Origin of the sequence: Peribacillus sp. NPDC096540 (assembly GCF_050278525.1) — a bacterium.
In the GTDB taxonomy this organism is placed as follows: Bacteria; Bacillota; Bacilli; order Bacillales; family DSM-1321; genus Peribacillus.
On the sequence record NZ_JBNNTG010000015.1, the window covers coordinates 1 to 57,671 of the forward strand.

The window sequence follows — 57,671 nt, forward strand, 5'->3', positions numbered from 1 at the left end:
AAGAAACGTGAAGAAGGAAAGCCCTTTAAAGTAGCTGTGATAGCATGTGCCAATAAGCTTCTACAATGGATTTATGCACTATTACAAAATAACTCAACTTTCCAAGATATAGCTTAATTTTAAAGTATAACTAAATAGTACAAAACTTTCCAAATATAGTTCATTGGAAGGTTATTTGGCATGCACAAATTTAGTATAGCATGAAATATTTTAAGTTTTCATTGAAAAATGTTGACAAACTATTAGCTGGTTTAGTTTAAGTACATTTCTTCACAATCTCATACCGATATTAACATGAATATCCAGTTTTGTTTAGAAGTCCTATTCCATTAAATGGCCCGTTTGCTGAACAAAATTAAAAAAGGCCTCTTTATCAAAGGCTGTTTTCGTATAGATTGTTGTATTTTAGTTAAACAAGGTATGATATGCATTTTATTATATTATATACGGTATATTCAAAGAGCAGGTTAGTTAAGGAAGAATTCTTATATTTAAGGAGACAGGAATGAAGGCAAGCATACTGTTTAAATTAATGATTTCAACAGGAATAACAGCCATTCTTTTTGGCTGTTCAACTACGGATGAATGGAAAGAATCAGTTTCTAAATCTTCTCCTATTAGTGGTTTTTCTTTTTTGACAAGTCATTCTCCAAATCAAGTACATATCATCGACCTTCAGGAAATAAGCACCAGAACTATAGATGAGAAGGATAAGAAGATAAACTATGGATACTCTTCCTTACGAATTTATTACGGAGAATACGGTAGCAAGTTGGAGAAATATAAGGAATTTGATGGGTTTTTTTTTAGCAACCATCGATAACTTCGAGGTTAAGTGGCAAGACGACAACGTAGCTTTGATTAATGTGTACCGAAAGGCTGAGGATGGAACTAGATTCAAAGACGAGACCATTACTGAAGAATCACCCAACTGATGTAACATAGCTGAAATATTACCTTTCAATCATTGAAGCAACAAAGGCATTCCCTCCATTTTCGAGAATATTATTTCCTGCCAGATAAAGAGGGCTTACCACCATACTTTTCGTTCCAATTATGGATTAAGTCATAAAAGTTTCCCTTTTTATTTATTTGAATTTTCAAAAAAACTAACCCTAATTGTATTATAACTTGTTTCTTCTTCATACCTAATTCAATTGCTCCTTTTTCAGACAAAAAGATAATATTTTTTTCATTTATATTTCCTATTATCTTATTAAACACAAGAAAATCATTCATTTCGTAATATTTATCAAAATTACATGTACATTTCGAAACTAGTTTTGTTATTATAAATACATAATCATGGAAATTAATTCTTAATTTTAATACAAAAATAGGAGGAATCATTGTGAAAAATCCATATAAGGAATTAACTGTTGGGATGATGCGAACGGGGACTTTAGGATTCGGTGGCGGACCATCTGTAATTCCTCTCATCCGTCACGAAGCTGTTTCCCGTTATCAATGGCTTGACGATGATGAATTTGGGGAAACATTGGCAATAGCCAATACACTCCCAGGACCGATTGCCACAAAGATGGCAGCGTATCTTGGCTATAAATTAAAAGGATGGAAGGGTGCCTTTGTAAGTGTTGCAGCTCATATTTTACCTTCAGGCTTGGCAATGGTATTCTTGATTGCCTTCATTAATGTTCTAAGTAATTCAGCAATAATTAGTAATATGATTGCTGCTGTTATGCCAGTTATTGCCGTCATGCTCGGTCAAATGGCTTATGAGTTTGGCGAAAAGGCAGTAAAAGGATTAGGAAAGGTGCTCGGTATCGTCTTTTTTGCTATTTCTTTTTTACTTCTCCAAGTCCTAACCCTGCATCCAGGTATAGTAATTATGATATTCCTTTTATATGGGGCGTTTCATTTTAAATTAAAAAATAGATTGAGAAATAAGAAGATTGATAAGAAGGAGGAATCCGCGTAATGGGACTTTTTATCATCCCTATTGGTGTCGCTGTTTTTCTAGCTTTTTTCATAGCCAATATGCTCGGCTATGGTGGGGGTCCAGCTTCGATTCCCCTCATGTACGATCAAATTGTCAATCGTTATGGCTGGCTCGATAATTCCGAATTTTCACAAATGCTCGCGCTAGGTAATTCCCTTCCAGGACCGATTGCCACCAAAATTGCCGCATATGTAGGATATGATGTATATGGCTGGCCAGGATTTTTCGCTGCATTAGCTGGTACAATCATCCCTTCCGCAGTAGCCTTAATTTATTTATTAAAGATCCTGCAAAAATACAAGCAATCTCCCATCGTAAAAGGTATGTCCTTACTTGTGCAGCCTGTGATTGCCATCATGATGCTATTGCTTACCTGGAATATGGCCGCTGATGCAGTCGGGTCCATCGGTTACATCCATTCCTTTATCATCGCTGGATTGGCCTTCTTAGCTTTAGGCAAGTTCAAAATTCATCCAGCCTTCGTGATCATTCTTGCCTTTGCATACGGCGGTTTTGTCATCCCTCACACATAAATAATAAAATCCACCATTTGAGGTGGATTTTTTTTATGTTAAAGTTTCATTCCCATCCGGCTCTTATAACGTTTAATGAGAATTTGGCAATCAACGCTCACAACCCCCATGACCGCATACAACTTTTCATTCAGAAAGCGTTCCATCTCTTGATTATCAGTAAAGATCCCATGCATATGAAGCTTGCTTGGACCAGTCATATGATACAAACTCGTCACCGCTGGTTCATTCTCTAGTTGATTGGCCACCGATTCCAAGTATTTAGGCTCGACCTCAACATTAAAAAACGCAGAAACGTGAATACCGACCTTAGCTGGATTAATGACCGCTGTAAACCTTTCAATCACACCGTTTTCAACAAGATGATTAATTCTCATTTGAACCGCTACTCTAGAAAGATCCACTTTCTTTGCTAAATCTGTATATGAAATTCGTGCATCTTCATGTAAAATCGAAATGATCTTCTTATCGATCTCATCAACTTTTAAGCCGGGAATCTTAAAGTCCTCTGCCATCCTTTGTAACTCCTTTTCCTATTCATTTATTCTATTATCGCAGAGAAAACCATCGGATCACAACAAAACTTGCCTTTTCCTCACCAAAAAACCATCGATTTCCAATCCATTAAGAAAACTGCCGATTCCCAGACCCTTTGGACTCATGATAAAAAGCACCACACGCAACTCCTTCTAAAAAACTATTCTTAATCTATATAAGAATAATAGTTTTCATACAATCAATAAACACAGCAAAAAGGCTGCCAATTTTGGCAGCCCCTTTTCAATAAGTCCCCTCCAACTCAACCTCTTCCACATGAATAAGGAAAGGAAAATCCACATAATTATTTCCAGTTGTATAGCTATTACTGTTAGAGGAGTGCTCTGGAAATACCTCATTCCCATCCTTATCATAAAAATCATTTGCCAATTGTAATGAGTCGTTAAATTGAAAAAATTCATTCTGTCCATCTTCTGCCTGTAGTTTTTCATAATGATTCATAAGTATACGCCAATTGTCCGGATATTTTTCAACTCCGTACGGTTTTCCCTGTAGCGTAATGCTGTGCATCATTTCTATTCCTGGTTGATAGGTGGCTATTCCAGCCGATACCATAAAACCCCTATCTTTTCTAATAAAAACCTTGATTTCGGAAACGTCATCTCTTGGATCCATATTCCACATGATCAATGATTTTTCTTCTCCAATCCAAACCTGTGGCTGACCGCCATTATTCACCGATGCTGCTCTCCATTTATTGTCCTTCCAGACCCAGAAGCTCATCCCATATCCATTATCTTCGCTAATAAAGGGGACAAACACATGTGTATCATCTAAAAAGATTTTTTTCTGAATGACCTTTGGTTGCGCATCAGAGAAGAATGAGTTTATTCGTTTAATAATTTGCTTATCCGATAGGAAGGGTTTCGGTTCTTTTGGGAATCGAACAAATAAAAGGAGACCTCCTATCAATATAACCGCTGTAATTAACACAATCATTTTTGATTTTTTAGTCACCCTCCACACCTCCAGTCAAAATAGATTCATCTAACCTGTAGTAAGACTGACGCCCTTTATTAGGTGTAATCAGGAGACCCTTTCCATCCTCTTCAATAAAAATGAGTGTTTCAAGACCTCTTCCTTTTTTGGGAACTGTCCCTGTCAGAATATAAGGGAATATTTCTTTATACCCGCTCTCTTCTTTGATGCCATAATACCAAGATTCGCTTTCGATTTTTTTTTGTTTCATCTTGTTCATTTGTCTTTGTAGCCCTTCTTTATTCAAAGTGACCTCTTTAGTGTTTGGGTGAGTTGCCATAAGCGAAGCTTTTTCGACGTCCATTATATATGTTGAAGGTTCGTTCTTCGGGAACATAAGCGCTTCCAGCGGCGTGTTTAAAAATGAGGTAGCCAAAAAGATGAAATTCGAAAAGAAACCAAGCCAAGCAAATCGACGGAATCGCTGCCAACGCTCTTCATTTCCATTTCTTCTCAAGAACCATGATAGGAGGGCCACCCCTAAAGGTAAAATTGGCACCCCAATCACCTTATCCGATAGATTAAAAGTTAAACTAAAAGAGAAGATCCCCATTAGCAAGACAAATAAAGCCTTCCATACCTTTGGCGCATCTTCTTGTTTTTTATAAACAATATAAAAAATGATTCCAATCAGTACATAACTGAAAACTATTAGGATTAAATAGGATGTATACAAATATTTATCAAGCATTCCGTTCATTCTATCTATCTCTCTCCTTTTCTTTTCAGCGACGTTTATCCTTCATATTATATGAATCACTTTAACATAACATATATATCCTTTTATGTAACCACAATCCAATATATGAACAAATGTGGATTTACAAACTGTCCCCCGCCTTATTGGAAAATTAAGGTGGGGGTTTTACAGCCTGTTCAATGTGAAATAAAAACCTATGAATACCCAATTCTCAATCCTTAGCTTGAAAAGTCTTCGCGATATTTTTGTATTCCTCTTCATTGAGAATGCCCATTTTTTTAAATAAAGCGGAATAAACTATTATTTTTCTTTGCGTACGGTTTGTACAACTCATATGAATCAGCTCCTTTTTTTACATTCTATTCAATCACAACAAAATGTTTCCTTAACACAAAACATTTTGTATAGGTTAAAACAATCCCACCCTCCCGATTTTCTCGGCAGTTTTATTTTTCAGCCCTGCCATGTAGGAAATTTCATGTCCTCTCTTGCAACCATTCACACTTCGGATTATCGTTGTTTAAGTAACTATGTCTCAGAGAATGTTAATTTCTATTTTATTTAACTTTGTAATTGGATGAAGTATATAAAAATCTGCATACTTTCTTCATACTTTTTCGATACACTGATCTCAATAAATAAGAAGGTGAATACACTGAAAATCTCTTTTAAGTTAGGTTTATGGATGTTTGTTTGCATTTTCTTGATAGAAACTGTTTCCATGATTTATTTACATAATAAAGTAGTTCATTCTCGTATCAATCAAGAATTAGAATCACTAAAGTCACGTGGCAATAGTCATCGTGACGTGTTAGAAATCTCTTATGACAATTCAACTCTTCATCACATCGGCCTGATGGAATCACATACCGATACAGATGTTGTGATTACGAATACAAAAGGCGATATACTTTTATCGTCTGAAAAGGTCAATAGTGGAATGAAGAAAATCCTAAAAAAGGACCTCTCCCAAGTACCTAGAAAAGGTCTAATCATCCAATCAAGTTGGAAGGAAGAAAGATATATAGCCACCGTAACACCATTTAACAGTGATAAAGAAAATAAAGGCTATGTCTATATGTTAAAAAATACCGGAGATGTTGAAGATTTAATCTCTCAATTGAACAAACATTTTCTCTTTGCAACTTTATTGCTCCTTTTCTTTATGCTTATAACCATTTATTTTCTATCAAAAGCCTTGACTAGACCTCTAATTACGATGAAAGAAGCAACGACCAAACTAAGCAAAGGGAATTTTTCTGTATCTGTACCTGTACGTTCAAAAGATGAATTAGGGGAACTTGCACAGTCCATTCAAAGCTTGGCTAATGAGTTAAACTATTTAAAAAAGGAACGTAATGAATTTTTGGCAAGTATCTCTCATGAACTCCGCACACCACTAACGTATATTAAGGGCTATGCTGATATTGCACGGCGAAAAGATTTAGATATACCAGAAAGAACACAATACTTAGAGATCATCCATGAAGAATCCCAACGACTAAACCTTTTATTAGATGAACTATTCAATATAGCAAGAATGGATGTTAATACATTTACGATATCAAAAGAAACCGTCCATCTCTCTTCATTCCTGCAATCCGTTTATGAAAAAGTGTTACCTGCTTTTACGAATAAAAATATACAATTAAATCTGGAGTGTAAGAATAATTTATTTATGGTTATTGATCCTTCCCGTTTTGAACAAGTTCTTCTTAACCTATTGGACAATGCGCTAAAATACTCGAATGAATATACGGTCACTACTATCAAAGCCACTGAATCAATTGGCAGTATATCCATCTCTATAATAGATCAAGGAGTAGGAATTCCGAGGGCAGACATCCCCCATGTTTTTGATCGTTTATACCGTGTCGAGAAATCACGCGCTAGAGCTACTGGCGGATTTGGTTTGGGGCTCTCTATCGTTAAACAATTAGTGGAAGTTCAAGGAGGAACCATTTCAGTTAAAAGCAATATGGAGCAAGGTACGTGCTTCACTATCATATTTAAGGAGAAAAAAAATGAAGACAGTAGTTCTAGTTGATGATGAAAAGAAAATGCTTGATCTTATAGAATTATACCTTTCACCTCACGGCTATACATGTATGAAAAAGAACTCTGGACATGAAGCGCTTTTGTACTTAAGGCAAAATCAGGCTGACTTGGTCATTCTAGATGTGATGATGCCTGAAATGGATGGATGGGAAACGTGTGAAAAAATCCGAGCGTTTTCTGATGTTCCCATTATCATGCTCACCGCTCGTGATGCGGCAGAAGAAATGGTAAAAGGATTAAAAAAGGGAGCCGACGATTATGTAACTAAACCTTTTAATGAAGAAGTTTTACTTGCCAGAATTGAAGCTGTGACACGACGGTTACGCAATCATCCAGTGGGATATGAGAAATTTAACGGAATAGCTTTAAATGAATCTGCTTATGAAGCGCATTATCAATTTAAGGCCATCCCGTTAACACCAAAAGAATTCTCCATGTTAGGGTTACTTCTAAAATACCCTAACAAAGTGTACTCTAGAGATCATCTGCTATCGACTATATGGGGATTCAAAACGGATACAGAAGATCGAACCATCGATTCTCATATCCGAAATATTCGAGAGAAATTGCGCCATGTCGGTTTTCCAGTAGACCAACATTTGAAAACAGTTTGGGGTATCGGTTATAAATGGAGTTCTGTTTGATTGATATGGAGATCATTTCTGCAGCATTATTATCAAGTGGCCCATTTTCCATTGCCGTAAGTGTATTATTAAACATTTTAATTAGTGTACTGGGATTTATTCCAAGTGTGTTTATTACTGTCGCCAATATCACTGTATTTGGATTTGAAAAGGGATTAATTTTATCTTACATTGGAGAAATTGCAGGAGCAGTAATTAGCTTTTGGTTATATCGAAAAGGCTTTCAAACTTTCAAACCGAAATTTTTGAAGAACCGATGGTTAAAACAACTACAAAAGTCACAAGGATGGCATGCATTTTGGATGATCCTAATGCTTAGACTCCTTCCTTTCATACCTTCCGGTGTAATTAATCTTACAGCAGCAATAAGTAAGACGGGCGTCATAATCTTCTTCATCGCTACATCCATTGGAAAACTGCCTGCCCTCTTTATCGAGGCCTATTCAGTGACACATGTGTTGCAGGCTTCGGATGATGTAAGGTTTATTCTAGTATTAATGATTTCGATCACCCTAGTCTTGTATTACTTTAAAAGAGGTAAGAATAAAGAAATGTAATGAACTAGTACTAGACCATGTAAAAAGAAAAACATCTGAAATTTTCATTTTGATAACAAAGAAGTAATAAATAATGTCACAAATTATATAAGTTAAGATAGAAGGATAGATAAAAACGGAACTTAATCAGCTTTATCTATCCTTTTTTGTAGTATTACAAGATTATGATTTGATAAGGATAAATGAATAATTTCGTTATTTAATGGGACAATTCTGTCCAAAATCAAGTAAATGCAATTAACTCTTTAAAACCTCTTTACCGCTTTACCTTTTAATTTTCTTGTTGTTTTCTAAAGGCAAAGGATCAATACTCTGATCATTAGCTGTCAAGTCGATGCCATAGTCCTTCGCGAATACCATGTGAGTTTCTACTAGAACCTCAGGTGTATTTTCATCAAGATTAAATACTCTGGCTCCGCGTAGTCTGTTCCTTTCTGCTCCCGGCAGACCATAAGCACCGAACCCAGTACTGCCCGCATAACCAAGCAGGATTCCGTAATAATTACCTACGTAAGTGTTTATATGATCATGACCGCAAAAAACTCCCTTGACATCGCCTCTCTCCAGCATCGCTGAAAACAGTCCCCCGTTGATTGGTCCCATACACTCTTCTTCATTTCTTTCTCCTACTATACTATGCTTTTTAACAGCAATCTCATGATTAGAGTCTGTTCTTTGGTCTACGCTCGCATACCACATAAACCTGTGTTCCCAAAGAGGAATATGAATGAAAACGAGTGAAGGAATTTTTTTTCGCCATTTTCTCTCTAGTTTCTTTGACGTCTCATAATACCAATTTACCTGATTAAAACGAAGCCAGTCCCACGTCGGATATCCTTGGAAATCTTGACCCGCAATAGTTTTTGGCGCATATCTTCCACTGTCAAGAAGCCAGAGGTTGAAAGCTGCCTTTTTTCCTTTTGAATCCTTTATAAGTAAATTCATGTTACCTGTCCCAGTAATACCTTCGACGGTAGGCTTGTTCATATTGTATTTATAAGAAAGATAGATTTTGAGCATGTCTTCCTCATTAAGACCGCCCTTCGGGGTAGAATCTTCATCATGATTTCCAAAGGTAATAGCCCACTTGATTCCTCTTTGTTCCATAGGATGTGCGACATTGTTAATGGCTTGTTTCATCTCCATAGATGTATCGCATCCACCCGTAATAATGTCTCCATTAAGCACAACAAAATCAGGTTTTTCTGTATCAAGCACTTTCTCCATAAGCTGTAATGTTCTACGATCAATACGTTCATCATCTTGTGTATCATTAAATTGAACGATTTTTAATTTTCCATTACGATTAAATTGAAGAGTAATGTCATCTTTGTCTTCAGCGAGTGCTGTGGTACTAAATAAATCATCTGAAATCCCAGCGAATCCAAGTGTTAAGGCAAGTGTACTCATTCCTCCTATCTTGATAAAATCCCTTCTATCCAAGCCTTCATGTGGTTCTTGATTCTTCATAAAAAATCTCCCATTCTCTTCTAGTAACTGTTTTATAGGGATAAAGCTATCGCTAAAAAAACTATGCAAAAAACCATTACTGTAAACAAGTTTACTTGTTATTCATCGAAAAAAATTGGATATATATTAGTATTACAAAATTGCTTACATTTTATTGAAGATCATCCTATAAAGATCAGTTCTACCTTCATCATAAGGTGAAAATATTAGTAGAGTATTAATCTTATATGAAAGGAAAGTAAAGAAAACAATAGAAGATGGTCTGTGTATGATATCAAAAAATCCTTTCCTGATCTCTTTCTAATAACTCGGGGGATTACCTATTGGATAGTGGAATTTAAGTTCATGATTTCTAGCCGTTCCCACAAATTTTCCGTCTATTTTATTAAAGTTTGGACCAACACCAGTGACATATTCCTTAATAGATTCCATTTCTTCATCAGAAATAGTTTAGTTGCTGGATTTTAATAAGAAAGAAGTTAAACTAGATGACTTTGGATTCATGGCATAATAAGTATTTCTGTTCAGTGCAGAAGCGCTACTCTTTAACAGAGCCACAACAAATAAATAAAAACAAAAAAACTGCCGATTTCTCAGCAGTTTCCCCTTTCAATTATGTATCTTGATATACAATCAGGTCTTTGCTCTTAAAATAGTCTAAAAATGTCTCCGCTATGGATGGATCGAAATGCTTTCCCTTTTGTTCGTTTATGTAAGATAACGCGCGCTCCACTGACCATGAATCTTTATAAGGCCTCCTGCTGATCAATGCATCAAAAACATCCACAATGGCTACGATTCTAGCTTCAAATGGAATGTCTTCACCTTTCAAACGATGAGGATATCCCGTTCCATCCCATTTTTCATGATGGTAGGTGATGATGTTTTCAGCCACTTCAAGACTGCTGATCACCTCATTGTTTATTTCCCTTGAAATCTTATTCAAAATATCTGCTCCCATTAATGGATGCATCTCAATGATTTTCCGTTCGTATGGAGATAATGGACCTGGTTTATATAAAATCCCTTCAGGAATATCCGCTTTCCCGATGTCATGTAAAATACTTGCATGAGCAATATGGTTAATATAGCTTTTAGATAGTTCTAAATGGTTTCGTTGATTATGTGCCAGAACCAGCTGCTCGGTTAAGTTTTGTACTCTCAATAAATGCTCTTCGATGCCAGGATCTCGGATTTCGCATGAAATAGCAAGGACCTTTAACAATTCTCTCTGGTTCTCGACTCTTTTGTTTTCCGAAAGATAAATGCCTTCTTTCAATTGCTCCAATTCGCGAAAAACCCCAACAAAATACACATGATTCTCTATATGAATCGGAGTGATTGTAATCGAGGAATGCCAAATGTCTCCCGATTTCTTTCGATTGGTGAAGACCCCTGACCAAGGATTCCCCTTCCTTAATTCTCTCTTAAGGGACGTGTAGGTACACGGAGGTGTTAACCCTGACTTTAAAAATCCAGCCTTAAATCCAATGATGTTGTCTCTTGAATACCCTGTGGTTTGCTCATAATACGCATTAATATCTACGATGCGATGATGGTAATCCGTAATGATGACGGCATCCGCCAACTTTAAATACCCCACCAATTCAAGTGGCACTCTTGATTTAACTCTCAATGTCTATACCTCCATCAAACTTCATTTCTTGTGTAATCATGGTAAGGCTATCGGCAGATAATGTTACTTCTTCAAATGCTTGACTTAATTCATTCACCACATTCACAAAGGAAACTAATTCATTTTCAATCTTGTCATTTTGAAATTTCGTTTCACCCATCGTTCTTAGTATTTGTTCAAAATGATTTTCCGTTTCTTTCATGCTTTCATTACCATCTTTTACAGCCTCCCTAATGTTTTCGAGAGAGTTTGTTAATTTTCCAGCTTGGGCGTTCGTCTCTATGATTAAAGTGGATACGTTTGTTACTGACTTTTTAGTTTCCTCGGAAAGCTTACGAACTTCTCCAGCTACAACAGCAAAACCTTTTCCAGAGTCACCCGCTCGTGCTGCTTCAATTGCCGCATTTAGAGCTAATAAATTTGTTTGTTCGGCTATGCTTGTTACTATATTCACAATAACCTGCATCCTATTCGAAATTTCGAGCAAAACCTCTACATCACCTGATATATCATTGACCGATTGATGGATATTCACCATCGTGTCATTTTGTTTGCTTAGCTGATTTTTCCCTTTTCCAGCTCGTTTTTCTGCAAGCACCGATAAAGCTGTCCCATTGTTTGCAAGAGAAACTATTTTATGGGACTGAACCCTTAATTGTTGGAAGGATGCATTTGTCTCTTCGGAAATCGCCGCAAGATTTTCTGAAGAATTTGCCACACGTTCCTTCATCCATTTTTTTTGTTCCTCGCCTTGTTCTCTCAATCTTTCCGTTTCAGAATCATACGCTTCCAGTACTAATTGTTGTTCCAGATTTAAAAGTTTAGTCACAGCCTTTACAGCCAGAAAAGCTTCCACTCGATCTTCTATTTGTTCTTCAATGATAGTTGTGAGAGAAAGGAGCAAATCCTGAAAGGCACACATATACCATTTTGTTTTAAGACCGATTTTGACATGAATCTGGGCAATCCGAATCCTTTTTTCGAAATAAGTCTGATCAATAACCCCATCAAACATTTCTGAAATATGTTTTTTAAGCGTCTTTCTTAATCGATCAATAGAGCTCTTATCATGGATGATGGTCAATAAGGAAGGTTCATTTTCTAAATTATTATAAAACTCATTTACAATTTTATCAATTTTCTCAATGATAAAGGGTTGTAAACGGTTCATGATTCGAAGATCCTCTTTAGTTAGGCCAATCATTTGCACCTGATTTTCAATCTCCGTCCCCCTAGGTATATCCAATTTAGCATTCCCGGCTATGTTAACTATGCTTTCTTTTGGTGAATTGAATCTCTTAAAAAACAATGAATTTCCTCCTGAACTACATTCTAATTATTAGGTATATTATACTATGTATAATATAGGTATAGTAGATACTTATATCTATATACAAGACAATTCAAGGATGTTTTGCTGGATTTCCTTTTCTTCCAAATAATAATTCAGTAATACTAATTTAAAAGTTTTTTTAAAGTATGAAAAGAAATTTATTTATCAAATACACACAATAATTTACAGGATTATGAAAAGGATTGAATTTTGACAGAACCAAAAAAAATTGCTGATTTCTCAGTAGTTAATCTTCCAATAAGTACCTTTTTCTCATACATACAATCCCTGGTGCTTCTATGTGTATCTTGTTATACAAATTAGATCTTTGCTCTTAAAATAGTCTAAGAAGGGCTCCGCTATGGATGGATCGAAATGCTTTCTCTTTTGTTCGTTTATGTCGGCCTTACTATCTCTTTTCAGCTTATTGAATCGATGAAGGGTAAATTGATTCAGTTTCCAAGAAAATTGCAGGTTTAAAATTAGGTAATGCCTATACTGTTTTCCTGTTTTTGGAAAAAAACATAATTATATTTTGTTTTAAAAGGAACTTCCATTATAATGCGCATTAGATGATTTTTTAGTTTCGAATACGAGAGGAGAACGGATATGAAGAAACTATTGTACCCTATCGTTATTGGATTATTGGCAGTTGTTTTAACAGCTTGTGGTTCGAACGATGAAGCTGGTAAAAAAAATGACGAGAAAGAGACGGCTAAAACAACTGAGGATCAGCAAAAACAGATGGAAGAATTGCAGAAGAAACTAGACAAGCAAAAAATAGATGAAAAGAAAACGGTGGCCATCGTCAATGACGAGAAAATTTCAGGTGCGGAATATAATAGCATGCTGTCTACGATACAAATGCAGATGCAACAATTGGGACAAGATCCAACCTCGAAGAAAGTAGCCGAACAAATTAAAGAGCAAACGATCAATTCTTTAGTGGGGCAAAGACTGCTGCTTCAAGCTGCTGATAAAAAGGGCTACACAGCCTCCAAGGATGAAATCGAAAAGCAACTTGCAGAAATGAAAGGCCGATACGAGAATGATGAGAAATTTAATGAAGCGATGAAACAAGCAGGGTTGAATTTGGAAAAGTTGAAAACTCAGATCGCTGAAAATATTCCATATACGAAGTACGTTGATAAAGAGATTAAAGTAGAAGAAGCAACAGATGAAGAAATTGAAAAGTATTACGACCAGGTTAAGGAGCAAGCGAAGGCAAGTGGGCAAGAGGCACAGAAACTTGAAGAAATGAAGCCGCAAATCAAGAAGCGACTAGAGCAACAAAAGCAACAAGAAAAGCTTGTGAAACATGTGGAAGAGCTTCAAAAAGATGCTAAGGTTGATATTAAAATTTAATTAAGAAAAGCTGCCAAATTGAAGTGAACCCAAAAAGTTAGACAGTGTATTTAATTAAGCAGCCTTGAAGGCATGAATCCGGTATTCTACCGGACTCATGCCTTTTAATTTCACCTTGATTCTTTGATGATTGTAGTAATGGCTTTAAGAATAAACAACTGAAGCCACTCTTGTTAATTCACGATCAATACTTGGTCCGCAAACACCAGTTGAACAACACATTGCAGGATCAAAGATTTCAACTTTCATCAATTGCTCCTCTCCCCTTTATATATAATCATTTACTTATACTTTGTATAAAACGAAAGCCGAGAGATCATTCGCGGCTTTTCAATGTTATTTATACGCCTGTTTTAGAGAAACGTTCAATTCTTGCTCCGATTTCATCACGAACACGTTGGAAAGTAGCCCATTTTTCTTCATCTGTTCCTTCCGCGTTTGCTGGGTCATCAAAGCCCCAGTGTTCACGTTTAACATGCGGTGGCGTCATTGGACATTTGTCAGCTGCATCACCACATAAAGTCACAACAAAATCTGCATTATTTAAAATGTCAGTGTCGATGTTATCTGATGATTGATTGGAAATATTCAATCCAACTTCATTCATTGCCTTTACGGCATTTGGATTTAACCCATGGGCTTCAATTCCTGCACTAAGCACTTGCCATTTATCCCCTAAATATTTCTTGCCCCATGCCTCTGCCATTTGGCTTCTGCAAGAGTTACCTGTACATAAAAAGTAAAGTGTTTTTTTAGTCATGTTGTTTCTCTCCTTTATAAGTAAAATTATATGTTTAGTGAATAATGAGTAGCCATATATATAAGCCAACTAATGTGATGAACAATGTTGGAATGGTTAAGATGATTCCCGTTTTAAAGTAGGTTCCCCATGAGATTTTCACGCCTTTTAATGAAAGGACATGTAGCCACAATAATGTAGCCAAAGAACCTATCGGTGTAATTTTCGGGCCCAAGTCCGAACCGATGACATTTGCATAAATAAGGGCTTCCCTAATCACGACAGTTGTATTGGTGTCGGAAATGGCAAGGGCATCAATCATCACGGTTGGCATGTTATTCATAAGCGATGAGAGAATGGCGGCAATGAATCCCATCCCAATGGTTGCTGCAAATAACCCTTGATCGGCGGTAACTTGGATTAAATCCGTTAATACATTTGTTAATCCAACATTTCGTAGGCTGTAAACCACTACATACATTCCAATTGAGAAAAAAACGATTGCCCATGGAGCCCCTTTAATAACAGTTTTCGTGTTGACAGCTGGGCTCCTTCTAGCCATCATTAGGAAGAAAATAGCGACAATTCCTGCAATAATAGATACAGGTACCCCAATAAATTCACTTGAAAAATAACCAATAAGTAAAATTCCTAGTACAACCCAAGACAGTCGAAACATTCTTTGGTCTTGAATAGCTTCCACTGGTTTTTTAAGTTGTGATACATCATAATTTTTCGGTATACTTTTACGGAAAAACAGGTATAAAACCAAGATACTTGCTACCAGTGCAAAGAGGTCTGGTACGATCATTCTTGATGCAAACTCAGCAAAACTGATATTGAAAAAGTCTGCGGAGACAATGTTTACAAGATTACTTACCACTAAAGGTAATGAGGTTGTATCGGCAATAAAGCCACTAGCTATGATAAATGGGAAAATCATTTTATCACTAAATTTCAAGGCACGGACCATTGCTAATACAATCGGTGTAAGGATAAGTGCCGCTCCGTCGTTTGCAAAGAATGCAGCAACAAGAGCACCAAGAATACTTACATAGACAAACATCCTTGCTCCATTTCCCTTGGCCGCTCTAGCCATATGTAGAGCCGCCCATTCAAAAAAGCCTATCTCATCCAAAATAAGGGAGATAATGATAATGGCGATGAAGGCGAGCGTTGCGTTCCAGACAATTGAAGTCACGTCTATTACATCTGTAAAATCCACCACCCCAACAAGTAAAGCTAAAACCGCACCGCCACAAGCTGACCATCCAATCGACAATCCCTTTGGCTGCCAAATTACAAGAATGAGTGTTAATAAAAAGGATTTTGTTTTTTTTAAAAAAAATTAACCATGGACTTGGATTAATGGTCAAGATCAGATGTTAAGATTATGTAAATTTTCTAGTTTGCTTTGGAAAATAATATGTTTTGATTATTATACTTTAAATATCGATATTTAAAATCCATATCGTGGTTTTTATTCTTCAGAGGTAAAAAATTGGAAGATATGTATTGCGGAAAATTTCCCTTGGATTTATTCAGATACACATTTTACTCCATGCCAAGGAACATCCGATTTTTGGTGTATGGATGCCGAAGAACTTAAGGAACATGGTTATAATATCAGCTCTGGTACCCTCTACCCTATCCTACACTCTATGGGGTAAGATCGGCTTCTAATAAAAGAAGAAAGAAATGTTGAGGAAAATTATACACCACTGAAAAAGGAGATATGGTCCTTATGGAGGCTAGGAATACAGCATATGAACTCTTCAAGGAAATCTAATAATGACAAAGGAGGAAATTGCTAAATGCAAAAGAACAATAACAGGGGTGTTCGAGCACTTTTAGAAATCCTTTTCGTTTCAACTAGGCTTGGGCTGACATCTTTTGGAGGACCCATAGCTCATTTAGGGTACTTCCATGAAGAATATGTTCGAAGAAGGAAATGGATAGATGAAAAAAATTATGCTGATTTAGTGGCTTTGTGCCAGTTCTTGCCTGGCCCAGCTAGTAGCCAGGTAGGAATCGGCATTGGCGTGATGCGAGCAGGACTCTTGGGTGGCATTGTATCTTTTATCGGATTTACACTTCCTTCGGTTATCGCCCTTATCTTCTTTGCCTTACTGCTTCAAGGATTAAATATAGGTGATGATGGTTGGTTACACGGATTAAAAATTGTAGCAGTCGCCATTGTTGCCCAAGCCATTTTGGGCATGGCAACAAACCTGACTCCTGATTTAAAAAGAAAAGCCATTGCACTATTTGCATTGGTAGGTACGTTGCTATGGCAAACCGCATTTGCTCAGGTAGGAGTCATCCTCATTTCTGCACTCCTTGGCATCCTCCTGTATAGAAATCATAATGAAATTGATCAAGCTAAAATGGAATTTCCTATTTCCCGCGGTTTTGCAGTGTTATGTCTAACGTTATTTTTCGGATTGCTTATTCTTTTACCTATATTAAGAGAAGTCACTGCTTTAAATTGGATTGCCATGTTTGACAGTTTTTTTAGATCTGGTTCTTTGGTTTTCGGTGGCGGCCATGTTGTTTTGCCATTACTTGAACGTGAATTTGTACCAACTGGATGGTTAGATAAAGAAACATTCTTAGCTGGGTATGGTGCGACACAGGCTGTGCCAGGTCCTTTATTTACGTTTGCTGCCTATTTAGGTACCGTTATAAACGGCTGGCAAGGTGGTTTGTTAGCCACTATTGCTATTTTCTTACCTGCATGTAGGTACTTTGCCTTCCTTACGCCGTAACCCTAAGATAAAAGGGGCCTTTATGGGAGTTAACGCAGCCGTTGTAGGCATCTTGATTGCAGCATTTTATAATCCTATCTGGAACAGTTCGATATTAGCTCCTCTTGACTTTGCTTTCGCTGCGATATTATTTAGTATGCTAGTTTATTGGAAATTGCCTCCTTGGGCTATTGTAGTGACTGGAGGTATTGGTGGTGCATTTATGTCGTTAATGTAAATGTAAGATTGGATGATAGTAAAGAAATATAATAGCCAAAATTATTCCCCCTATAATAGACCGACACCTGAAATACACTAAGTATATAGTAATGTGCCGGAGAACAATTACAACAAGAACTACAAATATCAAGATACACAAAAAAATGATTAGATGGGTATTATATTTTTATTTCAAAGCAACCAGTTTGTATAGGAAAAGACCAGACTGATCTTTTGTTTTATTCGCATCAAGAATTTAATTTCCAATCTCGCTAAAACAGGACTGCCATAGCAAGAACTAATTGAATCGTAGCAACTAGAAGCTAGATTCGTACTGCAAACTCCTATTTCAGGGAGATTAAGCTGTACCTCTTTTGCACCTTCGACATCCCCTGTAAGGTAAGCCACCACGGAACGGACTTGTTCGTAGCCTGTCGATCATAAACTCATGCTCAAATTGGAGCTTCCCCAGTCATTATTAATGGATCAAGTGGAGACAATTCTTTATCCTTTTTAAAGATTCGTTCTTTTGGATATGCAGATCCCTACAAACTTAAAAACATTATTTCATTCGGTTATTAAATCTTATATTTTATCGTGTTAAACTATCGCTCTGTTAGTTCAATAAGAAAAGCTTATGTAAAAAAAGTCGTCATATAAATCGCAGCTTACGCCACTACTATCGACTTCCGTAGGACTATCATATATTCTAGCTAGGAAGAAATAAGCGATCGAGAAATTATTTAATCGGACTAAAAGGCCATATCTAGTTTCTATTAAACAATTTCTCTATTAACCGACCAACCGGTATTGAAAAGAAGTCCAACGCTCTGTAAAAAAGACCACGAATGCATATGATTACGAAACCGATTAGCCCTGCTATCAGAGTAACGGTTATTAATTCGATTAAGTTGCCCGATGATTCTAGAAACATTTTCAACACCCATTCTTTCATCCCAAAGTTCCTCCTATTTTACTTTCGATTTCAAATGAATAGCGAACTGTAAGGTAGCTTTAACAGATTGCTTTTAAACACTGGTCGCAATAAATAGTCAGCGTTAGTTTTATTCTTTTCGAATAACGGAGTTAAACAGGTAATATCATCCCACCTGGCACGTACTACACATCTTTTGTTATCCATAAGCGTATGTATCCCTCTAGCTTTCCAGCCAGTCGTAATGATTATCGGGCGGGCTACTCTCGACATAGAATTGCGCCAAGATCCGTACATATAGCCAAAGAAGTCGCGCCGCACTTGTATTTGCTGTTGTATAACGATTCTCTAAACGTTTTAATCACTCGTTCATATGATCGAAAACGTCCGGGAACTACTTTTACGAGCTGCTAATGTTAATCAGCCCCATAGTTTATATATTTCGATGGCTTATTGTATAGTATGTTTTGATTATTCCTTAGATTGAAATCTTTGCATCATTGCTTCAAAATCAGGCCTACATTGTTGGTCAGTCATGATTATTTCACTGTCCAGTATAGTTCCAAATGGGATATTTACATAATTAGGAAATTTAGTTGTGACCTCGAGCTCAGTTATTAAATCATTTTTCTCGAAGGTTTGCTCTGTTTTGTGCAATAGCATTGGAGAAATAAACAAAGTTACCACCTCTAATCCATCTTATCACTTCAAGCCCACTGGTTTTTATGGTAAGTGTTGTTAATGATACTGAAACACTATTTTATATTAAAAGAAAACACGGAAGATTTATTCCCCCATGAATACCGAAACACCCCATGTTTGGTTGTATGAATAGCCGTTGAAGTAAATATCCAAATCGTGAAACATTCGGTGAAGTTGAATATATGCGTTTTGGTCTTCTTCTTTCATAGCAATCGCCGTATATTTTTTGATTTCTTTGAAGTCGTCCGCAAGGTCTTGGTTTTTAGTTGAAACACCGTCAATTGTGTCCAATATCTCATTTGCCATTTCTGCTTGTTCCGAATGCGTCGTCGTTTCAATATTGCCGTATCCGAGCGTATTATTATAGAATGCGTGTTTCGAGCCAATGATCGTGTGTGCGTCCGTGACGTCCGCCTAATTTGGCGATATCTTTATCGATCGGTCCATTCACAACTTCCTTGGAAAACAGTGTTTTCAAGACTAGTATTTTCTGTTTCTTAACTGTCACAAGGGGTTTTAACATAGCTACTTCTTCATCATTATACATTAAGAGCCTTGATGGTTTCTGCTAAACGGGTAACCATGTTGTTCAAACATAACACTCTACTTCCGAATGGTATGAAGTTGCAACACCAACCGATGTAGCAACATCTTCGACTTATAATAATATATATGACATAACGGCTATACCTCCTGCCCTTTTACTGATATGGCACGTATCGGTTCTAATCAGTTATATAGTGTTTTAAAGTACATAAAAGGAAAACAAGATAAGGATGCTTTACTCTAAAAACAGGGTTACGACAACCTTTTCTTATTGAACTAATAGGCGCTTTACTTTCTTTTATCAAACTCTTTTTTATTAAGCTACAAAGAATGCATATTAAAAAGACTACTGATGCTATCAGTAGTCTCAATAGATTTTTTTGTTGATACTATTTTTTATATACCACTTCCCCACCCAATACTGTAGTATGTACTTGAATATCTTTTAATTGTTCTTCTGGGCATTTCATAGGATCTTTATCAATTACTATAAAGTCAGCTAACTTTCCAGCCTCCAAAGAGCCCTTGATTTTCTCTTCAAAACTTCCTTCCGCTGCCCAGATTGTAAATGCTTTAATAGCTTCCTCCCTTGTCATACTTTCCTCTGGATACCACCCTTCAGCAGGATTTCCGTCACGGTCCATACGTGTGATGGCTGCATATAATCCATGGAAAGGGTTGACCAACTCTACAGGTGCATCTGAACCTCCAATAATATGCGACCCAGCATCAATAACCTTTCGCCACGCATAAGAGTATTTTATTCTCTCGGGTCCAACTCGATCCTCAGCCCTATTTTTATCAGAAGTTGCATGTACTGGCTGCATGGAAGGCAGAATGCCACTCTTGGCAATGCGGTCAATTTCGTTCGCGTTTGCTATTTGGAAATGTTCGATCCTCCAGCGATGATCTACCAACGGATCCTCCTTTAATACTCTCTCGTAGGTGTTAAGCACTTGAAGAATAGCACCATCACCTATTGCATGGGTAGCTACCTGCCAGCCATACTTACGAGCCTCTTTAACAAGTCTATATAACTCCTCATCTGTAAACCTATAGTTCCCTTTATGTCCTGCTCGATCACTATAGTCCTCCAAAAGGGCCGCACTGCGGGAACCTAGGGAACCATCACCAACAAGTTTTATAGATCTTACGGTTAAACGGTCTCCAAACAAACCAATCTCCGGCCCATTTTTATAATAATATTCCAGGCTTTCTCCTCTTTCTCCATCTTTACCATTGGCTACCATAACATTTAATCTAGCTTTTAAATCGCCACTCTTATATAAATTCTTCATGTCGTTTATAAAACTTAGATGTGTACCAGCATCTGTTGCGCTTGTAATCCCATTTGCAAATAATTCTTCCTGAGCTTTTAACAGGCCTTCCTCTATACGCTCAGTACTGTACGGTGGAATCTTTGATGTAACTGATATGCCCGCTGTATCAATCAAGACCCCAGTTGGTTCCCCATTGGCATCCCGTAATATCTCTCCACCTTGAGGATCGGGGGTGTCTTTCGTGATGCCGCCGATTTCCAGTGCTTTGGAGTTCACCCAAATAGAGTGCGCATCGACTCTTTGAAGCATAACCGGATTATCAGGTGCAACAGCATCAAGCTCCTCTTTCGTTGGGAATTTCTTATCCGGCCAAAGTTCATGGTTCCAACCATATCCTAAAATCCATTCCCCTGGCTCTCGGCGATTGGCTTCTTCCTTCACTAGGTTTAATATCTCCTCCTTCTGTTTATTAAAACCGTTAATTTGGAGTAAATTCATACCCATACTTGGAAAATGCAGATGTCCATCATTTAAGCCTGGAATCACAGTTTTCCCTTCTAAATCAATTACCTTTGTATTTGAACCTATGTATTTCTTAGCTTGACCTTTATTACCGACATAGATGAGTTTCTGCCCTTTGATTGCCAGTGCTTTTGCTTTTGAAAATTTATTATCCGCTGTATAAATATTGCCATTTAAATAAACAACATCAGCCTCTTCTTTAATATTATATGCAAAAGAAGTGTCCGAAATCATACTTAAAAGTAAAGCCAAAGTAAAAATAATACTAAGTGATCTTTTCAATTTTTCCCCTCCTTCATTTAATTTAAATATAACAAGTTTGAGTAAATTTTAGCTTCCTCTCAAAAATGAAAACCTTATTCATAATAATGCCGAGTTTATTTCATCATATCTTGAAATATTTACTAAAGTCAATTTAATAATCTGAATTTTCCAAATAATATATAGAAAATAATTTTAAGCCACTTGTTTATTGTCACTTAACAATTTTGAGTGGATGTAATCTAATATTGCGTACGCCTGACATGTAGCCTCTACGGGCATGACTTTGGCCAATTTAAGGCACATTGATTGTCTGGGAAATAGTATGTTCATTTGCTGTGGCAGTCTTTTTCTTATTCAACAAAGGGAGCAGGCTAGTTGAACAAAAAAACCGGAAATTATGTTAAAATTCAGAAGATATAAATGTCTCAAAATTCGATTTATTAGGAGGACAAAAAATGAATGGGATTGCAAAAACTCTTCAACCACCGTATTATGCAGTGATATTTTCTTCACAGCGAACTGAAGGTGACAAAGGTTATGGGAAAATGTCAGACAAAATGGAAGAGTTAGCTTCTCAACAGCAAGGTTTCTTAGGCGTAGAAAGTGCTCGTGATGAGGGGCTAGGAATCACTGTGTCATACTGGGAATCTCTAGATGCAATAAAGAATTGGAAGGAACATTCAGCACATAAAGTTGCACAAGACAGAGGTAAAACAGAATGGTATAAAAATTTCGCTGTTAGAGTTTGTAAAGTAGAGAGAGACAACCTTTTCGAAATATAATGATAAAATATTGCAGTTTATTTGGTGCTTTATCTCGATAAAGGAGGGTTGCTGAGGCACCCTTTTTATATTCAAAAGGACAGTCTTACAAATAACGTACTTATTTCTTTGAATTATTAAGAAAAAATAAGCAGGATTTGCGGAAAAGAATATGCGAATACCACGCAAAATGACAATCCAAAGATACTTAAAATATGAGATTTAAAGGTTGTAAAAGTAAAAAACAAATTTTTAAAAAATGGAACTGAAGAGTATAAACCTAAATGAATTCTCAATACGCTTGAATGTATTGGCAGGATTATTAAGTAACTTGGACACAGAGAAATCAAGTCACTTCATCAGTGTGGAAAGTATTGAATTTTGACTAAACAAAAAAACTGCCGATTACTCAGCAGTTTTTGCTTCCTTATAAATACTTCCGATGAATACTTTTTCCATCATAGGAAAACAGGACTTCTTTTCCTTCCATGACCGATTCCATATGCACAGAACGTCCCCAGAGCTGATGGATATACGGCATGACTTTTTCAAGATATTTCAGGTCCAGTTCAATACCCTCATACCAATGTTTTAAGTAAAGTTCACCATTCCGCATGTAGTCGCCGTCATTTACTGTGATATATGGGAACCCGCCGTTCACTCTCATACTGACGAGCTGATCGCGAACCTGCTCCCACGCTTTGTCGACAATTTTATAGTCCTTGCCCTGCTTCTGGAATAAATACATATCCTCCCGCATAACAAGGTCTTTCGTCAAATAATTGCGCAGAAAGGAAATATCCGATTCAATTTCCCTGACTTCGAACATCTTTTCCCTACCGGATCCAGGCTTAACGCCAAGTCTTATCATTTCTTCGGTTGGATTATCATAGCGTTCTTCAATATCTTCAAGCACCTTCAACCCAAGGTAATAAGGGTTTATGCTGGTTCGTGATGGTTGAACAACGCCTGCATTCAATTTGGCAAATTCAATCGCTTCACCTGAAGATAAATCCAATTCACGGATAATACGCTGATGCCAGTAGGATGCCCAGCCTTCGTTCATGATTTTCGTTTCGAGCTGTGGCCAGAAATACAGCATCTCTTCCCTAATCATTGTCATGATATCCCGCTGCCAATCTGCTAAATCCCTACTGTACTGTTCAATGAAAAGCATAATATCTTTCTCAGGCCTTGGAGGAAATTTCTTCCGAATTTTCTTGTTAGATTTCTCTGGCTTATCCCTACTATCAAGGTTCCATAAATCATCGTATTGAGTCGCTGCAGGCTTTATTTCCTCTTCTTCTTCCTCATCCTCCATCGTCCAGGCCAGCTTTGGTCTCATAAGTGACGGATCGATATGTTCTTCGATAGCCAAAAGGGCATCGAGGAATGTTTCTACTTCCTTTTTACCATGCAGAATTTCATATTCTCGAATTCTTTCTGCCGTGGCCGACATACTTTCTACCATATCTCTCTTTGTGTTATTGAAGCGGACATTATTTTTAAAGAAATCACAATGCGCCAAAACGTGGGCAACAATCAATTTATTTTGCACAAGTGAATTGGAGTCAAGAAGAAAAGCATAACAAGGATTAGAGTTAATAACCAGTTCATAAATCTTACTTAATCCAAAATCATACTGTAACTTCATTTTATGAAACTGCTTTCCAAAACTCCAATGAGAAAAACGAGTTGGCATCCCATATGCACCAAATGTATAAATAATTTCAGAAGGACAAATTTCATAACGCATCGGGTAAAAATCCAACCCGAACCCAGTTGCTATTTCTGTAATCTCACTAATGGCATATTCCAGAGCCTTTTGCTCCGCTCCATTCATCCGATATCCCCCTTGTCTTCCGCCTTTATCCTAATGTATGAAAAAAAGGCGGAAAAATGCCGTAATCACGTTTAAAGGTTCATCGTTAATAGAAAAAACATCCCCATAAAGCGAAGATGTTAGGAATATATTTAGAAATAAACTCTTTTTTCATTATTAATTAAATGAACGATATTGTAATCAGTTAAATCCCGTTCACTATTAATACTTTACGTAGTCTGCATTTACTGCTCTTTTTTTCGATTTTGAGCGAACCCAAGAAATAATAAGCGCTGCTATAATTACAAAACCTAAATATCCTGTAACTGGGTATACGGTTCCAACCAATTTAATGAATCCAACGAAACTAGCAAGGAAAGCCAGAATCCCTACAACAATTACTGAAATTTTGAAGTTTTTTGTTTCTGATGGAACAAATCTAGCAGTAAAAGCATAAAGCATTCCAACTGAAGTATTATAAATCATTCCTAAAAGGATGACTGATAGAATATAACCCAACCACGGAGCAATTTGATTTGCTAATAAAAGAGTGGGCATTCCTGCACCTTCAATGCCTTTTAAATCAGACAGCATTCCCATATTAATCAAGAATAATAAGATTCCTAAACCGATTCCACCTAAAATACCGCCCATACCTGCTTCTTTCTTATTCTTAAACGTACCACCCATTACGGCTAACATAGCAATTCCAGCAGCCACATTATAGGAAACATACAGTAATGAACCCATAATCCAATTTCCAGTTGCTGCTGTTTCTTTACTAGAGGAAGAAATGATCTCATTAAAACTAAGATCAGATGTAAAGAATGAGTAACCCGAAATAATTATCATGATGACAAATAAAAACGGTGTGACTGCACTAATGATAGACATAATTTTATTAACATTAAGTAAGAGAGTTCCAATGGTAAGAACTGTCATCACTACGGCTCCAACTACACTTGGAATACCAAATTGTTCTTCAAAAATAGTGCCAGAACCTGCAATCATAATGACAGTTACACCAAATAAGAAAAACGTAATCATAACATCAACCACTCTACCTAAATAATGACCACAAATATGATCGATTATACTTTTATGAGAGCGTGTTTGAAGGGCACAGCCCAACTGTGTAACCTGCATACCTAAAAAAGCAAATAATACAGTTGCTACTACAATTCCCAATACACTGTAGATTCCAAAGCTCGTAAAGAATTGCAATACTTCTTGTCCTGAAGCAAATCCTGCTCCGATGATGATTCCAATATATGCACCTGCAAGATTTACACTGTTTTTCATATGAATTCACCCCAATTAAATGATTATTCTGATAATTTAGTTTATACGAAACATTTCCCCATTCATTTCTACCCGTTTATTCTTTAATAGCATTCCAGCTTCAGCGTTTTGAAAAGGTTATTCAAATCGCTCGCGAAGCTGGAATGCTAAAACTGCTTAATTACTCATTTTGTATATCTTTTACTATAAGAAGTAAATTCATCTACAGTTGCGTAATCGACTTTAAAGCCAATACCAGCCGTCTTTGGAACAACAATAACTCCATCTTCCACTGTAACCTCTGGTTGAATGATGTCTTTATGCCAATAATTTGCCGATGCCGCTGTATCCCCAGGCATTGTGAAGTTATCAAGTGTTGTTAATGCGATATTATGGGCACGTCCGACACCAGATTCCAACATGCCTCCACACCAAACTGGTACATTTCGCTCTTTACATAAATCATGAATTTTCTTCGCTTCCGTTAGGCCGCCTACTCTGCCGATTTTGATATTAATAATTTTGCAACTTCCCAACTCAAGAGCTTTTCTAGCATCTTCTACGGAATGTATGCTCTCATCCAGGCAAATCGGTGTTTTGATTTGCGATTGTAATGTCGCATGATCCACAATATCATCAGATGACAAAGGCTGCTCAATCATCATTAAATCAAATTGATCGAGTTGTTTAAGTAACTCAATATCTTTCAAGCGATAGGCAGAGTTTGCATCTGCCATAATCGGTACATCAGGATATTTATTTCGCACTTCCCTGATTACATCTACATCCCAACCTGGTTGAATTTTGATTTTGATTCTTTTATAACCATCTTTCAATCCATTTTCAATTTTCTTAAGTAAATCAGCTACTGTTTCTTGTATTCCGATACTTATGCCTACATCGATTTTATTCAGTTGTCCGCCTAAAGCTGTACTTAATGGGATATTCTTTTCTTTTGCGTATAAATCCCAGATAGCTCCCTCGATTGCCGATTTTGCCATATTATTTTTACGTATATGTGAGAACATTTCCGATACCTCACTCGGATGTTCTAATTCTTTATCCAACACAAGCGGGATTAGAAAATCTTCCAGCATAGTCCAATTGGTTTTAATTGTTTCTTCGTTATACCAAGGAGCTCCAAACGCGACTGATTCAGCCCATCCTGATAGTCCCTCTTCATTTTTCACTTCCACTAGGATAAACTCTTTATCTACAAATGTTCCAAAACTAGTTGTAAATGGGGCAGTCAAATCCATATTCATATGACGTAAACGCACTTCTTTTATTTTCATCTCTATTCTCCTCTTATTCTGTTTTTTTTAATAAGTAGTTTTGGATGTTTTCACCTTGTTTTCGTTCAATTCCTACTACAACAAACCCTTTTGAAAAAAGCGTTTGGAATAGTTCACTTGTTTTTATACGCCAATCGATTGCAAGGGAAAGATTTTCTTTTTTTATTTTTTGAATTTCCGTTGGAATGGGTATAGCCACGACTTCCGCAGTTGTTTCCAAACTATAATCTTCGATGAACGGCAAGCCTTGCCTATTCATTTCCGTCGTTACGATATGCGTTGCTTTATCAGGAAGTTGCTCATCGCTCTCAGTTTCTTGCTTTAAATTCCATTCCACCATGAAACGATCAGTGGACAGCCCTTCATTAAGAACGCCTTTAAGCTCCCCATAACAATCTTCCATATATGTACGGCAAACCGCTTTTAGTTTACCGATATTCAAGTTTGCATTCACACTCTCCAATGGATCATATGTCCAGGTAATTAAATGATAACCTTTTTTGAGTGCCTCTTCTTTTTGTGCCAATTTAAGCAATCTACCGTATCCCTTCTTTTGATGGTCCGGATGGATAGCTAATAAATGTGAGCAAAGAAAAACCTTTCCATCCTTAAACCCCGGGAAACTGTATTGAAAACCTACTAATTGATTATTGATGTAACCACCTAAAACAATGCCACCGTTTTTGACTGCGGTAAGCGTCTGATGGGTAGGGACACAATCCATGCCCCATACGAGAATTTCAAGTTGCTGCACTTCTTGTAAATCTTCTAGAGTAGATAGTGATTTAATGATTAATTCATTAGTCATACCGTCGTTCCTCCTCTCCATATTTTTCAAAAGTCAGAATGATCGCTTTTGTTAAAATTTCAATTCCGGATAGCAAAGCTTCTTTATTGAATGTCATATTCGGATGATGTAGACCTGGTGTCAAATCACAGCCTAACCCAAGCATCGTAGCTTTGATTTCTGGTTTTTTTAATGTATAAAAATGAAAATCTTCTCCGCCAGTTGTAATAACAGGAGCTACCAAATTCTCTTTCCCTAGAGTATCTGCAATAGCTTCAGCCATTATATCTTGAGCTTGGTTGTTCACAATTGCAGCAGCTACATTTGCTCCCGACTCCAGATTAATTTCAACTCCATTTGCGACGGCCAAAGCTTCTGCAACTTTTTCCACTCTTTTGGTAAGGTCTTTCATTACTTCATTATCCTGAGCTCTTAAATCCAATGAAAATGTAGCTTTTCCTGGTATGATATTGGAACTTTCGCCACCTGCACAAAACTGTGTCATTTTTGCTGAATAAGGTATGGATGGATTGAGATGGATATTGTTTAATAATGTAACAAATGCTGCCCCTATTTCAATTGCATTTTGCCCTTGGTGCGGTCTAGCTCCATGTGCATCCGTCCCTACTATTTCTCCTTTAATAAACTGTGCAGCTCCATGAACAATTGCTGGTGCCGCCTGTCCATCCTTCACTTCCTCCGATGGCCTTAAGTGCACACCATAAAGAAAATCAACATCATCCATTACTTTTTCGTCAATCATCTTTAATGCACCCGTACCTTTTTCTTCAGCAGGTTGAAAAATGAATTTCAGTTTTCCATTGGGTTGAAAGTTCATTTCCTTCAATACCAGGAAGACACCAAGTGCTAAAGTCATATGCCCATCGTGTCCACAGGAATGATTGGCCTGAAACGAACCTTGCACTTCTTGCCAAAGTGCATCAATATCTGATCGTAATCCGACAGTGAAACTTCCATCCCCGATTTCTCCAATTACGCCCGTACAATCTTTAAATGTTTTCACAGAGCACTGATTTTCTTTTAAAACATTCGAAATAAATGCTGTTGTATTCACTTCATTCCAACTTGTTTCAGGATGAGTGTGAAAATGGTCAAATATATCAAAAATACGAGGTCTTAATTTTTCAATTGATTGTGTAATATCCATTTTTTTCTCCCCTTTTTTCTGTTAAAAGAAAAAATCATCATCTTGATTGAACGCATCATATATAGCCTTTCTTTCTTTAAATCCCTGCTCGTCTTTAATCGATACACCTGCTACTAAACTATTTAACAATGAGAATAGAACAGGTGCAGTATCGATAGTAGAAGTTCTAGGTGCTGAAATGGGCAATAAAACGTCTGTAAAGTCCGCAATTGGAGCCAATTCAGAATCGGTAACTCCGATTACAAATGCCCCCGCTTCTTTTGCCATTTCCGTAATTTTCACAGTTTCTTTCACATAACGATGAAATGAGATTGCTATAAAAACGGAATTTTCAGTTATTTTGTTTAGTTGTAAAAAAATATCATCTGTATCCGGTCTATATAAATGGACATCTTCCCTTACAAGTCTAAGCGTAAAAGTTAACCAATGCGCCGCTGAAAATGATAAACGATGTCCGGAAATTAATACTTGGTCGGCTGCCGCCAATTTATCGACTGATTTTGTAAAATCATCATTTGATAGATTTTTTATTGTTTTTTCGATACTGACGATATCTTTCTGCATTACTTGTGCCATGAAGTTTGGCTGATTCGCAACTTCTAGTTTAGAAGAATGATATTCATTCAGGCTGCTCTCGAATATTAGTTGATTACGAATAAGTTTTTGAAGTTCCGCAAATCCACTTAACCCTAACGAATAACAAAAGCGAATGATAGTTGTTTCACTCACCCCTATATCCTTCCCTAACTTTTGAGCTGAGCTTACTGCAAATGTATGTGAATGAACTAACAAGTATTTTGCTACCTTTTTTTGGCCAGTAGATAATCCAGGGAATACTTCTTTAACTTTTTGCTGCAAATCCATAAAACCTTCCCCTTACAAACAAAATATGAATCCAAAACTTTTTTTATTACTAAATGAAGTTTTTGCTTCATTTATAATAGACAATATTTTATCATGGGCATTTTAATAAAACAACAATATTCAGAATTTTTAATAAAAAACTAGATAAATATTAAACATTAGTCAAAAAAAACCACGAAGATTCTCCGTGGTTTTCACTACTTCTTATTTTTTATGACGCTTTGCATAGCCACATCGTTTACATAGTTCTTCTACTGCACATCTTCTCGAAAAACCATCATACATATTTTTAGCCCGTTCACCATTTATTATTTCTTCTAGAGATGATTCAAATATATTCCCCAGTGGAATTTTTCCTTCACTATCCAAACAGCAAGGAACAACTGTACCGTCCACTAAGATACCTAACTGGTCCCTTAGAGCATAACAGAAAATATTCTCATCGATAATGTCGCGGTCCAATTCTGGCCACTCAAATTTTTCAGCCATATTTATATAAACCCGGTCCTTCAGTTTAATATTATTCTTTTCCTGAAGAGCTTCACTTAATCGAATATCCAACGAAAGCTTCTCCTCCAACATACTGAGAATATCATCGTTTAGACCATTACTCGCCTTAAGCTCATCCGTATCCATATTCCATAAACGAATTGCGCAGATCATTTCACTTGTTTCGTTTGCCTCATTAATAAAGTCGGCAATATTACTCACATATGAGTCTAGACTATTACTCGTATCATTCGCTTCAAAGCTATGAAGTGAAATATTCACCTGACGAAGTGCCTTTTTCGACAGCAGCTTTTCTTTAACCTTTTGAATCAAAGTACCATTCGTTGTTATATTCACTTTCAGGTCATGTTCGGCACTAATATCCAAGAAAGTTCCTAAATCTTTATTTAAAAATGGTTCACCCATCAGGTGAAAATAAATATGATCGGTGTGTGGTTTGATTTTCTCAATAACATGAGTAAAACTATCTGGATCCATAAACTTCAGTGTCCTCTGCAAGCTAGAACTCGGACAAAAGTTACATTTCAAGTTACATATATTCGTAATTTCGACATAAACTTTCTTAAACTTTCTCATTATAAAATACCCCTAAAGTCATGCTATATTGTCAATCTGATACTAACTATACGTGTTAGCAGCCCATAAATGCAATGAAAAGTTAATTGTAGCGGTACTAAGTGTATAAATTAAAATCACAGATATGTAAATATATTCCATGTTTAATTTAGTTTACCAATGACCCTTTCTTTCAAGTTTCCAAAACTCAACGGATAGATCACCAGTTTCAGTCCATGATTCCTCATATTCCTGAGCCTCTTGCTCTGCACTTTTCATCCGATTTACCCTACTCTTCTGACATTTTCCAAAGGTGGGAAGGCGGAAAAATTTTTCATCGTTAATAGAAAAAACATCCTCAATAAGCGAAGATGTTAGGTAATATTAAAGTTTGGAATGAATTATTTTACTTATTCTTCTGTTCTGTGACCTTTAAACTAAGTAATTTTTCATTGGTAAGATCATGCTGGATTGCCACAATGACATTGAATTCATTGCCTTTCTCCGTGACTAAGAAACTAAAATCGTCTTCCACTTGATTTTTCCCTATTGTTTTTCTTCCCTTATATTCGTAATCAGTAATCTCAACTTCAGGGTAATCAGCCTGTACGACGGCGATTGCAATCTTTCCGTATTTTTCGTAATCTGGTTTTTGGGCATGTGTTGATATGGATCCAAATTGTAAAATTACCAGAAGTCCTAAAATCATCATGATGACTTTTTTCAAAACCATTTCCTCCTCATACATCCTATTAGTTTTATTATGTTAAATAGTTCATTTGTTATGCAACTTGTTTGCTTCTTTTGTAAGCATAATCCCAACTAACCTGTTCCGTTTCCATTCCTCAGGAAATACAGAAAATGGGGGATTGGTTTCATCCACCAAATAACTAAGCTCAATTGTCATTCCCGGGCGCTTGAACTCGGTAATGAACCAATCTGTAAATCCGCTGCCTACTGCCTCCTTTTCCGGAAAGGTCAGTTCATAACCTGTTAATTCTGCTGTTTTTTTCGCAATTCCATAGTCCCTCGCCATATTCTCTCGCTTATTTTGATAATGCCAGAAAATTTCCCGTCCGGATGTATGATAGGACACCGCAATAGTGGGATCGACTTTCTTCGTAAAATTCACAAGCGCTTTTACCTCTGTAGCTTCTAGCGGTTGTTCCCCTTTATAAAATTGATAAGTAGGTTTTTTTGCATCACTCACGACTTCTTCCCACCCAATCGGATATTGTCTGTTTAAATCAATCCCTTTTGCGTTAGCCTTCCACCGTGACCAATTCGTACTATATCGGTTCATTCTCCAGACCGCTGCTTTTTCAAGGAAATTTAAATTTGATAAATCTCCTTGTTGAATGCTGACTCCATCAGGATTCAGCATCGGGATAAACCAGATGCTCACTTCATCCAATAAACCGGAAGGAAACCCGCCTATCGGTTTGTCCGCTTGATATGCTGTGGCATAGTCTTTTAGCATTGTCATCAACAGGATGGAGCTTAGCCATTCTCGCCCATGATGGGAGCCTACTAGTAAGATGGATTTTTTCCCTTTCCCTAACTTGACGGCTTTTATATATTTTCCTTTTTCAGTCTTTCCAATTATTTGAACTTCAAATTTATACTGTTCCTGAATTTCTTGTAGGTCCTTTTCCATTTGTTCAGGTGAATACACCTGTTCTGCACGTGGTGCTTCAGGAAAAAAAAGAAGACCAATCAATCCTATTAACATTATCTTTCTCATGTTCTCACCTTTTATTTTTATTCAGGTAAAAAGCAACAACCGCGTTCCTTATACATCGCCACTTATTGTAAGTAAATGTTCTACCTAATCTGAACAAAATACAAATAGCTCCTAAGGAGGAGAACTACATGAAAATTGCGGATTATGATCAGGCTTTGTTTCACACACACCGCTCTGATTGGGACAGCCTGTTAGTATTAATGGTTCGTACGAAAGATCAATTTCTTTCGAAAAAAATAGAACATTTTTTACACGCTTATCGGTTTGAGCATGATTATCAAATTATTCAATCTCAACTGTATGCACTGCTTCGTTATTTGGATCATGCGGCAGAAAAGACAAGTGATTATTTAAGTGAACTCCCAAGCTAAAATCAACAATAGTTTTTGCAAAACGGGAAAATATATACAAGAAGATTAATTTCATGGGGATTTAACTTTGGAGTGGAAACCTAAAAAAGGGTCAGGTATTTTTTACCTGACCCACATTTATTATTTTTTCATTGTTGCATAAGCAGTTGCATACATTTTAAGATCTTCAATTAAGGCCTCGACAAGTAACGCTGGCTCTTCAGTTAAACCGTCATTTTCATAATCGAAGCAATGTGGATCAAGCACTAATTGTTTTGAAATCACATTTGCATATAGGCTGCGGCCCACTGTTCTCATAGAATTTAACGCATTAATCCCACCTTTACCACCGCCTGATACAGCTAGTAAAGCAACTGGTTTGTGTGTAAATTGATCACTGCTTAGAAAATCCAATGCATTTTTCAAAGCACCACTCATGGAACCATGATATTCCGGAGATGTCAAAATCACTCCATCCGCTTCTTCAATGCTTTTACGCAAATCTTGAATTACATTCAATTGATATTGCTCGCCTTCACCTGAGTATAAAGGAATCTCACTATTACTTAAATCGATTAGTTCTGCTCCGTATTGCTTGGAAATGAAGCGAGAGGCAATCCCTGTACGCCCTTGTTTACGCGGTGATCCATTAATGATGACTAATTTCATGTATAATACTCCTCCATTGTTTCTATTTGAATATTTCACCCTTGCCTTACTCTCTATTTCAGTATATCAAAACCGTCTAATAATTTCCTTGAATTTGAGACATTTATTCCACTAAGAGTATTCCAGCTTCATCTAATAAACAACTTTTACGCAAAAAAAAACGAAGGACTTCAAAGCCCTTCGTTTACTTTATCTTTTTATCACTTTAGACTAATGCTTCAATTTTTCCCATAAAGTCTGCTATAACAGCTGATAATTTAGCCTCTGATTCCGCCATCGTCTTGCCTTGGACACCGAAATAAAATTTAATTTTCGGTTCTGTACCTGAAGGACGAAGACATACCCATGTCCCATCTTTAAGGAAGTACTTCAATACGTTTGATTTCGGAAGCTCAATTAACTCTTCACTTTTTGAAGTTAGTGAATGCTTTTTACTGCTCTGATAGTCTTCCTCGACGACTACTTGGATGCCTGCGATTTGCGTTGGCGGGTTCTGACGGAATTGATCCAATATTCCTTGAATCTGTTTCGCTCCCTCAATTCCTTTTAACGTTAATGAACGCAACCCTTCCAGATAGAAGCCATATTTTTCAAAGACGTTCAATAAACCTTCATAAAGAGTCAATCCCTGCTTTTTGTAATAAGCACATACTTCGACAGCAAGCACCGCTGCTTGAATAGCATCTTTATCACGGGCAAAATCTTTAATTAAATATCCGTAGCTTTCTTCATATCCAAACAAAAAGCTGTGTTCGCCACTATTATTATATTGATTTATTTTCTCAGCAATAAATTTAAATCCGGTAAGTACATCCATCGTTTTTAAGCCAAAGGAATCTGCAATTGTCCGCCCGATTTCTGAAGTCACAATGGTTTTTAAGACAACTCCATTTTCAGGTAGCGTACCTTTTTCTTTTTTCTGAGCTAGTAAATAATCTAGAAAAAGTGCCCCTGTTTGATTTCCAGTCAGGACGACATATTGTCCCAATTTGTTCTTCACGGCAATCCCAAGTCGGTCCGCATCTGGGTCTGTCGCAATTAATAAGTCTGCTTCGACTTTATTTCCAAGCTCGATAGCCAATTCAAATGCTGCAGGTTCCTCCGGATTTGGAGATTTGACCGTTGAAAAGTCTGGATCCGGTAATTCCTGTTCCTTGACGATATGGACGTTCTGATAACCTAAACTCTTCAGGGCGCGTCGGACTGATTTATTTGCCGTACCATGAAGTGGCGTAAAGACTAGTGATACATCTATTTCCTCAGCAAGCTGTGGATTTTCAGGAACTGTGAGCAACTCTTTATTATAAGCTGCATCCAGCTCTTCTCCGATTATTTCAATGAGCCCTTGCTCTTTAAGATCTTTAGCTTCTTTAATTTGTATTTCAAGTTCACTTTCAATGGCATTCACGTAGCTAATCACTTGGTCAGCAGCTTCCGGAGGTAATTGTGCTCCATCTGATCCATAAACCTTGTAACCATTATATTCAGGTGGATTGTGACTCGCTGTGATGACAATCCCAGCAAATGCATTTAGCTTGCGAACAGCAAATGATAATTCAGGAGTTGGGCGTAATCCATCGAATAAATAAGCCTTTACGCCAAATGTAGCCAAGGTTTTAGCTGCTTCGAGTGCAAATTCCGGAGACTTATGTCTCGAATCATAAGCAATGACAGCACCTCTCCCTTTTGCCTCTTCCCCGAACGTTGAAATATATTGAGCCAATCCAGCCGTAGCCTTTCTTACAGTATAAATGTTCATTCGGTTGGTTCCTGCTCCAATTTCTCCACGCATGCCGCCTGTTCCGAATTCTAAATTCTTATAAAAGGCATCTTCGAGTTTAGCTTGATCCTGTTGCATCTCCTCAAGCAGGACACGTAATTCCCCATTTAAATTCTGATACCCTGCCCAAGTGGTGTATACTGATTTCCAGTCCATCTCTGACATCCCCTCTCAACGACTTTTTTTAAAAAACTTTTATGTATCTGCTTCTATAACAAAATTATCATATTTTTCCCAATAAATGAAGTAAAGGCTCGTAATGAAAAAAGCCACATCGAGCGTGGCTTTTTCATTACGAGCTAAATCTTTATTTTTCACCTTTTTGATAATGTAGTTTATAAATATCATGGCGTCTATCTTTTAATTGTCTTACGGTACCCGATTGTCGCTCACGGCGTAATATCTCTAAATCAACGTCACCAATCAGAACCATCTCAAGGTTCGGGCTTGTTTCCCCTACAATGCCGTCACGTGCAAATTCAAAATCCGACGGGGCGAAAATCCCTGATTGTGCATATTGGATATCCATATTTTCGGTTTGCGGCAGATTCCCGACAGTCCCAGAAATAACCGTATAAATTTGGTTTTCCACTGCACGGGCCTGAGCACAATAGCGAACGCGCAGATAGCCTTGTCGGTCTTCCGTACAAAATGGCGTAAAAATAATCTTAGCTCCCATATCAGTCGCAATCCGAGCAAGTTCCGGGAACTCAATATCATAACAAATTTGAATGGCGATCTTTCCACAGTCTGTATCAAAAACGCGTACACGGTCACCAGCATTGATGCCCCACCATTTTCTTTCATTCGGTGTAATATGAATTTTATATTGCTTTTCAATCGTCCCATCACGGCGGAATAAATAGGCGATATTATAGATATTATCATCGTCTTCTTTAACGAAATGTGAACCGCCTATTATATTAACGTTATACCTTACAGCTAACGTGGTAAACAATTCAATATACTGTTCCGTGAATTCGGACAGCTTTCTTACAGCCAAGCTCGGTGACCGTTCATTTAAGAAGGACATCAGTTGGGTAGTAAACAGTTCTGGGAATACGGCGAAATCCGCATTAGCATCCGAAGCAACATCAGTGAAATACTCAACTTGGTTGGCAAAATCCTCAAATGATTCGATTCGGCGCAACATGTATTGTACAACGCAAATCCGTACCGGTTCAGAAGTTTTATAATAACGTTTTGTGGTCGGCTGATAATCGACGTTATTCCACTCCATGAGCGTAGCATATTTATTGGATTGTAAATCATCCGGCAAATAATTAGGGTTTATCCTCATAAGCGTGAAGCCATTTAAAAGCTGAAACGATAAAACCGGATCATATATTTTATGTAATTGCACTTCTTTAACATATTCTCTTGGTAACAATTCATCCGCATGTTTATGGTAATTTGGAATCCTGCCACCAATAATGATACTTTTTAAGTTCAAATGGGCAACAAGTTCTTTTCTTGAATCATATAGCCTTTGACCGATCTTCATCCTACGGAATTTAGGATGGACCATAACCTCGATTCCATATAAATTATAACCGTCTGGATTATGATTCGTGATGTATCCATTATCGGTAACATCATCCCATGTATGGCGGTCATCATATTCGTCAAAATTAATAATGAGGCTTGAACATGAGCCAATTACTTTTCCATCATATTCAGCTACAAATTGGCCTTCAGGAAAAATTTCCAGATGACTTTCAAGCTGTTCGCGTTTCCATGGAACCATTCCAGGAAAGCAACTAGATTGCAAAGCAATTATTTCATTTATGTCTCCTAGCCTCATGTTACGAATTTCCATTATTTTCTCAAACTTGTGCAGGTCCAAATTGGGCATTTTCCTCAAACTCCTTTAAATCTCTTCATAAGAATTATACCCCTTATTCAAAAATTAAAACAACAGAACCTTCTGCGACCAAATATCTATTCTGAAGGCCCTTTAAAAAGAATATATATTTTACAGACCGCATCTATACATACTATAATTTTCATGAGAGAAAAAAGAGATAGGGAAGAGGATCAATGAACAATACAAAACGCAGTGGGGAGAACTTATTATTTATAGCCTGGGCTGCCTCCATCATCGCTATGCTTGGAAGCTTATATTTTTCTGAAATTAAGCAATATGAACCATGTATGCTTTGTTGGTATCAGCGGATTATCATGTATCCTTTTACAATCATTTTAGGAATTGCAATCATTCGAAAAGATTATTGGATCAGCTTCTATACAATGATATTATCTGCAATTGGTGCATTTATTTCAACTTATCATTATATGATACAAAAGGTTTCATTTTTTTCCGACAATACCTTTGCATGCGGAAGGGTTCCATGTACAGGACAATATATTAACGTTTTTGGTTTTATTACCATCCCTTTCCTAGCCTTAGCTGCATTTGTCATTATTTTCATATGCAGTTACATCGTATGGACAAGACCCAAGGAGGTTGCAGCTTAATGAAGAAAATGGTTATATTTTTAGTGATTATCGTCGCTCTTTTTGTCGTACTGGGCGTTTTGACAAACTTAAAAAAAGAAGAAAAATCAAAAGGAAATCCGTATGGCAAAGAGCATCTTAAATCCGCCACCGTCGATCAATTGGATGACCCAAATTATCAGAATCTGATCCTTCCCGAAGAATTAGAGAATGACCTTCAAGATAAAGAAGAAGTGACTGTTTATTTTTATAGTCCTACGTGCACTCCCTGTCAAAAAACTACGCCTATCGTAGCTCCTTTGGCTGAAGAAATGGGTATCGATCTCGTTCAATACAATTTATTGGAGTTTGAAAAAGGCTGGAGCGATTATGGCATCAAAAGCACGCCGACAATTGTTCATTATAAAAACGGGAAAGAACAAGAACGAATAGTTGGCTATAACGAAGAGGAAACCTTCAAAAAATGGTTTGAGGATAATGATATTAATTAAGGATAGAAAAAAAATGAGCCGGCTATAACGGGAAAAGTATTTCCGTTATAGCCGGCTCATTTTTAATGTTTTATACTAAATATTGATTCGCCACCTGAATATCCATCATTTGCATATCTTTACTCGCTTCATGGTTTATACATGTAAAATGGTTATAATAAAAAGGGAAAAAGATTCCGCATTCATTCAATAGAGTAATGTTATGTTGAAACAATTCTTCAAATGAAGATTCTATTATTAAAGAATCCTCTATCTTCTTTTTGTCTAAAATGGACAATAGGACTTGAAGGCATGTCATTACTTGAAATGCGTCTCTTAGTGTTGCAAAGTAGGTAAATGTACTTTTATTCGGCTGCAAAACGCCTATCTCCCGAAAATGAATAATTTCATTTTTTGTGAAGTATTTAGGAAATACAGATTCGTAGAAACGTGCAACGAGACTTGCAATTTCTTGCTCTTGTTCTTCGGTTGAAGAAAAGACCGTCTTCACTAAAAAAACCACCTTTTTTAGATCCATTAGACCTATCTAATATATGTATATTTTTAGGACAAGCGATTTCTTTCCCTCTAGAATAACATAAATATTGTAAAAAAAACGTGGTAATTTCCGCCACTAAATTCTAATCAATAGGTCTAATGTTACTAATTTTACTTTTATTCGTAATCATTATATATTTTTTTCAATTAATTACAATCACATAAGTCGAAAGTAGGAATTATATTGGGACATTTTAATATAACAAACCAAAATTTATCAATTGAGGTTCTTGAAAGTTGGAATGGATTAACATTAGAAAAGCTTTTTAAGGATCATTGGAAGGCTCCTAAGAAATTGGTACATGAGTGGAGAATGAGTAAAGAAGTAAAATTGAACGGAATTACTGTTTTGTGGACAACTACTCTTTCCGAAGGCGATACGATTAGCATTCCCTTAATGAATGCTGAAAATGAAACCGTTAAAGCTGTAGATGTAGGTATTTCCATCTTATTTGAAGATGACCTGTTATTAATTGCCAATAAACCGGCAGGAATGGATACTCACCCTTCTCAACCGGGCGATACACATACGCTCATCAATGGTGTAGCGTACCACCTGCAGAACACCGGCCAAACCTGTATGATTAAGCATATTCATAGGCTTGATAAAGATACCACCGGAGCCGTTCTTTTTGCAAAAGAACGCCTTACTGGGTCCATGTTGGATAGAATGCTGGAAGAAAGAAAAATCAAACGAACCTATGTTGCTTTAGTTGAAGGAATTATCCAACAGAATGAAGGTGAAATCAAAGAAAAAATTGGAAGAGATCGCCATCATGCGACTAGACGAAGGGTCTCTCCTACTGGCCAGGTGGCTGTTACTCATTACCAAGTGCTTAAGCGGGATTCGAAGAAAAACTTAACGCTTGTCAGTTGCACTTTGGAAAGCGGCCGCACCCACCAAATCAGGGTGCACTTTAGCCACTTAAATCACCCGTTGGCTGGTGATACCTTGTACGGCGGAAAAAATACCTTTCCACGGCAAGCCCTTCATGCTCGAAAGATTGAATTTATCCATCCAATTTCCGAAGAAAAAATAATAATAGAAGCACCTTTCTTAGATAAGTCCGGGATATTTGAGACTCTCTAATATACAAAAAAAGCTGACTCCAAAAAAGTAGGAGTCAGCTTTTTTAAATTCTATCTTGCATTTTTTTTTTAACTTTTCCGCTGTCCCGCTTCCGAATGATTGAATGAGCTCACAGATTTTTTTAATAACACCATTTCATGTAATTAGAATGATAGCAATCTAAGCTTTGCATTATTATAATTACATATAAAAAAGCAACTGCAATAAACCGCAGGATAGTAAGGATCATGAATCAAAAAAAATAAGCTGGCCTGTTAGTCCAGCTCAGTTTGTAGACAAAAGGGGTTCGGAATTAAAACATTCCGAACCCCTTTTGAAATTTCCGCTTATTCGCACTGGCTTTCACATGTGTGGAATCGACAAATGCGTGTTCTGCACTTATTAACTTTCTATCAGCAGTTGTCATTAAGATGCGATAGAAAATCTGTTCAAATAAGTCTGTATCTTTAAAGCGTCGCTCATAATATTTCCCGAACGTTGAAAAATGAGGCACTTTATCATGGAAACCATAGCCTAAGAACCAACGGTAAGCCATATTTGTATCAACTTCTTCAATCGTTTTACGCATTGAACGAATACCGAAGGTATATTGAATGAATGTCGTTTAACTAAAATAACTGGATCAATACTTGGGCGTCCTACCTCTAAATACATATCTTTCATCAAGTCATATAAGAATGAGAAGTCAATGGCGGCCTCAATTTTTCGAACCAAATGGTTCGCTGGCACCAGTTGATCTAAAGTAATCATTTCAAGCTGATCTCGCTGAATAGAATCATGTTTAGAAAGCATCCTCATCACCTCAAGTTTTAATACTTCCATTTTAAAACAAAAAAGACTGTAGGCAAAAGAGGTTCTATCTAAATTTTATAACAAAGTTGATTGGAGCGGAAGGTGCGAGACTCCTGCGGGAAAAGCGCTTCTAGGAGAGACCCCGCAGGCGCAAGCCGAGGAGGCTCCCGGACCGCCCGCGGAAAGCGAGTGCCCTACGTTCCAATCAACGTTCAAATTGTACAAGCCATAAAAAAACTGTAGGCAAACTCGATTTTCATCGTGTTTGTCTACAGTCTGAGCTGGCCCTGTTAGGCCAGCTTTTATTGTGGTATTTATGAAGCTTTTCTCATGCCTTTTAAGATCAGGCTTAAGATGAAGACAAATACGATTGCACCAATTAATGCAGGAATAATAGCGAAATCTGCTACTGAAGGTCCCCAGTTTCCAAGGATTAATGAACCTAACCATGCACCAACAAAACCAGCGATAATGTTACCAATGATACCAAATGGAACGTCACGTCCAACTATCATACCTGCTAACCAACCGATAATACCTCCGATAATTAATGACCATAAAAATCCCATAATATATTTCCTCCTTAAGTAGTTGTATTTTATTACCAAACAGAATATTTTCAATTTCTACAGCAGACTCCAAGAAATCTCATCACTTCCCAATATTCATGTCCTGTTCAATTCATTAACCTTTACACTCAAATGGTATGATGCCGAGTAGTATGCACAATATCTAATGAATGTGAATGCTTTAGTTAGTGGGTAAAGTTAGCTAGCTATTGACCCTGAGGAATTGATTGGACACTCCTCATTGTGTTAGTGTGTTTTTCTTTTTGTTTGTCGCTGTACTCATTATTTTCCCCGTTAAATTAATCTAAAACCTCATTTTTTTAAAAAGTATTTGGCAAAGAAAAAAGGATTATAAGTCTAATGAAAAGGGTATACACTTTGCTGTTTCTTGTCACATTGATAGTATAAGCAAGATTTGGCTCAAATATGTTAATAAAGATATAACGAAAAAAAAGGATGCCCCGAAATTACTGGGACATCCTCATATCATTTTCAGTTTATATCATCAATCATTAAAACAACAGTTCATCTGGATTGCTTCCAAATCGTTCATTTTTGTTCAAGGCATCAATTTGATTCATTTCGTTAAGGCTCAATGAAAAGTCAAACACTTGTGCATTTTCTTCAATACGGGACGGCGTAATCGATTTAGGGATAACGACAATTTCATGTTGTAGATGCCACCTAATTAATACTTGAGCAGAGCTTTTTCTATGCTTCTTCGCGATATGATTGATAGTCGGTTCTTCTATTAAGTTCCCCCTACCTAACGGGCTCCAAGCTTCTACCTTGATATCATGCTTTTCACAGTAATCACGAATTTCAACTTGAGTCAAAAGTGGATGTAATTCTATTTGGTTTACGACAGGTTTTATTTCACTGTTCGCTAATAATTTTTCCAAATGGTGGACATGGAAATTACTCACGCCGATTGATTTTACTTTTCCTTCATTATAAAGCTTCTCTAACGCCTTCCATGTTTCCAGGTATTTGTCTTTTCCTGGCCAGTGAATTAAGTATAAATCTAAATACTCCAAACCAAGGCGTTTCAAACTATCATCAAATGCCTGAAGCGTCGTTTCATAACCCTGCTCAGTATTCCACACTTTAGATGTGATGAACAATTCTTCACGAGGTATTCCACATTCTTTAATAGCCTGTCCTACACTCTCTTCATTTTCGTAAATGGCAGCCGTATCAATTGCACGGTATCCTACTTCAATTGCTTTCTTAACGGACTCAACCGTTTCATTGCCATTTTTCACTTTAAATACACCGAAACCTAACTGCGGCATTTTTACTCCATTATGTAAAGTAATCGTTTCCCCTATACTTGATATCATTTGCCAATCCCCCTTACTTTTATTTACCAATTATATCATCTGCCTACCTTCTATTTCGAACCATAAGCCTCGGAATTTATAGAGGTATTAAATGAATCCACAAACATTTTATCCAACATTTTCAAATTAACGAGATATTTTTCCTTTAATCCTTAAGTAAGTTAAATATTTTTGTAATAAAATGACGAAATATCTATGCTTATAGATAAGAAATTAGTTACAATTGAATAGTCCGTCCGTAAACCAAGTAAAAAGAAGAAGGTGCCATCTTTAAAGAATAATTTAACTTAAAACTTCCATTTTAATAATGAGGAGTTGCAAAGCTGTCCATCGCCCATTCATTGGTCACTATCTAAATTTCTCATTACATACTTGAATATTAAGGGAGTCTTCCATGTATGAATACCATATTCATCTTAACCGCGCTAATTATTATCTTTGCTTTGATCTTTGACTTTATCAATGGATTTCATGATACAGCCAATGCTATTGCAACAGCCGTATCAACTAAGGCGCTTAAACCACGTCATGCGATCATTTTGGCTGCGGTCATGAATTTATTAGGAGCGCTGACGTTCACTGGTGTAGCACATACCATTACAAAGGATATTGTTGATCCTTTCACATTAAACAATGGCTCATATGTAATCCTCGCTGCTCTACTTTCCGCAATAACATGGAATTTAATCACTTGGTACTTTGGTATTCCAAGCAGTTCTTCCCATGCTATTATTGGTTCTATAGCGGGAGCTGCCATTGTGGCTGGAGGTTTCGATACGATTAAATGGAGTGGATTCACCAAAATCGTCCAAGCATTAATTCTATCTCCGATTCTTGCCTTTACACTTGGATTTATTGTGTACAGCATCTTTAAGGTTATTTTCAAGAATAATAATTTAGGAAAGACCAACAAGCGATTCAGGAGAATACAAATTCTTACAGCAGCCATCCAGTCCTATACACACGGAACAAATGATGCTCAAAAATCCATGGGTATCATCACTATGGCGTTAATGGCTAACGGATATGCCTCTAGCTCTGAGGTACCCTTTTGGGTACAATTATCGTGCGCAATCGCAATGGCGCTTGGTACCTCAATCGGTGGTTGGAAGATCATTAAAACGGTGGGCGGTAAGATCATGAAAATACGCCCAGTAAATGGGGTCGCTGCCGATATGACCGGTGCAGCGATAATTTTCGGTGCTACATTCCTGCATATGCCGGTCAGTACGACACATGTCATCTCTTCATCCATACTTGGGGTAGGTTCTGCACACCGTATTAAAGGTGTAAAATGGGGAACAGCTAAAAGTATGTTAATCACTTGGTTCATAACCCTGCCGATTTCTGCTTCTTTAGCAGGATTGATTTATTATCTAATTGCTTTATTTTTATAAAACCTTAAGCCTTTCCATATCGGAAAGGTTTTTATCTACCTATTTAGTCCTAATAAGTGTAACTGATTCCCATTTTTTACTTATCCTTGTTTTCGATTGTAAAGTTTTATTAAGATTTTGTAAATTTTCGTCGAAAAACCTTTCCTGATACCACATGAATTCGTTACAATCAACTTGTTAATACTAAGCGTATGATAATTTTACGTAAAAATTGCATGAATAATTGGGAGGCTTAACATGGCTTTTAAATCTAAAAAAGACAAATTCGCAGTAATGCTTTTTAACATCGCTCAAAACCTTAAAGAAGGTGCTGACTATTTCGCGGATTATAAACTGAAGAATATCTCCGATCTAAAAGTATTTTCAGATACTATGAAAGATTATGAGCATAAAGGCGATTCTATGGTTCATAACGTGATTAAAGAGCTGAACAATGCCTTCATTACTCCTATCGAACGGGAGGATATCCTAGAATTAACCATGAGAATGGATGATGTCATAGACGGTTTGGAACACTGTGCCGCATTATTCGAAATGTATTCCATCGTCAATGCTGATGAGTATATGCTTAAATTTGTGGATGCAATTAAAGAGTGTACGTATGAGATTGAAATAGCTGTCGATACACTTTCTACAAAAAAATTACCAATGATTCGTGAAAATGCAATTAAAATTAAAGACCTTGAATCTGTTTGTGACGGAATCCAACGTCAATCGATCAAAAACCTGTTTACGGTTGAAAAAGATCCAATCAGAATCATTCAATATAAAGAAATATACGAAAGCCTTGAAGAGATCGCTGATCACTGTCAAGCTGTGGCTAATACACTTGAAACAATCATAATGAAAAACGCCTAAGGAGTACCCCATAAATGGATACTTTATTAATTTTAACAATATTAATCGTTTTCTTTGCTTTAGCATTTGACTTCATCAATGGTTTCCATGATACAGCAAATGCAATTGCTACTGCTGTTTCAACAAAGGCCTTGAAACCTCGGCATGCCATTCTCATGGCAGCCATCATGAATTTCGTCGGAGCAATGACGTTTACAGGCGTAGCGAAGACCATAACTAAGGATATTGTGGATCCGTTCACGCTTCCAAATGGTTCATATGTAATCTTGGCAGCTTTGCTTGCCGCGATTATATGGAACCTCCTTACATGGCATTACGGGATCCCAAGCAGTTCCTCCCACGCATTAATCGGTTCAATTGCAGGTGCCGCAATTGCAGCAGCTGGATTTACCGGGATTAAATGGGAAGGGTTTTTGAAAATTCTTCAAGCTTTGATTTTCTCTCCTATAATTGCTTTTGTAATTGGATTTATCGTATACAGCATCTTTAAAGTTATATTTAAAAATAATAACCTGACAAAAACAAACCAGAGATTCCGTACTATACAGATTGCAACTGCGGCACTACAATCGTATACCCACGGAACGAATGACGCCCAAAAAGCCATGGGGATCATTACAATGGCCCTTATTGCAAACGGATATGCAACAAGTACTGACATCCCCTTCTGGGTTCAATTTTCCTGTGCATTAGCAATGGGACTTGGAACTTCTGTTGGCGGATGGAAAATCATTAAAACGGTTGGCGGCAAGATTATGAAGATCCGCCCTGTCAATGGTGTTGCAGCGGATTTAACAGGAGCCTTAATCATTTTTGGCGCAACTATAATACACATGCCAGTCAGTACAACACATGTTATTTCTTCTTCTATTCTTGGAGTTGGTTCGGCTCACCGTGTTAAGGGTGTAAAATGGGGAACGGCAAGAAGAATGATTGTTACCTGGTTCATTACCATTCCTATCTCAGCAACATTAGCAGGTTTGCTTTATCTTTTGATTAATTTCCTTTTCTAAAATAAGAATCCCTTCCGGTTTCCATCGGTAGGGATTTTCTGTTTCTCCCGTAAAAAACATGGATATAATTCTATGCTAAAACATGGATAATCGTATAAAATTTAAAGAAGAAGGAATCTTTTAAGCGAGGGGCAAAATAAAAATGAAGGAATTCACAAATAGAGATATTTTTAAAGACCTTTATGGAGATATGATGGAGTTTGCGGATAGAATCAGTTCCGTTTTAGGCTGTCCCATTACAATTGAGGATGGTAACCATCGCCTGCTTGCTTATAGTACGCATGATGATACAACCGACCAAGCCCGCATCATGACCATTATCGGAAGGCGCGTTCCTGAAAAAGTCATCAATAGCTTATGGAAAGATGGGTTTATCCCGGCTTTATTGAAAGAAGATGTTCCTATTAAAATTGGGGCCATCAATGATGTGGGTCTCGGTAATCGAGCGGCAGTCTCTATTAGGAAAAATAATGAAGTCCTTGGCTTCATTTGGGCCTTGGAAGTGAATGAACCTTTCACCGAAGAAGATATGGATTTTCTTCAATTTGCTGCAAAAGAAGCGAAAAACCAGTTGCAGCAATTGCAATTAAAAAAGAAAAGGAAAGAAGCAGGTCATCAGGAGTTTCTTTGGCGCATGTTAACAGGACATTATCAAGAAGAAGCAGAAATGACTGAAAATTTCACGAAGTTTACTATCCAAGTTCCTGTTGTTTTTTCCATATTAGTATTCGAATTCCCAAAAGAGATCAATCGCGAAGTAGAACGCTATATTTCATATATGTTAACGACTACTCAAAAGATAAACAGGTTCTTATTTGCCATTGACCACAACAAGCTCATTCTTTTTGCAGGATCGGACCAAGAAAATAGCCCTTCTTTTACCACATCCATCTATGATTTCATTCCTTTTTTCATATTAGAAATGAAACGGCGTTTTGGTGTTGAACATATCCTTGGCACTTCAGGCAATATGTATAAAAACCTAATGGATGTAAAATCAAGCTACGAAGAAGCTCAATATACCTTAAAAATGAAAAATATTTTTCCTAATGATATGAAGCTCATTTTACATTATGAAGAGCTTGGCATATTTCAAATGATTGAAGCTCTTGCAAGCAACAAACAACGTCATGCTCATCCTTCTATTCTGAAGCTAAGAGCTTACGACATGAAAAACCAGACAGAATTACTGCAAACACTTACTGTTTATTTAGAGAAAGACTGCAATCCAAATGAAGCTTCAAGAAATCTTCATATCCATGTAAATACCTTGAATTACCGGTTAAAACGGATTACAGAAGTAGGTAATATTCGTTTAAAAGATCCAATTCAAAAAATGTCTCTATTTCTAGATATTAAACTTAATGAATTTGACGAATTTCACAAGAAAAATTGAAATATTCCATCAACATATGAAAAAAATAAATATGGAAAGGTTGGTTAAATGAAACTAGAATCGAATGAAGAGCTTGAGAAAGAATTAAAAATCATTGAAAAATGGGAAAAAGACCAAAAAGGGTTATGGTTTTGGGAACGAATTGGACGTCTTCCCTTCAAGCTTTTGGACAAGGTAACACCGGACTTCATACAGAAAAAGCTTGGTGTCATGATCGATGAAATCGGTAGCTATATCCAAACAGGGGGACAATACTTAACGAAGGAATCCAATATTCTAAATCAGCTGCAGGCCAAAAATCCTGAACTGAATGTTTCCTCCATAGAAGATGTTTCAAAACTTCCCCTTCATATTATGGACAGTGTTAGTCAAGAGATTAAAAATTCCGGAAGTAAATTGGCCACAGTTCAGGGTGCTACTACCGGCATAGGTGGAATCTTCACCTTAGCCATTGACATCCCCCTGCTTCTTGGCATGTCAATCAAGACACTTCAGGAAATCGCTTTCTCATATGGCTACAATCCACGAGACCGTCAGGAGCGCATTTTCATCGTCAAATGCCTACAATTTACTACATCAGATGTTGTCGGAAAAAAGGCACTGTTAAACGAATTGTCGAATATGCACCTTCCCGAATCTGAATCCAATAGAGAACTTGCTTCCGAATTACAAGGATGGCGGGAAGTTGTTTATACATATCGTGATCAGTTTGGTTGGAAAAAGCTTCTGCAAATGGTACCTATAGCTGGTATAATCTTTGGCGCCTTTACCAATCGCTCTATGATAGCTGATATGGCCGATACTGGAATGATGCTATATAAGAAAAGAAGAATTTTGGAGCGGATGCAAGAATCGGTTGCAAAGATTTCTGCGTAATGTTTTCTCACGTTATCTATCTAAACTAGCTCTTAACCCTGGCAAGTCCATATTTTTTGACACTGCGTTTGTGGAATTCCACAAATACACCTTTTTCAATTTTCTGATTTCCACATACTAACTGTTTCTTTTTCCCATTATACTTGTGATACAAATAGTAAAACATATTATTGGAGGGATTAAGATGAGAATAGGAATTCCAAAAGAGATTAAAAACAATGAAAACCGTGTAGCTATCACTCCAGCTGGGGTTGTAGCATTAGTCAATGCCGGACATGAAGTATTAATTGAAATGAACGCAGGTCTAGGAAGCAGTTTTACAAATGAATCATATCAAGAAGCTGGTGCTGTTATAGTCGAGGACGCTGCTAGCGTTTGGTCAAGCACAGAAATGATCATGAAGGTAAAAGAACCTATCTCATCTGAATATAAATATTTTCGTAAAGATTTAATTCTTTTCACATATCTGCATCTTGCTGCTGAACCAGCTCTTGCACAGGCACTAAAAGAAAGCGGTGTCTTGGCCATTGCTTATGAAACGGTTGCAGTAAACCGTACACTTCCTCTATTGACACCAATGAGTGAAGTGGCTGGGCGCATGGCAGCGCAAATCGGTGCTCAGTTCCTTGAAAAAAATAACGGTGGTAAAGGAATTCTCTTAAGCGGAGTTCCTGGAGTGAAACGTGGTAAAGTCGCTGTCGTCGGCGGCGGTATGGTTGGAACAAATGCAGCTAAAATCGCAATTGGATTAGGCGCAGATGTTACCATTCTTGACTTAAGCCCTGATCGCCTTCGTCAATTGGATGATATTTTCGGAAATGAACTAACTACACTCATTTCAAATCCTTATAATATTGCTGAAGCAGTCAAAGAAGCTGATTTAGTGATCGGTGCGGTACTGATTCCAGGTGCTAAAGCTCCTAAGCTCGTTACTGAAGAAATGGTTAAATCAATGTCTCCAGGTTCAGTCATTGTCGATGTTGCTATCGACCAAGGCGGTATCTTTGAAACGGTTGACCACATAACAACACATGATAACCCTACTTATGTTAAACATGGAGTAGTCCATTACGCAGTAGCGAATATGCCAGGAGCAGTGCCTCAAACATCTACAGTTGCCTTAACTAACGTAACTGTACCTTTCGCACTGCAAATTGCCAACAAAGGCGCCATTAAAGCAATCCTTGAAAACGATGCTCTTGCAAAAGGCGTCAATGTAGCCAATGGAGAAATCACGTTCGAAGCAGTTGCAACAGACCTAGGCTACAACTATGTAAGTGTTGAAAATGCTCTAAACCAAAATAATATTAACGCATAATAAAAAGGAGACTCCAAAGACGTTCATTGCGTCTGGAGTCTTTTTTTTTGCACTTAATCAGGATTCTCTCAGGCTACAGTTATCTACGACATTTGTAAAAACTTAATAACTTGGCTGCTGGCTATTTCTGCTGATTCTTTATTATATTTAGGAGAAAACGGGTCACTAAAACCGTGAAAACCATTAAATGTATGTATCTCGATATTCTCTTTATCTAGATGTAAAACTAACCCGTCAACATCAACCGATTGTTCTTCTTGAGGAAAGAGCAGCAATGTAGGGCATTTTGGTACTTTTTCTAAATAATCTCTTATACGGGTGCCATAATATCCTACCATTCCATCAACAAATACCTCCTCACTACATAACCAAGCAATTGTCGCCCCTATACTAAATCCAATGATGAATATTTTTGAGTATTCCTCATTAGCTTTCAATATTATCTTTTTTATTTTGTTCGATGCCATAGTAAAACCTACATTATCCATAAAATTAATATATGCTTCTTTTTCTTGCACATAAGCAAATGGTTCTTCCCGTTGCAAAAAGTTTGGACAAATGACATCAAAGTTCTGTTCTGATAATAACTCACAAAAATCCTTTACATGTTGGTTAATCCCGTAAATTTCATGTAGTACAATGATTACTTTACTATTATTTTTTGATTGTATCTTGTACATCTTGGACCCCCTGTCCCTTTTGTCGTTTCAGAAAGAGGGTGCTTAAAACACCCTCTTACATGGTCCTCTATCAATCTACAAATATCTTCCCTGGATTCATTATTCCATTCGGATCCAAGGCCTGCTTGATTATTTTCATAACATCATACGCCGCCCCATGCTCTCTCCGCTGATATTTGGATTTTCCAAGGCCAACCCCATGTTCACCCGTACATGTACCGCCTTTCGCTAAGGCATATTCGACTATTTCTTCATTTAACCGCTTCGCTTCTTTCACTTCCTCTGGATTACTTAGATCAATCATGAATAACACATGATAATTTCCATCACCCACATGCCCCACAATCGCTCCTTCTACTTTGGATTGTTCGACTTTTTTCCTAGTTTCTAATATGGCATTCGACAATTCATGGAGAGGCACACTTACGTCCGTGACCATCAGTTTCTTACCCGGAGCACTGTGAATAAAAGCATATGCAAGATTATGGCGAGCTTCCCATAAAGCATTTCGGGCTTTTGAATCCGATTCAAACTGGATATCCTCACAATCAAAATCGCTTACGATTTCCTTAGCAAAGTTGACATCCTGTTCCAGTCCGGCAAAATTCCCGTGAAACTCCAAGAATAAAGTTGGCTTAACTTCATAAACTTTGTCCATAAATTGATTTACTTTTTTAATAGACTCGGCATCGACCAATTCAATACGCGCAATTGGAATCCCAGCGAGCATGATTCCATTGACGGCAGATACTGCCTGTTCAACGGTTGGAAATGAAGCTCTCCCTGCCATTGTTACTTCAGGAATGCCGTACACCTTTAACGTCAGTTCAGTAAATACACCTAGCGTGCCTTCCGAACCGACAAATAAGCCATTTAAATGTATCCCAGATGATGATTTTGTCGCTAAGCTTCCGGTATGGATAATTTCACCGTTTGCTAGAACCACTTCTAAATCCCTTACCTGATCGCGCATTATCCCATATTTGACCGAAGTAGTGCCACTTGCATTCGTAGCTGCCATCCCTCCCAATGTCGCATCCGCTCCGGGATCGACAGAAAAAAACAATCCGTATTTTTTCAGTTCTTTATTCAACTGCGTCCGTGTCACACCTGGTTGGACCTTCACCAAAAAGTCACTTTCCCTGATTTCCAACACCTGATTCATCAAGGACAAATCGAGCGAAATTCCCCCTTTAATCGGGACAACATGTCCTTCCAAACTTGAGCCTAGACCAAAAGGAATGACAGGTATTTCATGTTCATTCGCAAAACGTACGACTGCGCTCACTTCTACAGCACTTCTTGGATAAACGACCATATCCGGTAAGCGGGGAGTATGATACGATTCATCATGACTGTGCTGCTCTAATATAGTTTCATTCACCGTGACTTGTTCTTCCGTTAGTATGTTTCTTAATTCCTCTATATAAGTGTTCATTCTGCTTCCCCCTCTTTTTTAACTAAACATTCTGATAATATTACGCAAAAAAGTAGATTGCCTGAGAATAGGCAATCTATACTTCTTACTTTCCGAGCCCCTTCGTTCTATCCGTACAGGCCTTCATCCCTTGTAAAATACTTGCTCTGAACTGATTTTCTTCTAAAGTAGCTACCGCAGAAATTGTTGCCCCCCCCGGAGTGCATACATCGTCCTTTAATGCACCAGGATGCTTTTCCGTTTCAAGCACCATTTTAGCAGCACCCAATACAGATTGTGCAGCCATTCGATATGCTTGTTTTCGTGGTATGCCGTCACGGACTGCTCCATCCGCAAGTGCCTCAATAAACATGTATACATAAGCCGGTGAAGATCCACTGATAGCTGGCACTGCGTCCATCAAATCTTCATGTATAAGCTCTGTTTTTCCAAAAGAATTTAACAGTGTAGTCACATCAGTAATATCAGCTGCTGTAATTTCACGATTAATGCTGATTGCCGTCATGCCTTCACCTACAAGGGAAGGAGTGTTTGGCATCGTTCGGACAACCTTTACTGGTCTTCCAAAACCTTCCTCAATTTGTGATGTAGTTATCCCAGCTGCCATTGTAATGATCACAGCTCCTTCTTTCACGCGATTCTTAACTTCGTCGAGCACTTGCTTATGCATGACGGGTTGAATCCCTAGAAAGAGCAAATCAGCAAAACCGGCAACCTCTTTATTATCTAAACAGCCTTCAATCTTGTATTTTGAGGTGATCTTCGTCAAAGTCTCAATACTAGCTGTACTGACCATTATATTTTCAGGTGAGATGACTTCCGAGCGTAACATGCCTTCAAGCATTGCCGCTCCCATTTTACCGCATCCAATAAACCCGATTTTTTTATTCATATCTTACACTTCCAATCATAAGTTCATCTATACTCTTTCTTATTATATCGGATATGGCAAAGGGAAACACGCATCAGATATTTAGAATAGGAAGGAATTGCATATTTCTAGTCGAATTACTTAGATGATATAGGAGAAAATAAACGACATATGCAATTGATTTTATTAGCGAAAAAAAATGATTGACTAAAAAGTCATTTTCACTATATAATTTTGACCTATTAGTCAAAAGGAATACAGTTTAAGGAAATGGAGAAATGAAATGCAAATCGAGAAAAGAGCAGTCAATACCAAACTTGTCTTAACAGGATTGATCATTGGTATGTTTTTCAGTTCATTGGAACAGACAATCGTCGGAACAGCCATGCCGACGATTATTGGGGAATTGAATGGTTTCACTATCTTTGCATGGGTGACGACTGCCTATTTAATTGCCTCTACGACCGTTGTACCGATTGTTGGGAAGCTTTCAGATTTATATGGCAGGCGTTCCCTTTATTTGATTGGAACGGTTATTTTTACGATTGGCTCTTTTTTATGCGCCACTGCCACTTCGATGGAACAGCTTATTATCTATCGGGGACTGCAAGGAATCGGCGGCGGGATGATCATGCCCCTATCCCAAACGATTATCGGCGATATTTTCACTGCTGAACAACGAGCCAAATGGCAGGGAGTATTCGGAGCCCTTTTTGGCTTAAGTTCTGTAATTGGTCCTTTTCTGGGTGGACTGATTGTCGACCACATCAGCTGGCATTGGATCTTCCTTATTAATGTACCGACGGGATTATTATCGGCAATTTTGATTTATATCGGGTTGAAGCACGAAGCGATTCAAAAAACAGAGAAAGTGAATATCGATTTCCTTGGTATTTTCACCTTAATTCCAGGTATTGTCCTGTTATTATTGGGCTTAACATTCGGAGGTGATAAATTCGAATGGATATCTCTTGAATCTCTCTTGATTTTTGGCTGCACACTTGTCTTTATTGTCCTATTTATCATTTTTGAAAGAAAAGCAATTGAACCAATTCTTGATTTATCTCTCTTTAAAAATAGAGTTTTTGCCACAACGAATATCTTAGGATTTTTGCTAGGTCTGGGCATGTTCGGGGCTATCATGTTTGTCCCATTGTTCATGCAAGGAGTATTAGGAGTGTCACCAACAAAAGCCGGATCGACCATGACTCCAATGATGATTGGGTTGATTCTTTCTAGTATCGTTGGTGGGCGTCTGCTGTTAAAGTTTCGTTTTCGTACCGTTCTTACCCTTGGAATGGCCATTGCGACTCTCGGCTTTTTCCTAATGAGTACGATGGATGGTGAAACTACAATTCTGACCGCTTATTCCTTCATGGCTGTCCTCGGTGTGGGAATGGGTCTTGTCATGCCGACCCTGATGATTGCTGTTCAAAATGAATTTCCAAAATCACAGTTAGGATCGGTCACTGCAGCCTCGACCTTCTTTCGATCTATAGGCGGAACGATGGGTATTACGATTTTGAATGCAGTAATGAATCACAATCTTCAGCAAAATATGGATGATGCGGTTGTTAGTGAAAAAAATACCCAAATACAAGAAGCATTGAAGGCACTAGCCGATAAAACAGATAATTTATTCAATATCATGCTCTATCCTGAGAATCTGAAAATGCCGGCTGAAGTTAGCAATATAATAATAAAAACCATTGAAAATGCCTGGATTGAAGCATTTTCAAGTGTATTTGTAACTGGTATCTTTTTTGTCTCTGTCGGAATATTAGTTGCTCTTTCAGTTGGTTCCGGAAAAATCAAAAGAGATCAAGAAACGGAAAAAGATTTAGGTTAAATAAATTATTACCATGGAGACCGGCGCCTTTCCAGCCGGTCTTTTTATTTTTCTTCATCTCTAGGTTTCTTTTTCTACAATAAGGGAATTTTATCTATAAGAGACTATATGGAGTGATACTATGCAAAAGGATACAAATTTCCATTCAATTTTACCACCGGAGTTTTATCAGCAGCCAACGCTTGTGCTAGCAAAATCCCTTCTCGGCTGCCTGCTGATAAAAGAAACATCAGAAGGAATCGCTTCTGGATTTATTGTTGAAACCGAAGCCTATATGGGGCCGGAAGATAGGGCCGCACATAGTTTTGGAAATAGAAGGACGAAGCGGACTGAAGTGATGTTCGGAAAGTCCGGAATGATCTATACATACGTCATGCACACCCATACGCTTGTCAATGTCGTGAGCGGTGATCTAGATAAACCGGAAGCCATCTTAATCCGGGCTGTGGAACCCTATTCAGGGCTTGAGTTAATGCATGAAAGACGTGGACTTGCTGATTTTCGAAAGTTGACGAACGGACCTGGAAAGTTATCCAAAGCACTAGGCATTACTATGGCCGATTATGGTCAACCTTTCACAAAACCGCCGCTTTATCTTGCTTCTGGAAAAAAGCCTGAGCACATATCCAGCGGACCCCGCATCGGAATTGGCAAATCAGGGGAAGCAAAGGACTATCCATGGCGTTTTTGGATAACCGACAATCCTTTTATATCTCGCTAGTAATTTTAACATTCTATTTTCCCAAGCTTAAAACTGGTACCAAAAAAAGCCTAGTCGCTCTTTATCATGTTTGATTTATCGTTAAAAGAGTAGCTATAAATCAAAATGTTTTTTCATCTTTAAGTAATCTTCAGGTGTGTCAACATCCATCCCCCACATCTGATTATCAGTGGAAACGACCTTCGTTAATGGTGTATATCTTTTTATAATTTCTTTGCCTCCTTGATCTCCTGCAATTGAATCGAATTCGTTAAATAATTCAGCATCAAACAGAATTGGATGACCTAAATCATCTTTATATTTTGGCCTGACAATACGAACCCCTTCATGCCTATGAGCTTTATAGTGGTCAATTAGTGATTGTACAAAGGATTTGGAAACTAAGGGTTGATCCGCTAAAAAAATCATGACAGCATCCACATCCTTTTTTACCGCCTGAATACCGAGTTTCAGAGAAGAAGCCATACCATTTGCATAATTTTGATTATAAATAATTTCTATATCTTCTAAATCATGAGTATAATGTCGAATTTCTTCTATATAATGACCTGCGATTAAAACGATTGGCTGTAATGAAACATCAACCGTTGCTTTAAGAACATATTTAAAAAGAGGTTGACCATTTAAAGGTAATAATAGTTTAGGTTGTCCCATACGTGTTGACATTCCAGCTGCAAGAATTACAGCTCCTACTTTAAGCATGAATTTTGGTCTTTCCATGGAGTGAAATCGGATTTCTACCATTTTTGACGGTCATTAGTTCAGCAACAATACTTAAAGCTACTTCCTCCATCGTTTCAGCTCCTAGATCCAAACCAATAGGTGAATGTATCGGCCCGTCGGAAAAAGTTTGTCCAATATTTATAAGCATTTCTTTTGTTCTAGCAATAGGGCCCAGAACACCGATATACCGTGGATTACTTGTCAAAGCAAGTTGTAATGCCTTTTCATCAATCTCTTGGTGATGATTCATGATGATCCACCATGAATCCATAACATTGTTTGAATTAATCTCTTCAGGTTTTTTAATTAAATGTTTAACAGAGGGAAAATGTCGAGGGTTGTTAAATTCCACACGTGAATCTAATACATTAACAGAAAAACCAGCTTTAGCAGCTAAATCAGCAACAGGTACTGCATCCCTTCCGGCTCCTGCAACAATTAATTTTTCCGCGGGTTTAACTGCATCAATTAGAAATCTGCTTCCGTCACAGCTCATTATTTCTGCTCGAGTTTGCGTGTCCATACTATTTCTTGCTTTTTCTACAACTTCACAGGGGAATTTATCCAAATCCCCAGTCATTTTACCTTCTTTTTCAATCAATAACCTCCTACCAGTAGGTATTTCCAGTACATAAGTGAAAGTTTGACCCTTCTGGATAATTTCTTCTGTTTTCTTCCAAAATACATCATTCGGATTTATAGGTAGAATAAGCATTTCAAGAACCCCTTTACACCCTATTCCTAAACCCCACATTTCATTTTCACTTAAATCGTACTTATGTGTTAAAGGGGTTTTCATATCCATTGCCTTTTCTGCCCACCCAAAAAGATCGTTTTCCAAACATCCTCCGCTTATCGTGCCGAACATTTTCCCATCAGAAGCCATCATCATTTTGCTACCTGGCAGTCTGTAGGCTGAACCTTTCACACTAATTTGCATGATAATAGCCGCTTGTTCGTTACGGTCCCATGCTAATTTAATATTTTTTAATACATCTTTAAACTCTAGTAATCGTGACATATCCGTTTCTCCCCCTGTCTGCTTGAATTTTATGAAGTAAGTGGAAGTTAAAAAGAGAATAATCCTTTTTTTCTTCCTATCTTACCCATTTATTTCACAAAAAAATTTCTCCCAATACTATCTATTTAGTATTCTTTTTTTCTAAATCTATGCTAAGAAACAGTGAAAGAGCAACAAAACATAAAATAGCGCTCAACCAATTTTTTTATGAACCTCAACAATGCTTTCCCTGTACTCTGCCGGCTTTCAACCCACTTCTGGGCTTTAGCCGCTTCTGCTAACCGAAATTGTTCGACGATTTTTATCTTCAAGCTGCATGCTTCAACGATTGCGGACGCTCTTTTCGCATAGTTCCTAAAGCTAAAGCCAAGAACCGACCAGCAGCTGGCATGCAAATCCACAGTCTTGAATTGGACTGTTTCTCCACTAGAGTTACCAAAGTGACCAATCGTCCATACTCCCAAATAATTCAGTCTCCGTTACGAATATAGCTTTAATCATTGCAAAACGATTCACTTTTAAATCAAAATATCTGAAAATTCTTGATTTTACCCTTGTTTTTGATTTATATTTGAATCACTAGAACAATAGATAAGGAGAAAAAAATGAGTGATAACAATGTGAAAAGAGTATTGGACACCATCATCAGCACATCCAATAACAATATTACTGTGACCGATGAAAAGGGTTTTATTTTATTTACGAATCCTAACCACTGGTGGATTTATGGAATTGAACCCGACAATTATCTTGGAAAATCGGTCTACCAGCTGGAAACTGAAGGAATACTTTCTCCATCGATCACCGCTATGGTTTTGAAAGAACGAACACCTACCCAAATTATGCAGCATACGAAGACGGGAAAAATCGTCATGTCGACTGCATATCCCATCTTTAATG

At 37.4% G+C, this 57,671-nt stretch carries 55 protein-coding genes and 8 pseudogenes (1 of these 63 running past the window's edge); 23 read left to right on the top strand and 40 right to left on the bottom strand.

The features are described 5' to 3' along the window. Positions 1-505: 505 nt before the first annotated feature. The gene (locus tag ACQKMR_RS14180) at positions 506-823 is read left to right on the top strand and encodes a hypothetical protein (protein WP_427697868.1); all 318 of its coding nucleotides are present in this window, start codon (positions 506-508) and stop codon (positions 821-823) included. A gap of 142 nt (positions 824-965) precedes the next feature. On the opposite strand, the pseudogene ACQKMR_RS14185 reads toward ACQKMR_RS14180, so the two are convergent. Further along, a pseudogene (locus ACQKMR_RS14185) lies at positions 966-1,040 on the bottom strand (hypothetical protein); the annotation flags it as partial. Beyond that, positions 1,006-1,350 (bottom strand): hypothetical protein, encoded by a 345-nt coding sequence (locus tag ACQKMR_RS14190; protein ID WP_427697869.1) that lies wholly within the window; start codon positions 1,348-1,350, stop codon positions 1,006-1,008. The pseudogene ACQKMR_RS14185 and the gene ACQKMR_RS14190, both read right to left, overlap by 35 nt. 1 nt (position 1,351) lies before the next feature. On the opposite strand from ACQKMR_RS14190, the gene ACQKMR_RS14195 reads away from it, so the two are divergent. After that, positions 1,352-1,939 carry a chromate transporter gene (locus ACQKMR_RS14195; RefSeq protein WP_427697870.1) on the top strand — a complete coding sequence of 196 codons (588 nt, stop codon included), beginning with the start codon at positions 1,352-1,354 and terminating at the stop codon, positions 1,937-1,939. Beyond that, positions 1,939-2,493: a chromate transporter gene (locus ACQKMR_RS14200; RefSeq protein WP_427697871.1), complete on the top strand. Its 555-nt coding sequence runs from the start codon at positions 1,939-1,941 to the stop codon at positions 2,491-2,493. Before ACQKMR_RS14195 ends, ACQKMR_RS14200 begins: the two co-directional genes overlap by 1 nt. 38 nt (positions 2,494-2,531) lie before the next feature. Here ACQKMR_RS14200 and ACQKMR_RS14205 read toward each other — a convergent pair whose 3' ends face one another. From ACQKMR_RS14205 to ACQKMR_RS14215, 3 genes are all read right to left on the bottom strand, one after another. Next, on the bottom strand, positions 2,532-3,008 hold the full coding sequence (locus ACQKMR_RS14205; RefSeq protein ID WP_427697872.1) for an Lrp/AsnC family transcriptional regulator: 477 nt from the start codon (positions 3,006-3,008) through the stop codon (positions 2,532-2,534). A 265-nt stretch (positions 3,009-3,273) separates the two neighbouring features. After that, positions 3,274-4,008, bottom strand: coding sequence for a hypothetical protein (locus tag ACQKMR_RS14210; RefSeq protein ID WP_427697873.1), 735 nt, complete (start codon positions 4,006-4,008; stop codon positions 3,274-3,276). After that, the gene (locus tag ACQKMR_RS14215) at positions 4,001-4,729 is read right to left on the bottom strand and encodes a hypothetical protein (protein WP_427697874.1); all 729 of its coding nucleotides are present in this window, start codon (positions 4,727-4,729) and stop codon (positions 4,001-4,003) included. Before ACQKMR_RS14215 ends, ACQKMR_RS14210 begins: the two co-directional genes overlap by 8 nt. A gap of 721 nt (positions 4,730-5,450) precedes the next feature. On the opposite strand from ACQKMR_RS14215, the gene ACQKMR_RS14220 reads away from it, so the two are divergent. The 3 genes from ACQKMR_RS14220 to ACQKMR_RS14230 are packed head-to-tail and all read left to right on the top strand — an operon-like array spanning position 5,451 to position 7,988. Then, complete coding sequence (locus ACQKMR_RS14220; protein WP_427697875.1) at positions 5,451-6,776, top strand: ATP-binding protein; 1,326 nt, start codon at positions 5,451-5,453, stop codon at positions 6,774-6,776. Continuing rightward, positions 6,754-7,431: a response regulator transcription factor gene (locus ACQKMR_RS14225; RefSeq protein WP_427697876.1), complete on the top strand. Its 678-nt coding sequence runs from the start codon at positions 6,754-6,756 to the stop codon at positions 7,429-7,431. Before ACQKMR_RS14220 ends, ACQKMR_RS14225 begins: the two co-directional genes overlap by 23 nt. A gap of 5 nt (positions 7,432-7,436) precedes the next feature. Beyond that, positions 7,437-7,988, top strand: coding sequence for a TVP38/TMEM64 family protein (locus ACQKMR_RS14230; RefSeq protein ID WP_427697960.1), 552 nt, complete (start codon positions 7,437-7,439; stop codon positions 7,986-7,988). Between the two features lie 264 nt (positions 7,989-8,252). Here ACQKMR_RS14230 and ACQKMR_RS14235 read toward each other — a convergent pair whose 3' ends face one another. The 3 genes from ACQKMR_RS14235 to ACQKMR_RS14245 all read right to left on the bottom strand — a co-directional run bounded on the left by ACQKMR_RS14235 (position 8,253) and on the right by ACQKMR_RS14245 (position 12,403). Beyond that, a complete protein-coding gene (locus ACQKMR_RS14235) occupies positions 8,253-9,458 on the bottom strand; it encodes a metallophosphoesterase family protein (RefSeq protein WP_427697877.1) in 1,206 nt (401 codons plus the stop codon). Between the two features lie 613 nt (positions 9,459-10,071). Continuing rightward, complete coding sequence (locus ACQKMR_RS14240; protein WP_427697878.1) at positions 10,072-11,094, bottom strand: HD domain-containing phosphohydrolase; 1,023 nt, start codon at positions 11,092-11,094, stop codon at positions 10,072-10,074. Continuing rightward, complete coding sequence (locus ACQKMR_RS14245; RefSeq protein WP_427697879.1) at positions 11,084-12,403, bottom strand: protoglobin domain-containing protein; 1,320 nt, start codon at positions 12,401-12,403, stop codon at positions 11,084-11,086. The genes ACQKMR_RS14240 and ACQKMR_RS14245 overlap by 11 nt, the downstream gene beginning before the upstream one ends. Positions 12,404-13,036: 633 nt before the next feature. Here ACQKMR_RS14245 and ACQKMR_RS14250 point away from each other — a divergent pair. Then, positions 13,037-13,792 carry a SurA N-terminal domain-containing protein gene (locus tag ACQKMR_RS14250; RefSeq protein WP_427697880.1) on the top strand — a complete coding sequence of 252 codons (756 nt, stop codon included), beginning with the start codon at positions 13,037-13,039 and terminating at the stop codon, positions 13,790-13,792. 54 nt (positions 13,793-13,846) lie between these two features. On the opposite strand, the pseudogene ACQKMR_RS14255 reads toward ACQKMR_RS14250, so the two are convergent. The 4 genes and pseudogenes from ACQKMR_RS14255 to ACQKMR_RS14270 all read right to left on the bottom strand — a co-directional run. Beyond that, positions 13,847-13,933, bottom strand: a pseudogene (locus ACQKMR_RS14255) (IS3 family transposase); the annotation flags it as partial. A gap of 6 nt (positions 13,934-13,939) precedes the next feature. Further along, positions 13,940-14,044 (bottom strand): annotated as a pseudogene (locus ACQKMR_RS14260) (arsenic metallochaperone ArsD family protein); the annotation flags it as partial. A gap of 88 nt (positions 14,045-14,132) precedes the next feature. Beyond that, a complete protein-coding gene (gene arsC / locus ACQKMR_RS14265) occupies positions 14,133-14,552 on the bottom strand; it encodes an arsenate reductase (thioredoxin) (RefSeq protein ID WP_427697881.1) in 420 nt (139 codons plus the stop codon). A gap of 34 nt (positions 14,553-14,586) precedes the next feature. After that, positions 14,587-15,855 (bottom strand): annotated as a pseudogene (locus ACQKMR_RS14270) (arsenic transporter); the annotation flags it as partial. Between the two features lie 176 nt (positions 15,856-16,031). Here ACQKMR_RS14270 and ACQKMR_RS14275 point away from each other — a divergent pair. Both ACQKMR_RS14275 and chrA read left to right on the top strand, forming a co-directional pair. Next, a pseudogene (locus tag ACQKMR_RS14275) lies at positions 16,032-16,320 on the top strand (PadR family transcriptional regulator). Between the two features lie 25 nt (positions 16,321-16,345). Then, positions 16,346-17,516 (top strand): annotated as a pseudogene (gene chrA, locus ACQKMR_RS14280) (chromate efflux transporter). Between the two features lie 173 nt (positions 17,517-17,689). Here chrA and ACQKMR_RS14285 read toward each other — a convergent pair. From ACQKMR_RS14285 to ACQKMR_RS14310, 6 genes and pseudogenes are all read right to left on the bottom strand, one after another. Further along, positions 17,690-17,935: pseudogene (locus ACQKMR_RS14285) on the bottom strand (hypothetical protein); the annotation flags it as partial. Between the two features lie 328 nt (positions 17,936-18,263). Beyond that, positions 18,264-18,452 (bottom strand): hypothetical protein, encoded by a 189-nt coding sequence (locus ACQKMR_RS14290; RefSeq protein ID WP_427697882.1) that lies wholly within the window; start codon positions 18,450-18,452, stop codon positions 18,264-18,266. Between the two features lie 450 nt (positions 18,453-18,902). Further along, the gene (locus ACQKMR_RS14295; RefSeq protein ID WP_427697883.1) at positions 18,903-19,109 is read right to left on the bottom strand and encodes a hypothetical protein; all 207 of its coding nucleotides are present in this window, start codon (positions 19,107-19,109) and stop codon (positions 18,903-18,905) included. A gap of 108 nt (positions 19,110-19,217) precedes the next feature. Next, positions 19,218-19,439 (bottom strand): hypothetical protein, encoded by a 222-nt coding sequence (locus tag ACQKMR_RS14300; protein ID WP_427697884.1) that lies wholly within the window; start codon positions 19,437-19,439, stop codon positions 19,218-19,220. Between the two features lie 55 nt (positions 19,440-19,494). Further along, positions 19,495-19,656 carry a hypothetical protein gene (locus tag ACQKMR_RS14305; RefSeq protein ID WP_427697885.1) on the bottom strand — a complete coding sequence of 54 codons (162 nt, stop codon included), beginning with the start codon at positions 19,654-19,656 and terminating at the stop codon, positions 19,495-19,497. A gap of 412 nt (positions 19,657-20,068) precedes the next feature. Continuing rightward, positions 20,069-21,763: an amidohydrolase gene (locus ACQKMR_RS14310; RefSeq protein ID WP_427697886.1), complete on the bottom strand. Its 1,695-nt coding sequence runs from the start codon at positions 21,761-21,763 to the stop codon at positions 20,069-20,071. A 437-nt stretch (positions 21,764-22,200) separates the two neighbouring features. Between ACQKMR_RS14310 and ACQKMR_RS14315 the strand changes: the two genes are divergently transcribed. Further along, on the top strand, positions 22,201-22,527 hold the full coding sequence (locus ACQKMR_RS14315; RefSeq protein WP_427697887.1) for an antibiotic biosynthesis monooxygenase family protein: 327 nt from the start codon (positions 22,201-22,203) through the stop codon (positions 22,525-22,527). Between the two features lie 406 nt (positions 22,528-22,933). On the opposite strand, the gene ACQKMR_RS14320 is transcribed toward ACQKMR_RS14315, so the two are convergent. The 9 genes from ACQKMR_RS14320 to ACQKMR_RS14360 all read right to left on the bottom strand — a co-directional run bounded on the left by ACQKMR_RS14320 (position 22,934) and on the right by ACQKMR_RS14360 (position 32,532). After that, positions 22,934-24,349, bottom strand: a complete 1,416-nt coding sequence (locus ACQKMR_RS14320; RefSeq protein WP_427697888.1) for a SpoVR family protein — start codon at positions 24,347-24,349, stop codon at positions 22,934-22,936. A gap of 201 nt (positions 24,350-24,550) precedes the next feature. After that, complete coding sequence (locus ACQKMR_RS14325) at positions 24,551-25,630, bottom strand: YkvI family membrane protein (RefSeq protein ID WP_427697889.1); 1,080 nt, start codon at positions 25,628-25,630, stop codon at positions 24,551-24,553. Between the two features lie 164 nt (positions 25,631-25,794). Further along, a complete protein-coding gene (menC, locus tag ACQKMR_RS14330; protein ID WP_427697890.1) occupies positions 25,795-26,904 on the bottom strand; it encodes an o-succinylbenzoate synthase in 1,110 nt (369 codons plus the stop codon). A 13-nt stretch (positions 26,905-26,917) separates the two neighbouring features. Beyond that, complete coding sequence (locus tag ACQKMR_RS14335) at positions 26,918-27,712, bottom strand: GNAT family N-acetyltransferase (protein ID WP_427697891.1); 795 nt, start codon at positions 27,710-27,712, stop codon at positions 26,918-26,920. Further along, complete coding sequence (locus tag ACQKMR_RS14340; RefSeq protein WP_427697892.1) at positions 27,705-28,859, bottom strand: M20 peptidase aminoacylase family protein; 1,155 nt, start codon at positions 28,857-28,859, stop codon at positions 27,705-27,707. Before ACQKMR_RS14340 ends, ACQKMR_RS14335 begins: the two co-directional genes overlap by 8 nt. A 21-nt stretch (positions 28,860-28,880) precedes the next feature. Continuing rightward, on the bottom strand, positions 28,881-29,723 hold the full coding sequence (locus ACQKMR_RS14345) for a MurR/RpiR family transcriptional regulator (protein ID WP_427697893.1): 843 nt from the start codon (positions 29,721-29,723) through the stop codon (positions 28,881-28,883). A gap of 204 nt (positions 29,724-29,927) precedes the next feature. Next, the gene (locus ACQKMR_RS14350) at positions 29,928-30,809 is read right to left on the bottom strand and encodes a radical SAM/SPASM domain-containing protein (RefSeq protein WP_427697894.1); all 882 of its coding nucleotides are present in this window, start codon (positions 30,807-30,809) and stop codon (positions 29,928-29,930) included. 385 nt (positions 30,810-31,194) lie between these two features. Next, a complete protein-coding gene (locus ACQKMR_RS14355; RefSeq protein WP_427697895.1) occupies positions 31,195-31,515 on the bottom strand; it encodes a DUF3889 domain-containing protein in 321 nt (106 codons plus the stop codon). A 48-nt stretch (positions 31,516-31,563) separates the two neighbouring features. After that, positions 31,564-32,532 (bottom strand): M14 family zinc carboxypeptidase, encoded by a 969-nt coding sequence (locus ACQKMR_RS14360; protein ID WP_427697896.1) that lies wholly within the window; start codon positions 32,530-32,532, stop codon positions 31,564-31,566. 128 nt (positions 32,533-32,660) lie between these two features. Here ACQKMR_RS14360 and ACQKMR_RS14365 point away from each other — a divergent pair, with 128 nt between their 5' ends. Then, positions 32,661-32,903 (top strand): YhdB family protein, encoded by a 243-nt coding sequence (locus tag ACQKMR_RS14365; RefSeq protein WP_427697897.1) that lies wholly within the window; start codon positions 32,661-32,663, stop codon positions 32,901-32,903. 120 nt (positions 32,904-33,023) lie between these two features. Here ACQKMR_RS14365 and ACQKMR_RS14370 read toward each other — a convergent pair whose 3' ends face one another. From ACQKMR_RS14370 to ACQKMR_RS14380, 3 genes are all read right to left on the bottom strand, one after another. Further along, positions 33,024-33,551: an NADPH-dependent FMN reductase gene (locus tag ACQKMR_RS14370; protein ID WP_427697898.1), complete on the bottom strand. Its 528-nt coding sequence runs from the start codon at positions 33,549-33,551 to the stop codon at positions 33,024-33,026. A 205-nt stretch (positions 33,552-33,756) separates the two neighbouring features. Continuing rightward, the gene (locus ACQKMR_RS14375) at positions 33,757-35,487 is read right to left on the bottom strand and encodes a phospho-sugar mutase (protein WP_427697899.1); all 1,731 of its coding nucleotides are present in this window, start codon (positions 35,485-35,487) and stop codon (positions 33,757-33,759) included. 151 nt (positions 35,488-35,638) lie between these two features. Further along, positions 35,639-37,186: a GNAT family N-acetyltransferase gene (locus ACQKMR_RS14380; protein WP_427697900.1), complete on the bottom strand. Its 1,548-nt coding sequence runs from the start codon at positions 37,184-37,186 to the stop codon at positions 35,639-35,641. A 185-nt stretch (positions 37,187-37,371) separates the two neighbouring features. Between ACQKMR_RS14380 and ACQKMR_RS14385 the strand changes: the two genes are divergently transcribed. Further along, on the top strand, positions 37,372-37,809 hold the full coding sequence (locus ACQKMR_RS14385; protein WP_427697901.1) for a disulfide oxidoreductase: 438 nt from the start codon (positions 37,372-37,374) through the stop codon (positions 37,807-37,809). Next, positions 37,809-38,279 (top strand): thioredoxin family protein, encoded by a 471-nt coding sequence (locus tag ACQKMR_RS14390; RefSeq protein ID WP_427697902.1) that lies wholly within the window; start codon positions 37,809-37,811, stop codon positions 38,277-38,279. Before ACQKMR_RS14385 ends, ACQKMR_RS14390 begins: the two co-directional genes overlap by 1 nt. Positions 38,280-38,349: 70 nt before the next feature. Here the strand turns inward: ACQKMR_RS14390 and ACQKMR_RS14395 are convergent, their stop codons facing one another. After that, the gene (locus ACQKMR_RS14395) at positions 38,350-38,769 is read right to left on the bottom strand and encodes a DUF5365 family protein (RefSeq protein ID WP_427697903.1); all 420 of its coding nucleotides are present in this window, start codon (positions 38,767-38,769) and stop codon (positions 38,350-38,352) included. Between the two features lie 231 nt (positions 38,770-39,000). Here ACQKMR_RS14395 and ACQKMR_RS14400 point away from each other — a divergent pair, with 231 nt between their 5' ends. After that, positions 39,001-39,906, top strand: coding sequence for an RluA family pseudouridine synthase (locus ACQKMR_RS14400; protein ID WP_427697904.1), 906 nt, complete (start codon positions 39,001-39,003; stop codon positions 39,904-39,906). Between the two features lie 310 nt (positions 39,907-40,216). Here ACQKMR_RS14400 and ACQKMR_RS14405 read toward each other — a convergent pair. From ACQKMR_RS14405 to ACQKMR_RS14415, 3 genes and pseudogenes are all read right to left on the bottom strand, one after another. Beyond that, positions 40,217-40,698, bottom strand: a pseudogene (locus tag ACQKMR_RS14405) (transposase); the annotation flags it as partial. 314 nt (positions 40,699-41,012) lie between these two features. Next, positions 41,013-41,267 carry a GlsB/YeaQ/YmgE family stress response membrane protein gene (locus tag ACQKMR_RS14410; protein ID WP_170946860.1) on the bottom strand — a complete coding sequence of 85 codons (255 nt, stop codon included), beginning with the start codon at positions 41,265-41,267 and terminating at the stop codon, positions 41,013-41,015. A 512-nt stretch (positions 41,268-41,779) separates the two neighbouring features. Further along, positions 41,780-42,610, bottom strand: coding sequence for an aldo/keto reductase (locus ACQKMR_RS14415; protein ID WP_427697905.1), 831 nt, complete (start codon positions 42,608-42,610; stop codon positions 41,780-41,782). A gap of 398 nt (positions 42,611-43,008) precedes the next feature. On the opposite strand from ACQKMR_RS14415, the gene ACQKMR_RS14420 reads away from it, so the two are divergent. The 6 genes from ACQKMR_RS14420 (at position 43,009) to ald (ending at position 49,468) form a co-directional block, all read left to right on the top strand. Further along, the gene (locus tag ACQKMR_RS14420; protein ID WP_427697906.1) at positions 43,009-44,007 is read left to right on the top strand and encodes an inorganic phosphate transporter; all 999 of its coding nucleotides are present in this window, start codon (positions 43,009-43,011) and stop codon (positions 44,005-44,007) included. 237 nt (positions 44,008-44,244) lie between these two features. Next, a complete protein-coding gene (locus ACQKMR_RS14425; protein WP_053344716.1) occupies positions 44,245-44,865 on the top strand; it encodes a DUF47 domain-containing protein in 621 nt (206 codons plus the stop codon). Positions 44,866-44,879: 14 nt separating this feature from the next. Beyond that, complete coding sequence (locus ACQKMR_RS14430; RefSeq protein WP_427697907.1) at positions 44,880-45,878, top strand: inorganic phosphate transporter; 999 nt, start codon at positions 44,880-44,882, stop codon at positions 45,876-45,878. 142 nt (positions 45,879-46,020) lie between these two features. Continuing rightward, positions 46,021-47,274, top strand: coding sequence for a PucR family transcriptional regulator (locus ACQKMR_RS14435; protein ID WP_427697908.1), 1,254 nt, complete (start codon positions 46,021-46,023; stop codon positions 47,272-47,274). Positions 47,275-47,322: 48 nt separating this feature from the next. Beyond that, positions 47,323-48,150, top strand: a complete 828-nt coding sequence (locus tag ACQKMR_RS14440; RefSeq protein WP_427697909.1) for an EcsC family protein — start codon at positions 47,323-47,325, stop codon at positions 48,148-48,150. Positions 48,151-48,334: 184 nt separating this feature from the next. Beyond that, positions 48,335-49,468: an alanine dehydrogenase gene (gene ald / locus ACQKMR_RS14445; RefSeq protein WP_427697910.1), complete on the top strand. Its 1,134-nt coding sequence runs from the start codon at positions 48,335-48,337 to the stop codon at positions 49,466-49,468. An 83-nt stretch (positions 49,469-49,551) separates the two neighbouring features. On the opposite strand, the gene ACQKMR_RS14450 is transcribed toward ald, so the two are convergent. From ACQKMR_RS14450 to proC, 3 genes are all read right to left on the bottom strand, one after another. Further along, entirely contained in the window at positions 49,552-50,148 is a 597-nt protein-coding gene (locus ACQKMR_RS14450; protein WP_427697911.1) for a dienelactone hydrolase family protein, read from the bottom strand. Between the two features lie 70 nt (positions 50,149-50,218). Then, positions 50,219-51,586: an FAD-binding oxidoreductase gene (locus ACQKMR_RS14455; protein WP_427697912.1), complete on the bottom strand. Its 1,368-nt coding sequence runs from the start codon at positions 51,584-51,586 to the stop codon at positions 50,219-50,221. Positions 51,587-51,671: 85 nt separating this feature from the next. Continuing rightward, positions 51,672-52,478, bottom strand: a complete 807-nt coding sequence (gene proC / locus ACQKMR_RS14460) for a pyrroline-5-carboxylate reductase (protein ID WP_427697913.1) — start codon at positions 52,476-52,478, stop codon at positions 51,672-51,674. Between the two features lie 262 nt (positions 52,479-52,740). Here proC and ACQKMR_RS14465 point away from each other — a divergent pair, with 262 nt between their 5' ends. Further along, positions 52,741-54,306, top strand: coding sequence for an MDR family MFS transporter (locus ACQKMR_RS14465; protein WP_427697914.1), 1,566 nt, complete (start codon positions 52,741-52,743; stop codon positions 54,304-54,306). A gap of 121 nt (positions 54,307-54,427) precedes the next feature. Continuing rightward, the gene (locus ACQKMR_RS14470; RefSeq protein ID WP_427697915.1) at positions 54,428-55,027 is read left to right on the top strand and encodes a DNA-3-methyladenine glycosylase; all 600 of its coding nucleotides are present in this window, start codon (positions 54,428-54,430) and stop codon (positions 55,025-55,027) included. Between the two features lie 93 nt (positions 55,028-55,120). Here ACQKMR_RS14470 and ACQKMR_RS14475 read toward each other — a convergent pair whose 3' ends face one another. The 3 genes from ACQKMR_RS14475 to ACQKMR_RS14485 all read right to left on the bottom strand — a co-directional run bounded on the left by ACQKMR_RS14475 (position 55,121) and on the right by ACQKMR_RS14485 (position 57,235). Continuing rightward, positions 55,121-55,729 carry a nucleotidyltransferase family protein gene (locus tag ACQKMR_RS14475; protein WP_427697916.1) on the bottom strand — a complete coding sequence of 203 codons (609 nt, stop codon included), beginning with the start codon at positions 55,727-55,729 and terminating at the stop codon, positions 55,121-55,123. Next, on the bottom strand, positions 55,722-56,771 hold the full coding sequence (locus tag ACQKMR_RS14480) for an XdhC family protein (protein ID WP_427697917.1): 1,050 nt from the start codon (positions 56,769-56,771) through the stop codon (positions 55,722-55,724). The genes ACQKMR_RS14475 and ACQKMR_RS14480 overlap by 8 nt, the downstream gene beginning before the upstream one ends. Positions 56,772-56,923: 152 nt before the next feature. Next, the gene (locus ACQKMR_RS14485; protein ID WP_427697918.1) at positions 56,924-57,235 is read right to left on the bottom strand and encodes a hypothetical protein; all 312 of its coding nucleotides are present in this window, start codon (positions 57,233-57,235) and stop codon (positions 56,924-56,926) included. Positions 57,236-57,376: 141 nt separating this feature from the next. Between ACQKMR_RS14485 and ACQKMR_RS14490 the strand changes: the two genes are divergently transcribed. Then, a protein-coding gene (locus ACQKMR_RS14490; RefSeq protein WP_427697919.1) for a sigma-54 interaction domain-containing protein crosses the window boundary here: on the top strand, positions 57,377-57,671 show its 5' end (the start). The gene runs 1,100 nt beyond the window's last position; 295 of the gene's 1,395 nt are visible here — the first part of the coding sequence; it begins with the start codon at positions 57,377-57,379; its stop codon lies beyond the right edge, outside the window.

Coding starts and splice junctions, on each gene's coding strand:
- ACQKMR_RS14290 (WP_427697882.1), bottom strand. CDS start 18,452: ATGAAAGAATGGGTGTTGAAAATGTTTCTAGAATCATCGGGCAACTTA.
- proC (WP_427697913.1), bottom strand. CDS start 52,478: ATGAATAAAAAAATCGGGTTTATTGGATGCGGTAAAATGGGAGCGGCA.
- ACQKMR_RS14200 (WP_427697871.1), top strand. CDS start 1,939: ATGGGACTTTTTATCATCCCTATTGGTGTCGCTGTTTTTCTAGCTTTT.
- ACQKMR_RS14190 (WP_427697869.1), bottom strand. CDS start 1,350: ATGATTCCTCCTATTTTTGTATTAAAATTAAGAATTAATTTCCATGAT.
- ACQKMR_RS14205 (WP_427697872.1), bottom strand. CDS start 3,008: ATGGCAGAGGACTTTAAGATTCCCGGCTTAAAAGTTGATGAGATCGAT.
- ACQKMR_RS14360 (WP_427697896.1), bottom strand. CDS start 32,532: ATGAGAAAGATAATGTTAATAGGATTGATTGGTCTTCTTTTTTTTCCT.
- ACQKMR_RS14415 (WP_427697905.1), bottom strand. CDS start 42,610: ATGATATCAAGTATAGGGGAAACGATTACTTTACATAATGGAGTAAAA.
- ACQKMR_RS14335 (WP_427697891.1), bottom strand. CDS start 27,712: ATGACTAATGAATTAATCATTAAATCACTATCTACTCTAGAAGATTTA.
- ACQKMR_RS14385 (WP_427697901.1), top strand. CDS start 37,372: ATGAACAATACAAAACGCAGTGGGGAGAACTTATTATTTATAGCCTGG.
- ACQKMR_RS14370 (WP_427697898.1), bottom strand. CDS start 33,551: ATGAAATTAGTCATCATTAATGGATCACCGCGTAAACAAGGGCGTACA.
- ACQKMR_RS14440 (WP_427697909.1), top strand. CDS start 47,323: ATGAAACTAGAATCGAATGAAGAGCTTGAGAAAGAATTAAAAATCATT.
- ACQKMR_RS14325 (WP_427697889.1), bottom strand. CDS start 25,630: ATGAAAAACAGTGTAAATCTTGCAGGTGCATATATTGGAATCATCATC.
- ACQKMR_RS14300 (WP_427697884.1), bottom strand. CDS start 19,439: ATGGCAAATGAGATATTGGACACAATTGACGGTGTTTCAACTAAAAAC.
- ACQKMR_RS14225 (WP_427697876.1), top strand. CDS start 6,754: ATGAAGACAGTAGTTCTAGTTGATGATGAAAAGAAAATGCTTGATCTT.
- ACQKMR_RS14475 (WP_427697916.1), bottom strand. CDS start 55,729: ATGCTTAAAGTAGGAGCTGTAATTCTTGCAGCTGGAATGTCAACACGT.
- ACQKMR_RS14435 (WP_427697908.1), top strand. CDS start 46,021: ATGAAGGAATTCACAAATAGAGATATTTTTAAAGACCTTTATGGAGAT.
- ACQKMR_RS14230 (WP_427697960.1), top strand. CDS start 7,437: ATGGAGATCATTTCTGCAGCATTATTATCAAGTGGCCCATTTTCCATT.
- ACQKMR_RS14180 (WP_427697868.1), top strand. CDS start 506: ATGAAGGCAAGCATACTGTTTAAATTAATGATTTCAACAGGAATAACA.
- ACQKMR_RS14480 (WP_427697917.1), bottom strand. CDS start 56,771: ATGTCACGATTACTAGAGTTTAAAGATGTATTAAAAAATATTAAATTA.
- ACQKMR_RS14420 (WP_427697906.1), top strand. CDS start 43,009: ATGAATACCATATTCATCTTAACCGCGCTAATTATTATCTTTGCTTTG.
- ACQKMR_RS14320 (WP_427697888.1), bottom strand. CDS start 24,349: ATGAATGGAGCGGAGCAAAAGGCTCTGGAATATGCCATTAGTGAGATT.
- ACQKMR_RS14450 (WP_427697911.1), bottom strand. CDS start 50,148: ATGTACAAGATACAATCAAAAAATAATAGTAAAGTAATCATTGTACTA.
- ACQKMR_RS14380 (WP_427697900.1), bottom strand. CDS start 37,186: ATGCCCAATTTGGACCTGCACAAGTTTGAGAAAATAATGGAAATTCGT.
- ACQKMR_RS14375 (WP_427697899.1), bottom strand. CDS start 35,487: ATGGACTGGAAATCAGTATACACCACTTGGGCAGGGTATCAGAATTTA.
- ACQKMR_RS14465 (WP_427697914.1), top strand. CDS start 52,741: ATGCAAATCGAGAAAAGAGCAGTCAATACCAAACTTGTCTTAACAGGA.
- ACQKMR_RS14220 (WP_427697875.1), top strand. CDS start 5,451: ATGATTTATTTACATAATAAAGTAGTTCATTCTCGTATCAATCAAGAA.
- ACQKMR_RS14250 (WP_427697880.1), top strand. CDS start 13,037: ATGAAGAAACTATTGTACCCTATCGTTATTGGATTATTGGCAGTTGTT.
- ACQKMR_RS14425 (WP_053344716.1), top strand. CDS start 44,245: ATGGCTTTTAAATCTAAAAAAGACAAATTCGCAGTAATGCTTTTTAAC.
- menC (WP_427697890.1), bottom strand. CDS start 26,904: ATGAAAATAAAAGAAGTGCGTTTACGTCATATGAATATGGATTTGACT.
- ACQKMR_RS14430 (WP_427697907.1), top strand. CDS start 44,880: ATGGATACTTTATTAATTTTAACAATATTAATCGTTTTCTTTGCTTTA.
- ACQKMR_RS14365 (WP_427697897.1), top strand. CDS start 32,661: ATGAAAATTGCGGATTATGATCAGGCTTTGTTTCACACACACCGCTCT.
- ACQKMR_RS14410 (WP_170946860.1), bottom strand. CDS start 41,267: ATGGGATTTTTATGGTCATTAATTATCGGAGGTATTATCGGTTGGTTA.
- ACQKMR_RS14470 (WP_427697915.1), top strand. CDS start 54,428: ATGCAAAAGGATACAAATTTCCATTCAATTTTACCACCGGAGTTTTAT.
- ald (WP_427697910.1), top strand. CDS start 48,335: ATGAGAATAGGAATTCCAAAAGAGATTAAAAACAATGAAAACCGTGTA.
- ACQKMR_RS14345 (WP_427697893.1), bottom strand. CDS start 29,723: ATGGATTTGCAGCAAAAAGTTAAAGAAGTATTCCCTGGATTATCTACT.
- ACQKMR_RS14215 (WP_427697874.1), bottom strand. CDS start 4,729: ATGAACGGAATGCTTGATAAATATTTGTATACATCCTATTTAATCCTA.
- ACQKMR_RS14340 (WP_427697892.1), bottom strand. CDS start 28,859: ATGGATATTACACAATCAATTGAAAAATTAAGACCTCGTATTTTTGAT.
- ACQKMR_RS14350 (WP_427697894.1), bottom strand. CDS start 30,809: ATGAGAAAGTTTAAGAAAGTTTATGTCGAAATTACGAATATATGTAAC.
- ACQKMR_RS14235 (WP_427697877.1), bottom strand. CDS start 9,458: ATGAAGAATCAAGAACCACATGAAGGCTTGGATAGAAGGGATTTTATC.
- ACQKMR_RS14390 (WP_427697902.1), top strand. CDS start 37,809: ATGAAGAAAATGGTTATATTTTTAGTGATTATCGTCGCTCTTTTTGTC.
- arsC (WP_427697881.1), bottom strand. CDS start 14,552: ATGACTAAAAAAACACTTTACTTTTTATGTACAGGTAACTCTTGCAGA.
- ACQKMR_RS14455 (WP_427697912.1), bottom strand. CDS start 51,586: ATGAACACTTATATAGAGGAATTAAGAAACATACTAACGGAAGAACAA.
- ACQKMR_RS14315 (WP_427697887.1), top strand. CDS start 22,201: ATGAATGGGATTGCAAAAACTCTTCAACCACCGTATTATGCAGTGATA.
- ACQKMR_RS14305 (WP_427697885.1), bottom strand. CDS start 19,656: ATGTTAAAACCCCTTGTGACAGTTAAGAAACAGAAAATACTAGTCTTG.